At 67.0% G+C, this 56,333-nt stretch carries 50 protein-coding genes (2 of these 50 cut by a window edge); 29 read left to right on the top strand and 21 right to left on the bottom strand.

What is annotated here, in order from left to right; translation table 11 throughout:
- Positions 1 to 55, top strand: partial view of a cation:proton antiporter gene (locus Q4F19_RS11420; RefSeq protein ID WP_303542631.1) — the end only. The gene continues 1,487 nt to the left of window position 1, outside the view; the window shows 55 of its 1,542 coding nt (coding positions 1,488-1,542); its start codon lies off the left edge, out of view; its stop codon occupies positions 53 to 55.
- A 12-nt stretch (positions 56 to 67) separates the two neighbouring features.
- Here the strand turns inward: Q4F19_RS11420 and Q4F19_RS11425 are convergent, their stop codons facing one another.
- Positions 68 to 190, bottom strand: a complete 123-nt coding sequence (locus Q4F19_RS11425; protein WP_303542632.1) for a hypothetical protein — start codon at positions 188 to 190, stop codon at positions 68 to 70.
- 214 nt (positions 191 to 404) lie between these two features.
- Between Q4F19_RS11425 and Q4F19_RS11430 the strand changes: the two genes are divergently transcribed.
- A complete protein-coding gene (locus tag Q4F19_RS11430) occupies positions 405 to 1,070 on the top strand; it encodes a class I SAM-dependent methyltransferase (RefSeq protein WP_303542634.1) in 666 nt (221 codons plus the stop codon).
- A gap of 50 nt (positions 1,071 to 1,120) precedes the next feature.
- Here Q4F19_RS11430 and Q4F19_RS11435 read toward each other — a convergent pair whose 3' ends face one another.
- On the bottom strand, positions 1,121 to 1,732 hold the full coding sequence (locus tag Q4F19_RS11435; protein ID WP_303542636.1) for a TetR/AcrR family transcriptional regulator: 612 nt from the start codon (positions 1,730 to 1,732) through the stop codon (positions 1,121 to 1,123).
- A gap of 194 nt (positions 1,733 to 1,926) precedes the next feature.
- Here Q4F19_RS11435 and Q4F19_RS11440 point away from each other — a divergent pair, with 194 nt between their 5' ends.
- Positions 1,927 to 2,712 (top strand): SDR family NAD(P)-dependent oxidoreductase, encoded by a 786-nt coding sequence (locus Q4F19_RS11440; protein ID WP_303542637.1) that lies wholly within the window; start codon positions 1,927 to 1,929, stop codon positions 2,710 to 2,712.
- A gap of 149 nt (positions 2,713 to 2,861) precedes the next feature.
- Here Q4F19_RS11440 and Q4F19_RS11445 read toward each other — a convergent pair whose 3' ends face one another.
- The 4 genes from Q4F19_RS11445 to Q4F19_RS11460 all read right to left on the bottom strand — a co-directional run bounded on the left by Q4F19_RS11445 (position 2,862) and on the right by Q4F19_RS11460 (position 7,807).
- Positions 2,862 to 3,893: a S66 peptidase family protein gene (locus Q4F19_RS11445; protein ID WP_303542639.1), complete on the bottom strand. Its 1,032-nt coding sequence runs from the start codon at positions 3,891 to 3,893 to the stop codon at positions 2,862 to 2,864.
- Between the two features lie 85 nt (positions 3,894 to 3,978).
- Positions 3,979 to 6,318, bottom strand: coding sequence for a xanthine dehydrogenase family protein molybdopterin-binding subunit (locus Q4F19_RS11450; RefSeq protein ID WP_303542641.1), 2,340 nt, complete (start codon positions 6,316 to 6,318; stop codon positions 3,979 to 3,981).
- Complete coding sequence (locus Q4F19_RS11455; protein ID WP_303542643.1) at positions 6,315 to 7,301, bottom strand: FAD binding domain-containing protein; 987 nt, start codon at positions 7,299 to 7,301, stop codon at positions 6,315 to 6,317. Before Q4F19_RS11455 ends, Q4F19_RS11450 begins: the two co-directional genes overlap by 4 nt.
- Positions 7,298 to 7,807, bottom strand: coding sequence for a 2Fe-2S iron-sulfur cluster-binding protein (locus Q4F19_RS11460; RefSeq protein WP_303542645.1), 510 nt, complete (start codon positions 7,805 to 7,807; stop codon positions 7,298 to 7,300). The genes Q4F19_RS11455 and Q4F19_RS11460 overlap by 4 nt, the downstream gene beginning before the upstream one ends.
- A gap of 136 nt (positions 7,808 to 7,943) precedes the next feature.
- Here Q4F19_RS11460 and Q4F19_RS11465 point away from each other — a divergent pair, with 136 nt between their 5' ends.
- Positions 7,944 to 8,387, top strand: a complete 444-nt coding sequence (locus tag Q4F19_RS11465) for a cupin domain-containing protein (protein WP_303542647.1) — start codon at positions 7,944 to 7,946, stop codon at positions 8,385 to 8,387.
- Positions 8,388 to 8,539: 152 nt separating this feature from the next.
- Here the strand turns inward: Q4F19_RS11465 and edd are convergent, their stop codons facing one another.
- On the bottom strand, positions 8,540 to 10,426 hold the full coding sequence (edd, locus tag Q4F19_RS11470) for a phosphogluconate dehydratase (protein ID WP_303542648.1): 1,887 nt from the start codon (positions 10,424 to 10,426) through the stop codon (positions 8,540 to 8,542).
- Positions 10,427 to 10,452: 26 nt separating this feature from the next.
- Positions 10,453 to 11,424, bottom strand: a complete 972-nt coding sequence (locus tag Q4F19_RS11475) for a glucokinase (RefSeq protein WP_303542649.1) — start codon at positions 11,422 to 11,424, stop codon at positions 10,453 to 10,455.
- Between the two features lie 193 nt (positions 11,425 to 11,617).
- Between Q4F19_RS11475 and mmsB the strand changes: the two genes are divergently transcribed.
- Positions 11,618 to 12,490: a 3-hydroxyisobutyrate dehydrogenase gene (gene mmsB / locus Q4F19_RS11480; protein WP_303542650.1), complete on the top strand. Its 873-nt coding sequence runs from the start codon at positions 11,618 to 11,620 to the stop codon at positions 12,488 to 12,490.
- A 15-nt stretch (positions 12,491 to 12,505) separates the two neighbouring features.
- Here mmsB and Q4F19_RS11485 read toward each other — a convergent pair whose 3' ends face one another.
- Together Q4F19_RS11485 and Q4F19_RS11490 are read right to left on the bottom strand one after the other, a co-directional pair.
- Positions 12,506 to 13,210: a hypothetical protein gene (locus Q4F19_RS11485; RefSeq protein WP_303542652.1), complete on the bottom strand. Its 705-nt coding sequence runs from the start codon at positions 13,208 to 13,210 to the stop codon at positions 12,506 to 12,508.
- Positions 13,198 to 15,570, bottom strand: coding sequence for a TcfC E-set like domain-containing protein (locus Q4F19_RS11490; protein WP_303542653.1), 2,373 nt, complete (start codon positions 15,568 to 15,570; stop codon positions 13,198 to 13,200). The genes Q4F19_RS11485 and Q4F19_RS11490 overlap by 13 nt, the downstream gene beginning before the upstream one ends.
- Here Q4F19_RS11490 and Q4F19_RS11495 point away from each other — a divergent pair.
- Complete coding sequence (locus Q4F19_RS11495; RefSeq protein ID WP_303542655.1) at positions 15,554 to 15,718, top strand: hypothetical protein; 165 nt, start codon at positions 15,554 to 15,556, stop codon at positions 15,716 to 15,718. The two genes, Q4F19_RS11490 and Q4F19_RS11495, sit on opposite strands and share 17 nt — an antisense overlap.
- Here Q4F19_RS11495 and Q4F19_RS11500 read toward each other — a convergent pair.
- Both Q4F19_RS11500 and Q4F19_RS11505 read right to left on the bottom strand, forming a co-directional pair.
- Complete coding sequence (locus Q4F19_RS11500) at positions 15,679 to 16,161, bottom strand: hypothetical protein (protein WP_303542657.1); 483 nt, start codon at positions 16,159 to 16,161, stop codon at positions 15,679 to 15,681. The two genes, Q4F19_RS11495 and Q4F19_RS11500, sit on opposite strands and share 40 nt — an antisense overlap.
- Positions 16,162 to 16,187: 26 nt before the next feature.
- Positions 16,188 to 16,742, bottom strand: a complete 555-nt coding sequence (locus tag Q4F19_RS11505; protein WP_303542659.1) for a hypothetical protein — start codon at positions 16,740 to 16,742, stop codon at positions 16,188 to 16,190.
- 323 nt (positions 16,743 to 17,065) lie between these two features.
- On the opposite strand from Q4F19_RS11505, the gene Q4F19_RS11510 reads away from it, so the two are divergent.
- The 7 genes from Q4F19_RS11510 to Q4F19_RS11540 all read left to right on the top strand — a co-directional run bounded on the left by Q4F19_RS11510 (position 17,066) and on the right by Q4F19_RS11540 (position 26,278).
- A complete protein-coding gene (locus Q4F19_RS11510; protein WP_303542661.1) occupies positions 17,066 to 18,181 on the top strand; it encodes a mannonate dehydratase in 1,116 nt (371 codons plus the stop codon).
- 268 nt (positions 18,182 to 18,449) lie between these two features.
- Positions 18,450 to 19,802 (top strand): MFS transporter, encoded by a 1,353-nt coding sequence (locus Q4F19_RS11515; RefSeq protein WP_303542663.1) that lies wholly within the window; start codon positions 18,450 to 18,452, stop codon positions 19,800 to 19,802.
- A 129-nt stretch (positions 19,803 to 19,931) separates the two neighbouring features.
- Positions 19,932 to 20,870, top strand: coding sequence for a 5-dehydro-4-deoxyglucarate dehydratase (gene kdgD / locus Q4F19_RS11520; RefSeq protein WP_341850185.1), 939 nt, complete (start codon positions 19,932 to 19,934; stop codon positions 20,868 to 20,870).
- 5 nt (positions 20,871 to 20,875) lie between these two features.
- Complete coding sequence (locus tag Q4F19_RS11525) at positions 20,876 to 22,234, top strand: enolase C-terminal domain-like protein (protein WP_303542665.1); 1,359 nt, start codon at positions 20,876 to 20,878, stop codon at positions 22,232 to 22,234.
- 51 nt (positions 22,235 to 22,285) lie between these two features.
- Entirely contained in the window at positions 22,286 to 23,182 is an 897-nt protein-coding gene (locus Q4F19_RS11530; RefSeq protein ID WP_303542810.1) for a LysR substrate-binding domain-containing protein, read from the top strand.
- A 233-nt stretch (positions 23,183 to 23,415) separates the two neighbouring features.
- Complete coding sequence (locus tag Q4F19_RS11535; RefSeq protein WP_303542667.1) at positions 23,416 to 24,687, top strand: glucarate dehydratase family protein; 1,272 nt, start codon at positions 23,416 to 23,418, stop codon at positions 24,685 to 24,687.
- A 16-nt stretch (positions 24,688 to 24,703) separates the two neighbouring features.
- Positions 24,704 to 26,278, top strand: coding sequence for an aldehyde dehydrogenase (NADP(+)) (locus tag Q4F19_RS11540; protein WP_431312394.1), 1,575 nt, complete (start codon positions 24,704 to 24,706; stop codon positions 26,276 to 26,278).
- A 152-nt stretch (positions 26,279 to 26,430) separates the two neighbouring features.
- Here the strand turns inward: Q4F19_RS11540 and Q4F19_RS11545 are convergent, their stop codons facing one another.
- The 5 genes from Q4F19_RS11545 to Q4F19_RS11565 form a co-directional block, all read right to left on the bottom strand.
- Complete coding sequence (locus Q4F19_RS11545; protein WP_303542668.1) at positions 26,431 to 27,564, bottom strand: L-talarate/galactarate dehydratase; 1,134 nt, start codon at positions 27,562 to 27,564, stop codon at positions 26,431 to 26,433.
- Positions 27,565 to 27,577: 13 nt separating this feature from the next.
- Positions 27,578 to 28,612: an MBL fold metallo-hydrolase gene (locus Q4F19_RS11550; protein ID WP_303542669.1), complete on the bottom strand. Its 1,035-nt coding sequence runs from the start codon at positions 28,610 to 28,612 to the stop codon at positions 27,578 to 27,580.
- Positions 28,613 to 28,661: 49 nt separating this feature from the next.
- Positions 28,662 to 31,562 carry a TonB-dependent receptor domain-containing protein gene (locus Q4F19_RS11555; RefSeq protein WP_303542671.1) on the bottom strand — a complete coding sequence of 967 codons (2,901 nt, stop codon included), beginning with the start codon at positions 31,560 to 31,562 and terminating at the stop codon, positions 28,662 to 28,664.
- Between the two features lie 269 nt (positions 31,563 to 31,831).
- Entirely contained in the window at positions 31,832 to 33,805 is a 1,974-nt protein-coding gene (locus Q4F19_RS11560; RefSeq protein ID WP_303542673.1) for a hypothetical protein, read from the bottom strand.
- 192 nt (positions 33,806 to 33,997) lie between these two features.
- Positions 33,998 to 34,780, bottom strand: coding sequence for a 3-hydroxybutyrate dehydrogenase (locus tag Q4F19_RS11565; RefSeq protein WP_303542675.1), 783 nt, complete (start codon positions 34,778 to 34,780; stop codon positions 33,998 to 34,000).
- Positions 34,781 to 34,927: 147 nt separating this feature from the next.
- Here Q4F19_RS11565 and Q4F19_RS11570 point away from each other — a divergent pair, with 147 nt between their 5' ends.
- From Q4F19_RS11570 to Q4F19_RS11585, 4 genes are all read left to right on the top strand, one after another.
- Entirely contained in the window at positions 34,928 to 35,992 is a 1,065-nt protein-coding gene (locus Q4F19_RS11570) for a patatin-like phospholipase family protein (RefSeq protein ID WP_303542677.1), read from the top strand.
- Positions 35,993 to 36,036: 44 nt separating this feature from the next.
- On the top strand, positions 36,037 to 36,792 hold the full coding sequence (locus Q4F19_RS11575; RefSeq protein ID WP_303542679.1) for an acetoacetate decarboxylase: 756 nt from the start codon (positions 36,037 to 36,039) through the stop codon (positions 36,790 to 36,792).
- A 13-nt stretch (positions 36,793 to 36,805) separates the two neighbouring features.
- A complete protein-coding gene (locus tag Q4F19_RS11580) occupies positions 36,806 to 37,630 on the top strand; it encodes an acetoacetate decarboxylase (protein ID WP_303542681.1) in 825 nt (274 codons plus the stop codon).
- Positions 37,631 to 37,782: 152 nt separating this feature from the next.
- Positions 37,783 to 38,874, top strand: coding sequence for an AI-2E family transporter (locus Q4F19_RS11585; protein WP_303542683.1), 1,092 nt, complete (start codon positions 37,783 to 37,785; stop codon positions 38,872 to 38,874).
- Between the two features lie 9 nt (positions 38,875 to 38,883).
- Here Q4F19_RS11585 and Q4F19_RS11590 read toward each other — a convergent pair whose 3' ends face one another.
- The gene (locus tag Q4F19_RS11590) at positions 38,884 to 40,434 is read right to left on the bottom strand and encodes a cryptochrome/photolyase family protein (protein ID WP_303542685.1); all 1,551 of its coding nucleotides are present in this window, start codon (positions 40,432 to 40,434) and stop codon (positions 38,884 to 38,886) included.
- 89 nt (positions 40,435 to 40,523) lie between these two features.
- Between Q4F19_RS11590 and Q4F19_RS11595 the strand changes: the two genes are divergently transcribed.
- Positions 40,524 to 41,483 (top strand): exonuclease domain-containing protein, encoded by a 960-nt coding sequence (locus Q4F19_RS11595; RefSeq protein ID WP_303542687.1) that lies wholly within the window; start codon positions 40,524 to 40,526, stop codon positions 41,481 to 41,483.
- Here Q4F19_RS11595 and Q4F19_RS11600 read toward each other — a convergent pair.
- A complete protein-coding gene (locus Q4F19_RS11600; RefSeq protein WP_303542689.1) occupies positions 41,450 to 42,550 on the bottom strand; it encodes a ComEC/Rec2 family competence protein in 1,101 nt (366 codons plus the stop codon). The two genes, Q4F19_RS11595 and Q4F19_RS11600, sit on opposite strands and share 34 nt — an antisense overlap.
- A gap of 13 nt (positions 42,551 to 42,563) precedes the next feature.
- The gene (locus Q4F19_RS11605; RefSeq protein WP_303542691.1) at positions 42,564 to 45,668 is read right to left on the bottom strand and encodes a glycoside hydrolase family 2 protein; all 3,105 of its coding nucleotides are present in this window, start codon (positions 45,666 to 45,668) and stop codon (positions 42,564 to 42,566) included.
- Positions 45,669 to 45,799: 131 nt separating this feature from the next.
- Between Q4F19_RS11605 and Q4F19_RS11610 the strand changes: the two genes are divergently transcribed.
- From Q4F19_RS11610 to Q4F19_RS11660, 11 genes are all read left to right on the top strand, one after another.
- A complete protein-coding gene (locus tag Q4F19_RS11610; protein ID WP_303542693.1) occupies positions 45,800 to 46,078 on the top strand; it encodes a UvrB/UvrC motif-containing protein in 279 nt (92 codons plus the stop codon).
- Between the two features lie 107 nt (positions 46,079 to 46,185).
- Positions 46,186 to 47,097 (top strand): sulfite exporter TauE/SafE family protein, encoded by a 912-nt coding sequence (locus tag Q4F19_RS11615; protein WP_303542695.1) that lies wholly within the window; start codon positions 46,186 to 46,188, stop codon positions 47,095 to 47,097.
- Between the two features lie 130 nt (positions 47,098 to 47,227).
- Positions 47,228 to 48,145 (top strand): fatty acid desaturase, encoded by a 918-nt coding sequence (locus Q4F19_RS11620; RefSeq protein WP_303542697.1) that lies wholly within the window; start codon positions 47,228 to 47,230, stop codon positions 48,143 to 48,145.
- Positions 48,142 to 48,954 carry a phosphate/phosphite/phosphonate ABC transporter substrate-binding protein gene (locus Q4F19_RS11625; RefSeq protein WP_303542699.1) on the top strand — a complete coding sequence of 271 codons (813 nt, stop codon included), beginning with the start codon at positions 48,142 to 48,144 and terminating at the stop codon, positions 48,952 to 48,954. Before Q4F19_RS11620 ends, Q4F19_RS11625 begins: the two co-directional genes overlap by 4 nt.
- 79 nt (positions 48,955 to 49,033) lie before the next feature.
- The gene (locus Q4F19_RS11630) at positions 49,034 to 49,939 is read left to right on the top strand and encodes an ATP-grasp domain-containing protein (RefSeq protein ID WP_303542701.1); all 906 of its coding nucleotides are present in this window, start codon (positions 49,034 to 49,036) and stop codon (positions 49,937 to 49,939) included.
- Complete coding sequence (locus tag Q4F19_RS11635; protein WP_303542702.1) at positions 49,939 to 50,955, top strand: LLM class flavin-dependent oxidoreductase; 1,017 nt, start codon at positions 49,939 to 49,941, stop codon at positions 50,953 to 50,955. The genes Q4F19_RS11630 and Q4F19_RS11635 overlap by 1 nt, the downstream gene beginning before the upstream one ends.
- A complete protein-coding gene (locus Q4F19_RS11640; protein ID WP_303542704.1) occupies positions 50,952 to 51,683 on the top strand; it encodes a methionine ABC transporter ATP-binding protein in 732 nt (243 codons plus the stop codon). Before Q4F19_RS11635 ends, Q4F19_RS11640 begins: the two co-directional genes overlap by 4 nt.
- On the top strand, positions 51,680 to 52,345 hold the full coding sequence (locus tag Q4F19_RS11645) for a methionine ABC transporter permease (protein ID WP_303542706.1): 666 nt from the start codon (positions 51,680 to 51,682) through the stop codon (positions 52,343 to 52,345). The genes Q4F19_RS11640 and Q4F19_RS11645 overlap by 4 nt, the downstream gene beginning before the upstream one ends.
- A gap of 8 nt (positions 52,346 to 52,353) precedes the next feature.
- Positions 52,354 to 53,157, top strand: a complete 804-nt coding sequence (locus tag Q4F19_RS11650; RefSeq protein WP_303542708.1) for a MetQ/NlpA family ABC transporter substrate-binding protein — start codon at positions 52,354 to 52,356, stop codon at positions 53,155 to 53,157.
- 10 nt (positions 53,158 to 53,167) lie between these two features.
- Positions 53,168 to 54,109: an SAM hydrolase/SAM-dependent halogenase family protein gene (locus tag Q4F19_RS11655; protein WP_303542710.1), complete on the top strand. Its 942-nt coding sequence runs from the start codon at positions 53,168 to 53,170 to the stop codon at positions 54,107 to 54,109.
- Between the two features lie 36 nt (positions 54,110 to 54,145).
- Entirely contained in the window at positions 54,146 to 55,519 is a 1,374-nt protein-coding gene (locus Q4F19_RS11660) for an FAD/NAD(P)-binding protein (RefSeq protein WP_303542712.1), read from the top strand.
- Between the two features lie 3 nt (positions 55,520 to 55,522).
- Here the strand turns inward: Q4F19_RS11660 and Q4F19_RS11665 are convergent, their stop codons facing one another.
- On the bottom strand, positions 55,523 to 56,333 hold the 3' portion of the coding sequence (locus tag Q4F19_RS11665; RefSeq protein WP_303542714.1) for a DSD1 family PLP-dependent enzyme. It continues 335 nt past the right edge of the window; the window shows 811 of its 1,146 coding nt (coding positions 336-1,146); its start codon lies beyond the right edge, outside the window; it ends in the stop codon at positions 55,523 to 55,525.

Below are 56,333 nucleotides of genomic sequence, written 5' to 3' on the forward strand. Positions count from 1 at the left end.
CTGGAAGCAGCTCGCCGTCACCGGCGATGAGGATCGCCGCATCGACGAAAGCTGAGCGCCCGTCCGCTCAGCCGCGCGTCCGGGCGAAGCGCAACCGGGCTCGCGCGGCGCCGGGAGCACGGCGGCTGCCCTGTTCGTCGGCAGCCTTGCGCATCGCGCCGATGCAGATCGCGAAAACCAGCTTGATCATCAACGGCCCCTCTGGATCCCCCGATCCGAGAGCCTCTTCTACGCCTCAAATGCGACCAGTTCGTTACCGTGCCGCGGATCGGCTCGCGTCGAATTCGGAGCGGTGCGGGGCGCCGATCTCGAGCCCTGCTCGCGTTGACCGGAGCTTCCCCGCCCGGATGGCGCATGTTACGCCCGATCGAAGGCAATCAGCCTGGACGGGGGAGTGGGCCGGAATGGACGACCAGGTCATCGAACAGACGCACGACTATGGCGTGAAGCGCGACGAGTATTTCTCCACGCCCCGTTACGACTATGTCGACCTGATGCCGGCGGGAGCCGCATCCGTCCTAGAAATCGGGTGCGGCACGGGGGCGACCGGACATCATGCGCGGTCCGAGGGAAAGGCCGCATTCTGTGTCGGCGTCGAGATGTTCGAGCCGGTAGCGATCAAGGCGCGCGATGTTCTGGACGCCGTTCACATCGGTAATATCGAGCAGATGGACCTGCCTTACGAAGAGGAGACGTTCGACTTTCTGATCATGAGCGAAGTCCTGGAGCATCTGATCGATCCCCAAGCCGTGGTGTCGCGTCTTGTGAAATTGCTGAAGATCGGCGGTCGGGTATTCGCCAGTTCGCCCAATATCAGCCACCTCGCCGTGATCCGTCATCTCATGCGGGGGCGGTTCGATTATGTCGAGGAAGGGGTGATGGACAAGACTCACCTTCGCTGGTTCACCCCGAGCAGCTTCGCGACGCTCTTCACCGAAGCCGGGGTCACGGTGGACCATCTTGGCAGCGTCTATCCGTCGCCGATCGCGCATCGGCTTCTGGCGGCGGCAATCGGTCGGCCGAGCGCCGCCTGGCAACGTCTCAACGTCCATGGCCACCGCACCGCCTGAGGCATGCGCCTGCGAGCGCTCATGGCGCCACGGCGGCCGCAACGCTCCGCCTAGCGGCCGGGCCAGACCGCCAGCGTGGTATCGACGATCGCGCGCAGATCCGGGCAGCCCGTGCCAGCACCGGCCTGTACGGCCAGCCCCTGCATCACCGCCGTCAGATAACGGGCAAGCGCGGTCGGATCGATCGCCTCGGGCAGGTCGCCCTCGGCCTTCGCGCGCTCGAACCGATCGATCAGAGCCTTCTTGGAGCCCGCCTGCCGCGCGATCACGTCCTCGCGGATCGATTCGGCCTCCTGGCTGCACGCGACCGTGCTGATCACGCCGAGGCAACCCTTGGGATCGCAGGTGCTCTGCTGCATCTCGAGCGCGCCCATCAGCAGGCGCTCGGCCACGCCGCGCGAGGTCTCCGCATCCAGCGCGGTGCGCATATAGGCCATCTTCTCGTGCTCGTAGAGATCGAGCGCCTTCTTGAAGAGCGCTTCCTTGTTGCCGAACGCGCCGTAGAGGCTGGGCTTCGTCAGCCCCATTTCAGCGGTCAGTTCCGCCATCGACGCGCCTTCATAGCCGCGCTTCCAGAAGACGCGGAGCGCCGCGGCCAGCGCGAGATCGACATCGAACTCCCGTGGCCGGCCTTTCGTAGCGGGGACGCACACCGTTTCCATACCGAGCGGTATATAGTGGGGCGGTTAAGAATGTCCATGTCGCCTCTTGACACGGATCCGACGAAGCGAGTGGGCCATCGGGCCGCCGACCCGATCGGCAAAAATTGAGGTCTTCCGGTCTTTACCGAGGCGCAACGACCCACCATCTGGCGCCCGTATATTCCGCCCGGCAGGGCTCAACGAGGATTATCGGCATGATCATCGATCTCAGCGGCAGGACCGCCATCGTCACCGGCTCGACCGAGGGGATCGGCTTCGCCGCCGCCTCGGCGCTCGCTGCGGCGGGTGCGACCGTCATCGTCAACGGCCGCACTCCGGAGAAGGCCGAGGCCGCCGCCGCGCGCATCCGTCAGGCGGTCGTGGGCGCCGACGTGCGCGCCGCCGCCGCCGATCTCGGCACGGCCGAGGGCTGCGCGTCTCTGGTCGCGGCCGAGCCCGCCTGCGACATCCTCGTCAACAATGCCGGCATCTTCCAGCCGAGCGACTTCTTCGCCACGGACGATGCCAGCTGGGACCGCCACTGGCAGGTCAACGTCATGTCGGGCGTCCGCCTGTCGCGCGCTTATCTGCCTGGCATGGAAAAGGCCGGCTGGGGCCGCGTGATCTTCCTGGCCTCTGAATCCGCGTTCAACATCCCCCTCGAGATGATCCACTATGGCGTCAGCAAGACCGCCGATGTCGCCGTCGCGCGCGGCCTCGCCAAGCGCATGGCCGGCACCGGCGTCACGGTGAATTCGGTCCTGCCCGGGCCGACGCTCAGCGAAGGCGTCGCGGCAATGCTCGACGACGGCGACACGAGCAAATCGACCGAGGAGAAGGGCCGCGACTTCATCGCCGCGCACCGCCCGGGCTCGCTGATCAAGCGCCTTGCGAGCGTCGAGGAGGTCGCGAACATGATCGTCTATGTCGCCTCGCCGCAGGCCTCGGCGACCACCGGCGCCGCGCTTCGCGTCGACGGCGGGCTCGTCGACACTTTGTAGCTAATGTCGCCTCGGACAAAGGACTGAGGTGCTCCGGCGAAGGCCGGAGCGTTGGCGCGGGCGGTGTCTCCAGATTGCCAAGGCTCCGGCCTTCGCCGGAGCACCGCCCGCATGGCACCAGCCCATGAGATCCGGCGTAACGGCCAGCCTCAGGCCACCACCGGCTCCAGCACCCGGATCGTCGCCGCATCCGCGTCGATCTCGGCCATCGCGCCGACCGGCAGGCTGAACTGGTTGGCAATATGGCCGAACATCGCGCCCTCGAACGCGGGCACGCCGAGCGGCTCCAGATGCTGCTGCAGCACTTCGGACAATGTGAAATTGCCGTAACCCGCGCCCGTATTCACGCATTCGGTGCACTGCCCGAACACGACGCCCTTCAGCTTGCCGAGCACGCCGCCCAGCGCAAGCTGGGTCAGCATCCGATCGATCCGATATTCGGCCTCGCTCGTATCCTCGATGAAGAGGATCGCGCCCGTGAAGTCGGGCAGATAGGGCGTCCCCATCAAGGTCGTCAGTACGGTCAGATTGCCGCCGAGCAGCCGCCCCTGCGCCTTACCGCCGCGGATCGTCCGCGTCCGCCACTGGCGCGGCACCAGCCGATCCTCGACGCTCAGGGGATTGTGGTAGGTCGGAGTCGCGCCGTCGAAGGTCAGCGCCTTGAAGGGCTCCCACGAGGCCTTGCCCCAGGCACTCGACGCATTGGGCCCGTGGATCGTCGGGAAGCCTGCGCGCGCCGCGAACGCCATGTGCAAAGCGGTGATGTCGCTATAGCCGATCAGCAGCTTCGGATTGGCGCGGATCATCTTGAAGTCGAGAAAAGGCAGCAGCCGCGCGCAGCCCCATCCGCCCCGCACCGCGAACACCGCCTTCACCTCGGGATCGGCGAACATCGCATTGACGTCGGCGGCGCGCGCCCGATCCTCGCCCGCGAGATAGCCATATTTCTGCCCGAGATGCGCCGCCGCCTTGGGCACGAGCCCCATCGCGACGATCGTCTCCTTGATCGGCTCCAGATCGTAGACGTCGTCGGTAAAGCCCGCCGGCTCGATCAGCCCGACCGTATCGCCCGCCTTCAGCCGCGGCGGCTTGCGCGCGGGCTCCGATTTGGCGAGCGACGGCGCGGCGAGCAGTGCTCCGGCAAGCCCAACACCCTGCAATATTGCACGTCTGTCGATCATCCCGTCCCCGTTCATGCTGAGCCTGTCGAAGCACCGTCCCTCTTGCGGCGAGGTGCAACCCTTCGACAAGCTCAGGTCAAACGGATCAGAGCAGTTTGTCCAGCGTGATCGGCAGCGATCGGATGCGCTTGCCCGTCGCGTTGAACACCGCATTCGCCACAGCCGCGCCGACGCCGGTGATGCCGATCTCGCCGATGCCGCGCGCGCCCATCGGCGTGTGCGGATCGGGGATGTCGGTCCAGATCACGTCGATCTCGGGTACGTCCATGTGCACCGGCACATGATAATCGGAGAGGCTCGGGTTCATGATCCGCCCCGATCGCGTGTCGAGCAACGTCTCCTCGGTGAGCGCGAGGCCCAGCCCCATGATGATGCCGCCGCGAAACTGGCTCATCGCCGTCTTCGGATTGAGGATCCGCCCGCAGTCGAACGATCCCAGGAAGCGGCTCACACGGGTCTCGCCCGTGACCGTACTGACCTTGACCTCGCAGAACATGGCGCCGTGCGAGTGCATCGACCAATGCTGCAGCTCCAAAGGCTTGGCGGCTTCGCCCAACACGCTGATCTCGTTCCGCTGCGCCCGGCTGAGGATCGAGGCATAGCTTTCGAACCGTTCCGGCTCGTCCAGCTTGCAAAGCCCGCCGTCGCGGCCGCCGACCTCGTCGGGCTTGAGCCCCGCCAGCGGCGAATCGTTGCCCGCCAGCTGCAGCAGCTCCGTCACCAGCAGCGCGTGCGCGGCGATGATCGAGGCGCCGATCGACGCCGTCTGTTGCGATCCGCCCGCCAGCACGACGCCCGGCATGAGGCTGTCGCCATAGCGGAACGTGACCTGATCCAGCCCGAGCCCCAGCCGGTCGGCGGTGACCTGCGTATGTGCGGTCGCTGTCCCCATCCCCATTTCATGCGCGGCGATCTCGATGGTCGCATGACCGTCGCGGGTCAGCGTCATCCGCGCGGCACCGCCCGGCATGCGATGATAGGGATAGGTTCCCGTCGCAACGCCCATGCCGATCAGCCATTCGCCCTCGCGGCGGCTGCCCGGCACGGCTTTGCGCTTGTTCCACCCGAACGCCTCGGCGCCTTGGGCATAGGCTTTGGCGATATCCAGCTGCGAGTGCGGCAGGCCCTTCACGGGATCCTTGTCCGGTTCGTTGCGGTGCCGGATCTCGATCGGGTCCATGCCGATCTGGTGCGCGAGCTCGTCGATCGCGCATTCCAGTGCGAAGGTGCCGACGGCCTCCCCCGGCGCGCGCATGAAAGTGTTCGCGAGCATGTCGACATAGGCGATGTCGACTTCCAGCTTGAAGCTGCCGGCGCCGTAGACGCTCATCGTCGGCAGGATGAAAGGCTCGGGAAAGGCGTTGCTCCGCGTCGTCGCGGAAATGCCCGTATGCACGATCGCGGCGAACACACCGTCCGCTCCGGCGCCGATTGCGACCCGTTGCTCGGTCAGCGATCGCCCCCCGACGACCCGATATACGCCCTCGCGCGACAGCATGATCCGCACCGGACGCCCGACCAGCTTCGCCGCCGCCGCGGCCAGCACCTGATGCTGCCACAGCGTCTTGCTGCCGAATCCCCCGCCCACGAAGGGCGAGGTCACGTGCACCTGATCTTCGCCGATCCCGAACATATGGCCCATCGACCAGGCCATGTGTGCCACCGCCTGGCTCGCATCGTGGATCCGCAGGGTATCGCCCTGCCACGCGACCGTAGCTGCGTGCAGCTCGATCGGATTGTGCGTGTGGTAGGGCGTCTCGTAGACCGCATCGATCCTGTGCGGCGCGGCGGCGAGCGCGGCCTCGGCATCGCCGATCTCGATCTTCAGCGGCGATCCCATGAACAGCCCCGGCTCCACGCCCACCCCCTTCGCTTCGGCGAAGGACGTCACCGACGGCGCGACCTCGTAGGTCACGTCGATCAGCGACGTCGCATGATCGGCCTGTTCCTGCGTCTCGGCGAGGACAACCGCGATCGGCTGGCCGTTCCAGTGTATCTCCGGATCCTGCATCACCGGCAGGGACGCGCCGCCCGCCGCCTTGGCGTTCGATCCGAAGCCGGGCATCGGCTTCATCCGCGGCGCATTCTTGTAGGTCATCACGAGCGCGACGCCTTCGGCCGCTTCCGCCGCCTGCGCGTCGATCGTGGCGATCCGGCCGCGCGCGATCGTGCTGAACAGCACGGCCGCATAGACCATGCCGTCCATCGGGAATTCCGCCGCGAAGGGCGCGGCACCGCGAACCTTGAGCGGCCCGTCGATCCGCGAGAGCGAGCGGCCGACATGGCCATGCTGGTGTACGATCAGCGGATCGGGCACGCCGCCGGGTATCCAGCTGTCCGGTGCGACCGCGATCGCCTTCATCATCACGCCTTGGACGGCGCCCTGCACGGCGGCCTTCGCGTCGGCCAGCTTGTTGTCGCTCATGCGGACACCCCCGTCAGTTCGGCGAGTACGGCGGTGATCGTCCGTTTCGCGAGCTCGATCTTGAACGCATTGTCGGCGAGCGGTGCGGCGCCTTCCAGCGCCGCCTCCGCCGCAGCCCGAAACGCATTTTCGCTGGGCTGCGCACCGATCAGCGCCGCCTCAGCCCTGAACGCGCGCCACGGCTTGTGGGCAACGCCGCCAAGCGCCAGTCGAGCCTCCCGCACCGTGCCGTCCTCGGCCAGATCGACGGCCGCCGCCACCGAGACGAGCGCGAACGCATAGCTCGAACGATCGCGCACCTTGCGGTAGGTCGAGCGCACCGCAAACGGCAGCGCCGGCAGTTCGACGCCGGTGATCAGTTCGCCCGGCTCGAGCAGCGTCTCGATATCGGGCCGCCCCTCGGGCAGGCGGTGGAGATCGGTGAAGGGTAGCGTCCGCGCCCCGCCTGCTCCTTGAAGATGCACCGTCGCTCCGATCGCCGCGAGCGCCACGCACATGTCGGACGGATGCGTCGCGACGCAGGCGGGTGAGGCGCCGAGGATCGCGTGCATCCGGTTGAAGCCGTCGATCGCATCGCAGCCCACGCCGGGCGCGCGCTTGTTGCAGCGCGCGGCCTCGTCGTAGAAATAGGCGCAGCGCGTCCGCTGGAGCATATTGCCGGCTACGGTCGCCATGTTGCGGATCTGCCCGCTGGCGCCCGCCAGGATCGCCCGCGCCAAAAGCGGATAGCGCGTGCGGATGAGGCGATGCTCGGCAACGGCGGTGTTGCGCGTCGCCGCCCCGATGAGCAGGCCGCCGCCGCCCGTCTCCTCGATCCCGGAAGATAACCCGGTCACGTCGACGAGTGCGGTCGGCGCCTCGATCTGCTCGCGCATCAGATCGACGAGGTTCGTCCCGCCGCCCAGATATTTGGTGCCGGCACGTTCGCCCTGACGAAGCGCCTCGGCGGTATCGCCGGCGCGTGCGAAGGTGAACGGCGTCATTCCGCCGCCTCCGTCGCATAGGTTTCGCGGATCGCGTCGATGATCCCGTTATAGGCACCGCAGCGGCACAGGTTGCCGCTCATCCGCTCGCGCAATTCGTCGTCGCTCAGCACCGGCGCATCCGCACCAAGATCGGCGGTCACCACGCTCGGCACACCGCGCCGCACTTCGGCGGCCATGCCGATCGCCGAGCAGATCTGGCCCGGCGTGCAATAGCCGCACTGGAAGCCGTCATGGACGATGAAGGCCTGCTGCAACGGGTGCAGCGCGCCATCCTCGGACAGGCCTTCGATCGTCGTCACCGCGCGCCCGTCGACCTGCACCGCTAGCGTCAGGCAGGACAGGATCCGCTCGCCGTCGACGAGCACGGTGCAGGCGCCGCACGCGCCCTGATCGCAGCCCTTCTTGGTGCCGGACAGGCCGAGCCGCTCGCGCAACAGATCGAGCAGCGAGACGCGTGCGTCCTGCGGGGGAGAATAAGCCGTGCCGTTGATCGTGATCGCCATGGTCGCTCCAGGCTTGGGGTGGCCACCAAGCGCTCGACGCCGCCATTTCGCTCCCGCGGCCCACGAAAAAGACGGGAGCCGCAGCGGGCTGCGCGAGTTGTGCGTCGAGCGGATGATGGACATTGAGGATAGCAAAATGGCGACGTTCAACAAAGACATGACGAAGCTCGCGCAGGAGAACAGCTATTTCCAGCGCGAGGTCTATCTCGACAAGAATATCCAGATCGTCCTGATGAGCCTCGAGCCGGGCGAGGATATTGGCGAGGAGACGCACCGCGCCGACCAGACGACCTATTTCGTCGCGGGCACCGGACAGGCGGTGATCGACGGCAGCCGCACGAAGGTGACGGCGAACCACATGATCGTCATCCCGCAGGGCGCGAAGCACAATATCATCAACAAGGGCACGGCCCCGCTCAAGCTCTTCTCGGTCTATGCGCCCCCCGCCGAGGATCCCGGCGTCGCGCATCGCACGAAGGCTGCCGCCGAAGCTGCCGAGGAAGGCGTCGTGTCGAAGGCGGTCAAGGCCGTGACCAAGGCGGCCGGCGATCTCAAGACGCGGGTGACGAAGGCGAAATAAGCTCAGCTCCGATATCGGCTGGGGTACGCCCCCCCGTTCGGTTCGAGCAGCTTCGAGCGAAGTCGAGAAGCGGCGGTCGAGAAATCTTGCGCTGACTTCTCGACTGCGTTCTCGGCTATGCTCGAACTCCACTCGAAGCGAACGGAGGAATTTTAGGCGTCGATCTCGCGATCCTCGACATTCGTGACGATCGCCGGCTCCGGCTCGGCGGCGCCGTCTAGCATCGTCTCCATCGCCGCGATCATCGCCGATCCGCCTTCCTCGGCGAGCGACGCGCCCGCGCGCAGGAAGGCGAACAGCTCGCGCCCGGTGCCCGGCGCCTGGCGCGGCCTCACCGCCGCGGTCCGCGCCATCCACTCGATCGGATCCACCAGCGCCTCAATCAGCCCCTCCTCGGCCGACAGGCGGACGATGTCGCCGTCGCGCAGCCGTCCGATCGGCCCGCCCGCCAGCGCCTCGGGCGAGAGATGGATCGCCGCCGGCACCTTGCCGCTCGCGCCCGACATGCGCCCGTCGGTCACCAGCGCGACCTTGAAGCCCTTGTCCTGAATCGAGCCCAAGGGCGGCGTCAGCTTGTGCAGCTCGGGCATGCCGTTGGCGCGCGGTCCCTGGAAGCGGACGACGATCACGACGTCGCGGAACAGCTCGCCGGCCTTGTAGGCGGCGATCACCTCGTCCTGATCGGCGAAGATCCGCGCCGGCGCCTCGATCGTCCAGCGCTCCTCGTCCACCGCGCTCGTCTTGAAGGTCGCGCGGCCGAGATTGCCCGCGACGAGGCGCATGCCCCCGTCCGGCTGGAACGGCGCGGAGGCGGGGCGCAGCATCGCTTCGTTGCGCGTCTCCACCACCGGGGTCCAGCTGAGCGCGTCACCCTCGAACGAGGGCTCGCCGGCATAAGCCGCCAGCCCACCCTCCCAGACCGTCAGAATGTCGTCGTGGAGCAGCCCCGCCTCGATCAGGGTGTGGACCACGAACGAGATGCCGCCCGCCTCGTGGAAGCCGTTCACGTCGCCCGGCCCGTTGGGATAGACGCGCGCGATCAGCGGCACCGCCGCCGACAGCCGATCGAGATCCTCCCAGTCGATCAGGATTCCCGCGGCGCGCGCGATTGCGGGCAGATGGATCGCATGGTTGGTCGATCCGCCCGTTGCGAGCAGGCCGACCGCGGCATTGACGATCGCTTTCTCGTCGACGCAGCGCCCGAGCGGCCGATAATCATCGCCGTCCCAGCCGATCGCGGCGAGCCGGTGGACGGCGGCGCGCGTCAATTCCTGGCGCAGCTTCGTGCCCGGATGGACGAAGGAGGCGGCGGGCACGTGCAGGCCCATCATCTCCATCATCATCTGATTGCTGTTGGCGGTGCCGTAGAAGGTGCAGGTGCCCGCCGAATGATAAGAGCGGCTCTCGCCCTCCAGCAGCTCGGCCTCGCCGACCTTGCCCTCGGCATAATCCTGGCGGATCCGGGCTTTCTCCTTGTTCGGCAGCCCCGTGCCCATCGGCCCGCTTGGGATCAGGATCATCGGCAGATGGCCGAAGCGCAGCGCGCCGATCAGCAGCCCCGGCACGATCTTGTCGCAGATGCCGAGCAAAGCTGCGCCTTCGAACATGCCGTGGCTGAGCCCGATCGCGGTCGAGAGCGCGATCGTGTCGCGGCTGAACAGGGACAGCTCCATGCCCGGCTGGCCTTGGGTGACGCCGTCACACATCGCCGGCACACCGCCCGCGACCTGCGCGGTCGCGCCGATCTCGCGCGCGAACAGCTTCATCTGCTCGGGATAGCGGCCATAAGGCTGATGCGCGGAGAGCATGTCGTTATAGGCGGTGACGATGCCGATGTTCATCGCCCGCTGCGATATGATCGCTTTCTTGTCCTCGCCCGATGCGGCGAAGCCGTGCGCGAGATTGCCGCACGACAGACGCGGCCGATCGACGCCGAACTCCCGCTCGGCCCCGATTAGTTCCAGGTAAGCGGCGCGTGTCCGGCGGGACCGCTCGATAATACGATCGGTGACGGCGGCGATGCGGGGGTCGAGGGTCATGGCTCGCTCCTGCGAGATGGGGGGGTCTAGGCAGCGGCCAGCACGGTCGCCGCGCCGAACAGGCCGGGTTCCGGATGGTTGATCATCGCGACGGGAATAGCATGCATCATCGTCTCGAAGCGCCCCTTGGCACGGAAACGTGACAAGAGCAGGCCTGTGTCCAGCTTGTCGCCGATCCGCGGCAGGATGCCGCCGGCGAGCACCACCGCGCCTGCGCCCTGCGCCAGCGCGATATCGCCCGCCACAGTGCCGAGCAGCATCAACCACCGTTCCATCGAGGCGAAGGCGTGAAGATCCTGGCCCGATTGCGCCGCTTCCCACAGCGACACCTGTTCGGGCGGCACGATCGCGCGATTTTCGAGATTGGCCAGAGCGATGTGGATCTGGACGAGGCCGGGTCCCGACACGAAACGCTCGGCCGAGACGCGCGGATAACGGCCGAGCAGGAAGCGCAGCATCTGGATATCGACTTCGTCGGCGGGCGCGAAGCCGACATGGCCGCCCTCGCACGGCACGACGCGGGGCTGTCCGCCACTGAAGTGGATCGAGGCGACGCCCAGCCCCGAGCCCGGCCCGACAATCGAGACCACCCCGTCCGATGGCAGCTCGAACGCGCCACCGTCCAGCCGCCTGAAATCCTCCGGGCCGAACGCGCCGACGGCGGTCGCGATCGCCTCGAAATCGTTGATCAGCCGCGCGCTTTCCAGCCCGAGCCGCTCGGCGAGCCCCGCCGGGCGCAGCACCCATGGGCTGTTCGTCAGCTTCACCTCCTCGCGCCCGACCGGGCCGGCCAGCGCGAACACGCCGTGCGCGGCCTGCATGTCGATGCTCGCCGCATAATGGCGATAAGCCGCCTCGAAGCTCGGATAGTCGGCCGTACGATATTTCTGCTCGTGCGCGATGGCGACCTTCCCGTCCGCCCTGCGCAGTGCGCAGGCGAAGCGGGCATTGGTGCCGCCGATGTCGGCGACGATGCCGAGCGGTCCCGATTCCGCCATTTCCCGTCGCTCCCGTTCGTCGATCCGAGTCAAAGTCAGCCGAACGAGCCGACCGCATATCGCGCGCCCCTATCCGGTCGCGCGCCCTCAGGGTCAAGGCTGCCGGGGATCGCGACGATGCGGCGTGCGGGCTTCGCGCCGTTCCGCAAAGGGATTAGGACGGCGCGCATAAGAAGACAGGCACGGAGAGACCATGACACGGATCGCCTTCATCGGGCTCGGCAATATGGGCGGCGGCATGGCCGCGAACCTCGCCGCCAGGCGGCACGAGGTCGCCGCTTTCGATCTGTCCGCCGACGCACTCGCGCGGGCCGCAGACGCAGGCTGCCGCATCGCCGACAGCGCCGCGGACGCCGCGCGCGCCGCCGATGCGGTCGTCACGATGCTGCCGGCCGGCCAGCATGTCGAAGCCGTCTATCGCGAGATCCTCGGATCGCTCGCCCCCGGCGCGGTACTGATCGATTGCTCGACGATCGATGTCGCCACCGCGCGGACGATCGCGGCGCTGGCCCGCGAGCAGGGCCTTGAGGCCGTCGACGCCCCCGTCTCGGGCGGCATCGCCGCCGCCGCGGCGGGCACGCTGACCTTCATGGTCGGCGGATCCGCCGACGGTTTCGCGCGCGCGCGGCCGATCCTCGCGGACATGGGCAAGGCGGTGATCCACGCCGGCGATCATGGCGCGGGCCAGGCCGCCAAGATCTGCAACAACATGATTCTCGGCGCGACGATGCTCGTCACCTGCGAAGCCTTCGCGCTCGCCGAAAAGCTCGGCCTCGACGCGCAGGCCTTCTACGATGTCGCCTCGGTCAGTTCGGGCCAGAGCTGGTCGATGACGAGCTATTGCCCGGTCCCCGGCGTCGGCCCGGAAACCCCCGCCGATCGCGACTATCGAGGCGGCTTCGCGGCCGCGCTGATGCTGAAGGACCTGAAGCTGGCGCAGGAAGCCGCGGCTACGGCAGGCGCCAGGACGCCGATGGGCGCGCTCGCCGAGCAATCCTATGCCGCATTCGTCGCCGGCGAAGGCCATGCCGCGCTCGATTTCTCGGCGATCATCAAAACGCTCTGAACTGCCCGGGGCGCCTCAGAATTTGGCGACCTCGGACTGCGTGCCGATCGCGACGCGATACTGGACATCCCCTTCGCGCGGCAACGCCTGCTGCCACTGTTCGCCCGCATAGAGGCGCCGGCTCGGCAGCGGCTGGCAATCGGTCGGCGCCGCCGGGCTGCATACCTTACCCTCATAGACCTCGACATTGGTGTTGCCGCCATTGGTGAGCGTCAGCGCATTGCCCTGCCGCTGACCCTTCAGCCCCGATTGCAGCGTCTCGGGCCGCAGGATCACGAGCACGTCATAGCCGATCAGCACCTTGATCGCGGTGACCGGCGCCGACACCGGACCCGCGACGGGCTTGACGATGACCCGCCAGATGCGATCCTTCGCCTCGCGCGCGCCGACCGCGGCGATGCGGATCAGCTTGCGCTCCTGCGGCTGCAGGATCAGCCGCTGCGGTGTGACGAGCAGCCCGCCCACCGCCGGATCCTCCACGGCCACGCGTTTCTCGTCCGGCTGGCCCGGCGCGACGATCTCCGCCGGCTGCGCGACGACGTAGGATACCTCCTTGCTGTCGTTCCAGACCTCGATGTCCTGCGCCATCTGATGCGTGGGCTGAATGTCGATCACCGCCTGGCTGAGCGTCAGCCCGGCGCGCGCCGGCGCGGCGGCGATCAGCAGCATCGCCGCTGCCGCCAGCGCCTTCAGCATCTTCGGCTCCGTCAGGGTCTGCACGTCACGTCTCCCAATGCGGTATAGGCCTTTGTGGACGGTGCGGCGGCGAGCATGGCCTTGCACACGCTGCCATCGGATCGTCTCACTGTCAGGACGGCATCATGCGCCGCCTGCAGCTGAAAATAGCCGCGATCGTCGGTCGCGGCGATCGCGCCGTCGGTCGTGATGTCGGCATTGGCGATGATCGAGCCGTCGGGCTGGACGATCCGGCCGAACATCGCCGTCACCAGATCCGCCTTCCAGGCGAGCGATGCGACGCTGCCCGGATAAACGTCTATGGTTCGCGGCTTCGCATCGAAGGAAACCAGATCGGTTCCAAGCGGCCGGATCCGGACCGTATAGCGACGGTAAGGCGGTACTGCGATCGTCAGGCGCTTGCCCGGCGCGACGATGCCCTCCGGCGAATCGTCGATCAGCACCTCGAACCGCGTGTCGCGCGCGCCGCCGGTCAGGCGAACCGCGATGACGCTGTCATTCTGGTCGCGCGCGCCGATCCGGATGGCGTGGGCGTCGGCGACGATCGCGCTCTGCAGCGCCAGCGCGAATTGGGTCGCGCTGCGGCCGTGATCGAAGCGCTGGATCACGCTCGCCGAGCCATAGCCGGCGGGTCCACGTCCGTCTGCACTGGCGCGCAGCAGGGTGCCCTCCCCGCCCGTCTGGATATCGCCCGACGCCGACATCTCGCCACCCAGCACATGATCGCGCTGGATCGAGCCGCCGACCTGCGCATAGCCCGATGTCCTGCGATCGATCGCATTGCTCTGCGCGCCGAGATTGGCGTTGATCGCGCTGCGCCGCCCGAACACCTGCAATCGCAGCCCCGCCGCGAACGATCGGCCGCGATTGGTCGCCGCATAGCTGCCGTCGAGCGACACCTGGAGCCGCTCGCGCTGCAGGATCGGCCAGCGGATCGTCGGCCCGATCGCATAGCGGATGACATGCTCGCCATCGCGCTGCGCATACGCCGATGCTCCGATCTGCGCCTGGCCGATGCGGTACGAAAGGTTTGCAAACAATTGCGTGAAGGTCCGCCCCAGAATCTGCGCCTGCTGCGCGGCGATGTCGGTCGCCGAGATCGTTGCCGACTGGGCATCGCCGATCGGGATCAGCGACTTTCCGTCGCGGCTATGCACGTGGCGCAGGTCGAAATTGTAGCCGAGCCGGCCCGCGCTCGCCGAAACCGCCTGCGCCACCACGCCATAATCGCCCACCGTCGATCCCAGCACGGCGACGCGCGCCTGCATCGGCCTGGTCAGGAACGACACGCCCACCTCGGCAAGCCGCTTGCGATTCGTCGCCATCAGCACTCCGTCAAAGGCGAAATGCGTCCCGAACCGGCGCGCCGCCCCGGCCACTGCCAGCGGCACATGGCTGACGCCGAGCAACGGCCCCTCGCGATCGGCAGCGAGCAGCCCGGCATTGGCGAAGAAGATCGTCCGCCCCGGCGGCGGGATCGAGGCGCTCTTGGTGAAGAAGCGCGTCTCGCTGCGCGCGGCGCCGCTTGCTTCCTGGATTCGTATCTCCACCGGATAGGCGCCGTCGGGCAGTCCGCTCGTGTCGAGCGCCTGATTGCCCGCATCATAGACGCGCGACGCGATCAGCCGCCCCGAGCTGTAAAGATCGACGCGCGCGCGCTGTCCCAGGAAGACGATCAACGGCGTCCCGGTCATGATCGTCCGGTCGGCGCGCGTATCGAATTGCGAAGCGAAGCCCGCGCCCACGATCCGCCGCCGCCCGACCAGATCCGCGCCGGGCACATAATAGACGCCGGCCGTGTAGCGCAGATCGGGCCGGTCCATCTGCGCGGCAAACGTATCGACATCCACGCTGCGGCCCGACGAGATCGACGTATCGGACAGCAACCGCACCGTCCCGAGCCCCAGCACCGCGCGGTTGCGCAGGCTGTAGATGAGCGGGCCCGTGCTGCCGCCGACGAGCGCGCCGCTGACCGTATCGACGAGCGTCGGACCGCGCACCGATTGCCTCAGATAGCGGTCCGCCGTCGCCGAGCGGATCGCGAGCAGCCGGGGATTGATATAGAGATCGACGCGAAAGCGCTGCTGATCGAGCACGATCGCCGCGATCTCGGGCATTGGTCGCGCGCACACCGCATCGGCCGAAGCGCACAGGAAGCGCGCGTTGGTCTCCAGCATGCCCGACAGCACGACGCGGACCGCCGCGGGATCGACGAGCCCGGGAACCGCGGCCAAAACCCGCTCGGGCTGGAGGATGCGCAGCGATCCCGGCGACGCCTCCACCTCGAACTGGCCGATCCGCTGGCCGCCGAAGAAGAAATCCGCGACCATCCTCTGGTCGCGCGCCAGCCCGGCGAATTCGGCCGGCATGCCCGCGCTGACCATGTCGCCGTCTCCTGACGTCGTCGCCGACCAGGCAGGAGCGATCGCGAGCCACGCCAGCGACGCCAATATCAGCCGGAGGAGAGAGGAAGGCCATCCGATCATCGCGCGTCAATTGGCGGCGAGGATGATGGTCAGCGTGCCGTTGTAATTGCCGGCGCGCGCCGCGACGATCGCGGTGCCGCGGATCACGAGGATCAGGCTTGCGTCGGTCGCGCCGATGACCGGGCAGGACAGGAGCATCGTCTGGCCGGGCAAGGCGCTGCCCGCCGTCAGATTGGTGCCCGATGTCTGGCCCGACGAGCCGGCCCACTGGACTTCGTAGGCGAGCGTCGCGCCGCCATTGGCCAGCGTGAAGGCGCCGCCCGCGCCCGATCCCGTCGCGGTGACGCTGTATTTCCCGCCGAGCAGTCCGCTATAGGCGCAGACCGACTGCGTCTTCGTCTGGTCGACTCCCGTCGTCGGCAGGGCACCGAAATCGACATCGCTCAGGTTCGAGATGTTGACGTTCTGCGCACGCACGGATGGCGTCGCGACCAACAGGATCGCGACGGCAAGGCATGTCGGGATCGCGTGGGCACGAACGCCGCTCATGGCCGCACCACGCGTTTACGCCGCTGCTATTGCGGCGTGACGAGCAGGGTCAGCGTACCCGTATAGGACGTGCCGGCCGTCATGCTCTGCAGGTTCGGGGCGGTGATGCCGACGATGAGGCTCGACGTCGTCGTCGGGCTCGTGCTGCAGGTGGGATTCACCGCGGTCGAGGTCATCCCCGCGAGCGGCGTGCCCGATGTCAGGCCCGTGCCGCTGCTCTGGCCGGTGCTGGCCGCCCACTGAACCGAATAGGGGACGGAGAGCCCGCCATTGGCGAGCGTGAAGGCGCCGCTCGTGCCGCTGCCCGTGGCGGTGATGCTGTAGCCCTTGGTCGCGGTGTTGGTCCACACGCAGTCGCTCTGCGCATTGGTCGCGGCCGTGCCGGGATCGACCGCCGAGAAGGTCACGTCGGTGAGGCCGGTGATCTGCGCGCGATTGGCGACGCTCGCGGTGATCGTGATCGTGCCCGTAGAGGTCGTGCCGAGCGTGCCCTGCGTCGCCGCGCCGGCAGGACCCGCGATCAGCGCACCACTCAACACCATCACGCCGATCCGGCGAAGAAACTCGATCGACTGCCCCATTACGCGTTCCCTTACTAATCCCCGGAAGACCGACGGAAAGCCCGGCCTTTGGTTCGATCCGCACAGAGGGCCGGTGCGGTTAACGAAATATTGTGTCGGCTCGCGGGGAGCCCGCGGTTTCGACCAAAGTCGGACGGGCACGCGAAAATTGGTCCGGCGCGGACGCTTCCCGCGCGGCGCCTCCTTGGGAAGCTGGGGCTCGATCCAAGGCCGGTATCGCCCGATATCCGGAAAGTCATGGTCAGCGCCGCGATCGCGCCTAGCATGGTGCCGCCGACGATCTCACGTTGGCCAATGAGCCGGATCGGCCAGGGAGAGGATCGATGGAAAGACGCGCATTCATGGCGCTCGGCGGCGCCGCCTTGGCCACGTCGGGGCTCGGCCTCGGTTCCGCGGTCGGCGCCCCGGCCAGGACCGCTCCCAAAAGCAGGAAGCCGCTGCTGATGAAGCTCGGCTGCCAGAGCGAGCCCTCAACCGAGGAGCATTTCGCCTTCTTCGCGCGCTACGGCATCCACAATATCTGCGCCAAGCCCGAAGCGTCGGGCGGGCGCCTCTATTCCACCGTGGAAGAGCTCGAGGCGCTCAAGGCGATGGCCGCGCGCCATCAGCTGCAGGTGGATATGGTGCAGCCGATCCTGCTGCCGTCGAGCCATATCGACAAGGAAGCGCACCCCGCGATCATGCTCGCGAACAGCCCCGAGCGCGATCGCGACATCGAGGCGTTCCAGATCCTGATCCGCAACTGCGCCAAGGCCGGCCTGCCCGCGATCAAATATAATATGAGCCTGCTCGGCGTGCTGCGCGTGGGCGACGTGCCCGGACGCGGCGACGCACGCTATCTGGAATGGGACGCGGCCACCGCGAAGCCCAAGACACCTCTCACGCGCGCCGGCCCGGTCGATGCGGACGCCTTCTGGGAGCGGATCACCTATTTCCTCGATCGCGTCGTGCCCGTCGCCAACGAATATAAGGTCCGCATCGCCTGCCACCCGCATGACCCCGGCGTGCCGCCGCAGGGCTATCAGGGCATCGATCGCGTGCTCGGCACGATCGACGGTCTCAAGCGCTTCGTCACCATCCGCGAGAGCACCTATCACGGCCTCAATTTCTGCCAGGGCACGATCTCGGAGGATCTCGCCGATCCGAACACGCAGATCCACGACGTGATCCGCTGGTTCGGCACGCGCAAAAAGATCTTCAACGTCCACTTCCGCAACATCCGCGGTCACCGCGACAAGTTCCTCGAAGTCTATCCCGACGAGGGCAGCGTCGACATGGTCCGCGCGCTCGAGACGTATCGCGAGGTCGGCTATGATGGGATGATCATGCCCGATCACGTTCCCGAAGTGCCCGGCAATCCGGGCGCGCGCGAGGCCAGCTTCGCCTTCTGCTACGGCTATATCCGTGGGCTGATGCAATCGGCCGAGCGACTGGCGTAGATCAAGCAGACAGCGTCATGCTGACCTCGTTTCAGCATCCATGACCCGCACCCAGCGGCATGCGAAACCGTGATGTCGGTCCATGAATCCTGAAACGAGTTCAGGATGACGGCTTCGTGGGCGATATGGATCATGGATCGATCGATGCCCGCTTGGACATGGCCGCGCTTTCAGGCTGTGCCTAAGCAAGGCTGACAGAGCCGCACGCAGCGGCCGGGACACATTCGGGCCGTCGCTATGCGATGGTCGGCAGGGAGGATAGGCCAGAATGGCAGGCATCGCACAACGACCGGGCCGGGTCCGCTATACGATCCTGGCGATGCTCTTCCTCGTGTCGATCATCAATTATGCCGATCGCTCGATCCTCGCCATCACCGCCCCCTTGCTGTCCAAGGATCTCGGGATCGATCCGCTCCAGCTCGGCATCGTCTTCTCGGCGTTCGGCTGGGCCTATGTGATCGCGCAGCTGCCCGGCGGCTGGGCGCTCGATCGCTTCGGCACCAAGCGCGTCTATCTGATCGGCATCACATTGTGGTCGATCTTCACCGCCGCGCAGGGCACCGTGCTCGCGTTCGGTGCGGGCGCCGCCGTCTCGATCCTGTTCGCGCTTCGCTTCCTCGTCGGCTTCGCCGAAGGCCCGTCCTTCCCCGGCAATGCGCGGCTCGTCGCTGCCTGGTTCCCCGCCGCCGAGCGCGGCACGGCATCCGCTATCTTCAATAGCTCGCAATATTTCGCGACCGTGCTGTTCGCGCCGATCATGGGCTACATCACCTTCACCTTCGGCTGGCCCTATACCTTCTTCTTCATGGGCGGCCTCGGCATCCTCGCGGCCTTGCTCTGGACGGTGACGATCTACGGGCCCCGCGCGCATCCGCGCGTCACCGATGCCGAGATCGATTTCATCGCCGCCGGCGGCGCGCTTGTCGAACTGGACCGCAACGCCGTCGCCCGCCCGCCCGCCATTCCTGGCGAGATGGCCGCGAACCTGCGCATCCTGCTCAGCAACCGCACGCTCTGGGGCGTCTATATCGGTCAGTTCGCGATCAACACGCTCACTTATTTCTTCATCACCTGGTTCCCGGTCTATCTGGTCCAGGAGCGCGGCATGACGATCATGAAGGCGGGCTTGTTCGCCTCCGCCCCCGCCATCTGCGGGTTCCTCGGCGGCGTGCTCGGCGGGGTCTGGTCGGATTGGCTGCTGCGGCGCGGTTATTCGCTGACGATCGCGCGCAAGGTGCCCGTCGTCAGCGGCATGCTCGTCAGCCTCGCGATCGTCGCGTGCAACTATGTTGATACGAACACGCTCGTCCTGCTGTTCATGAGCATCGCCTTCTTCGGCAAGGGGATCGGCGCGCTCGGCTGGGCGGTCATCGCCGATGTCGCCCCGCGCAAGACCGCAGGACTCAGCGGCGGGCTGTTCAACATGGTCGGCAATCTCTCGTCGATCCTGACGCCGATCATCATCGGCGGAATTCTCAAGAGCACCGGTTCGTTCAAGCTCGCGCTCGTGTTCGTGGCCTGCAACGCGCTTCTCGCGGCGTTCAGCTACCTCGTCATCGCCGGCAAGATCGAGCGGATCGAGGACGCACCCGACACCGCCCTCCGCCCGGCTATCGCATGATCCGGCGCCGATACCCGATCCGCATCGGCCAAGTCGCTTTTTGAGTTAGCAACAGAGCCTTACGACCGGCACTCATGATCACCATCCCGCGGCGCCACGAAGGCTACCGCTCGCCCAAGGACCAGGACAATGATGTCACCGAATGAAATGGCCAAGACGATCGGCGCGGGATTGCTGTCATTCCCCGTGACTCATTTCGACGAGAACCAGCAGTTCATCGAGGGCGCCTATCGCGAGCATTGCGCGTGGCTCGCGAGCTACGATGTCGCCGGGCTGTTCGCGGCCGGCGGCACGGGCGAATTCTTCTCGCTGACACCCACCGAAGTCGTCACCGTCGTCAAGGCCGCCGCGCAGGAAGTGAAGGGCATTCCCCTGCTGTCCGGCTGCGGCTACGGCACCGCGATCGCGATCGAGATGGCCAAGGGCGTCGAGGGCGCCGGCGCGGACGGCATCCTGCTGCTCCCGCCCTATCTCACCAACGCCACGCAGGAAGGCCTCGAGGCGCATATCGAGGCGGTCTGCAAGGCGACGGGCCTCGGCGTGATCGTCTATAATCGCGACAACGGCATCATCGACGAGGATACGCTCGCGCGCCTGTGCGATCGCAACCCGAACCTTGTCGGCTTCAAGGACGGCGTCGGCGATATCGAGCTGATGATGCGCGTCTATGCCAAGATGGGCGATCGCCTGACCTATGTCGGCGGCCTCCCCACCGCCGAGACCTTCGCGCCGGCCTATCTGGAAATGGGCGTCACGACCTATTCGTCGGCGATCTTCAATTTCATGCCGGAATGGGCGCTCGATTTCTACGCCGCGGTCCGCGCGCGCGATACCGAGACGATCATGAACGGGCTGCGCGATTTCGTGATCCCGTACATCACGTTGCGCAACAAGGGTAAGGGCTATGCGGTCTCGATCGTGAAGGCCGGCATGAAGGTCATCGGCCGCGACGCGGGCCCCGTCCGCCTGCCGCTGACCGATCTCAATCCGGCCGAGCTCGCCGAGCTTGCCGCTCTGATCGAGAAGGCCAATGGCAGCATGCAGGCCAAGGGCCTGAAGGCGGCCTGATCCACATGGCTGCGGTCGAACTCGGACAGCGCGACGCCGCGGGCCTGCCCGCGATCGTCGAGATGAAGGTCGTCCCCGTCGCCGGGCAGGACAGCATGTTGCTGAACCTGTCCGGCGCGCACGCCCCGTTCTTCACGCGCAATGTCGTCCTGATCCGCGACGCCTCCGGGCGCACGGGGCTAGGCGAGGTGCCGGGCGGCGAGCCGATCCGGCGTACGCTGGAGGATGCGCGCGCAATCGTGGAAGGCGCGCGCGTCGGCGATCATGCGCGCGTGCTCAATGCGGTGCGTACCGCCTTCGCCGCGCGCGACGCCGGCGGGCGGGGCCTGCAGACCTTCGATCTGCGGACGACGATCCACGTCGTCACCGCCATCGAGGCGGCGATGCTCGATCTGCTCGGCCAGCATCTGAATCTCCCCGTCGCGGCTTTGCTCGGCGACGGGCAGCAGCGCGACCGCGTCGAGATGCTCGGCTACCTCTTCTACATCGGCGATTCCCGGAAGACCGATCTCCCCTATCGCGACGCAGGCGGAGCCGCCGACCGCTGGGAAAGCCTGCGCGACAGGGAAGCCCTTACCCCCGATGCGGTCGTCGCGCTCGCCGAGGCCACGCAGGAGCGCTACGGCTTCCGAGATTTCAAGCTCAAGGGCGGCGTCCTTTCCGCCGACGCGGAGATGGAAGCCGCGACCGCGCTCGCCCGCCGCTTCCCCGAGGCCCGCGTCACGCTCGATCCCAACGGTGCCTGGTCGCTCGCCGAGGCGATCCGGGTCTGCAAGGGGCGGGGCGACGTGCTCGCTTATGCCGAGGATCCGTGCGGCGCCGAGGACGGCTTTTCGGGCCGCGAGATCATGGCCGAGTTCCGGCGCGCAACCGGCCTGCCCACCGCGACCAACATGATCGCCACCGACTGGCGCCAGCTCCACGCCGCGATCCGCTTGGACGCGATCGATATCCCGCTCGCCGATCCACATTTCTGGACGATGCAGGGCTCGGTCCGCGTGGGCCAGCTCTGCAACGAGCTCGGCCTGACCTGGGGCTCGCACTCGAACAACCATTTCGACATTTCGCTGGCGATGTTCACGCATGTCGCCGCCGCGGTCCCCGGGCGCGTCACCGCGATCGATACGCACTGGATCTGGCAGGACGGCCAGCGCCTGACGCGCGATCCGCTGCGGATCGAGGACGGCCATGTCGCGGTGCCCGAGAGATCGGGTCTCGGCATTGAGATCGACTGCGATGCGCTGGAGGCGGCGCACCGCCTCTATCAGCAGCACGGCCTAGGCGCGCGTGACGATGGCGCGGGCATGCAATATCTGGTCGAGGGCTGGTCGTTCGACAACAAGCGTCCCTGCCTCGTCCGCTAAACATATGTTAGCATGCTTGCCGATCGGCTCCGATAGGCGCAGGCCCCGGTGATGTTCGAACTCATGCAGCTGCGCTGCTTCGTCGCGGTCGCGGAGGAGCTCCATTTCGGCAAGGCCGCAGCACGCATGTGCATGACGCAGCCGCCCTTGAGCCGCCAGATCCAGATCCTCGAGCGGATCCTCGATGTCGAATTGTTCAAGCGCAGCAGCCGCTCGGTCGAGCTGACCGCCGCCGGCGCCGCCTTCATGAGCGATGCGCGCCGTATCGTCCGCCTCGCCGACAATGCCCGGCTCACCGCGCGCCGCGCCGCGACCGGCGAAGTCGGCGCGCTCACGCTCGGCTTCACCGCCGCCTCGGGCTACAGTTTCGTGCCCAAGCTTATCTCGCATGCGCGCACCGGCCTGCCCAATGTCGATCTCCGTCTGAAGGAAATGGTCAGCGTCGAGCAGATCGATGCGCTGATGGCCGGGCAGATCGATATCGGCCTGCTCCGCCCCCCGCTGCGCCGCGCCGAACTCGGCTCGCAGCTCGTGATGCGCGAAGGGCTGCTGATAGCCAGCCTCGACGCAGGCATAGATGGCCGCCCGCCGCCGCGCGCGCTCGCCGATTTCAACGATCACCCCGTCGTCATGTATTCCCCCGACGGTGCCCGCTACTTCCACGATCTCGTCCAGGGGTTGATGACCAATGCCGGCGTCGCGCCGCGCTACGTCCAGTATCTGAGCCAGATCCACTCGATCCTCGCGCTCGTCGGCGCGGGCCTGGGCGCGGCGATCGTGCCCGAGGCGGCACGCGCCCTGCACATGGACGGGATCAGCTTCCATCCGCTGGAGGAAGCCAGCGAATCGGTCGAACTCCTCCTCTCGTGGCGCCACGACAACGACAATCCCGCGATCCAGCGCTTCCTCAAGCGCATGGAGACGATCGGGGGCGATCCTTCACAATAGCCCAATCACACCGACCGCTTATCCTGAGGAGCCACTGAGCATGTCGAAGTGGCGTCTCGAAGGACGGCTGGGAAGGTGAATGTCCTTCGAAACGGGCCTTCGCCAAAGCTCAGTCCCTCCTCAGGATGAGCGGATTGGGGTTTTGTATCGATCAATCGCCGGAGCGCATTGGTCTCGCGCCCACCCCCGCCGCTAAACTCCGCGCGCCGGCCCCGCCGGCGGGAGAGAAGAATATGAAGATCAAGCGCGTCACGGTCACGCCGATCGCCTTCCGTGATCCGCCTCTGCTCAATGCGAGCGGCATCCACGAGCCTTATGCCTTGCGCTCGATCATCGAGGTCGAGGCCGACAACGGCGTGATCGGCCTCGGCGAAAGCTATGGCGACGCGCCCGTGCTCGCCGCCCTGCTGGCGCTGCGCGAACCGCTCGTCGGCCTCAGCATCTTCGATCTCAACGGACTCGAAACGCGCGTCCGCGCGATCCTGTCGACGCTGCCGCCGCCCGAGGCCGGCGCCGAACTCGCCCCCGGCTCGCACCCCTCCAAGCAGATCCCGAACGCTTACTCCGCGTTCGAGGTCGCCCTGCTCGATGCGCAGGCGCGCACGATCGGCGTGCCGCTCGTCGAACTGCTCGGCGGCGCGGTCCGCGACAAGGTCCCGTTCAGCGCCTATCTCTTCTTTAAATATGCCGCGCATATCGACGATTGCTATCCGCCCGATCCTTGGGGCGAGGCGATCGATCCCGCAGGCATCGTCGCGCAGGCCAAGCGTATGATCGACGCGCACGGCTTCGAGAGCATCAAGCTGAAGGCGGGCGCACTGGAACCCGAGGTCGAATGCGCCGCGATCGTTGCGCTGTCCGAAGCGTTCCCCGGCCTGCCCTTGCGGATCGATCCCAACGGCAATTGGTCGCTGGAGACCGCGGTCAATTGCGCCGACCAGCTCTACGAGATGCTCGAATATTATGAGGATCCGGTCCCCGGCCTGCAGGGCATGGCCGATCTCCACCGCCGCACCGGCCTGCCGCTCGCGACCAATATGGTCGTCACCGATTTCGACGAGTTGCGCCAAAGCCTGAGCCTCGACAGTGTCCAGATCGTGCTGTCCGATCACCATTATTGGGGCGGGCTCAGGCGCACGCAGATGCTCGCGCAGATGTGCGAGGTCTTCGGCCTGGGCCTGTCGATGCACTCCAATTCGCATCTCGGCATCAGCCTGATGGCGATGACGCACCTTGCCGCCGCCACGCCGCGCCTTAGCTATGCGTGCGATACCCATTATCCGTGGGTGGAAGAGGAGGACGAGGTGATCGTCGGTGGCAAGGTTCCGATCATCGGCGGCTGTGTCGCGATCACCGATGCGCCCGGCCTCGGCGTAGAGCTCGACCGCGACATGGTCGCCGCGCTTCACGATCTCTATCGCACGATCGACATCAGAAGCCGCGATGATGCGCGGCAGATGCGAAAATATCGGCCCGATTGGTCGACCAAGAAGCCCCGTTTCTGATTTCCCGGAGTATGTCATGACGATCCAAGGCAGCATGTTCATCGGCGCGCACGAAGTGACGGGCAGCAACGGCCAGGTCTTCGGTATCGATCCCGCCACGGGCGAGCAGCTTGATCCCGCCTTCGGCGGCGCGACTCCTGCCGATCTCGAACGCGCTTGCGCGCTCGCTGCCGAAGCCGCCGAACCCTTTGCCGCGCTCGCGCCTGCCAAGCGCGCCGACTTCCTCGAAAGCATCGCCGAGAAGATCATGGCGCTCGGCGACGATCTGATCGTCCGCGTCATGCAGGAGAGCGGCCTGCCGCGCGCCCGGCTGGAAGGCGAGCGCGGGCGCACGTGCAACCAGCTCCGCCTGTTCGCCGGCGTGCTGCGCGCGGGCCATTATCTCGATGTGCGGATCGATCCTGCGCTGCCCGATCGCGCACCGCCGCGGCCCGATCTGCGCGTCGCCAATGAGGCGATCGGCCCCGTCGCGGTGTTCGGCGCGTCGAACTTCCCGCTCGCTTTCTCGGTCGCGGGCGGCGACACCGCCTCCGCGCTCGCCGCCGGCTGCCCCGTCGTCGCCAAGGCGCACCCCGCGCATCCCGGCACGTCCGAACTGATCGGGCGCGCGGTGCGCGATGCGGTCGCCGCCGCCGGCCTGCCCGAAGGCGTCTTCTCGCTGATCATGGACAGCGGCCACGCGATCGGCGCCGCACTCGTCGCCGATCCGCGCATCAAGGCAGTGGGCTTCACCGGCTCGCGCCGCGGCGGCCTCGCGCTCCTCGAGATCGCACGCCAGCGCGCCGAGCCGATCCCGGTCTATGCCGAAATGAGCTCGATCAACCCGGTCGTCCTGTTCCCCCGCGCGCTCGCCGAAAAGGCCGAGGCGACCGCCAAGGCGTTCGTCGGCTCGCTGACGCTGGGCGCGGGGCAGTTCTGCACCAATCCGGGCCTCGTCCTCGCCGTGGAGGGCGAGGCGCTCGACCGCTTCGTGATCGCCGCGGGTGAGGCGCTGACGACGCTGCCCGCGCAGACGATGCTCACCCCGGGGATCGCCTCGGCCTATCGCGAAGGCGTCGCCGCGCTCACCGGCCATGCCGATGTCGAGATCGTCGCGCGCGGGGCCGAGGGCGGCCAGCATGGCGGCCAGGCGGGCCTGTTCGTCACCTCGGCCGAAGCCTTCCTCGCCCATCGCGAGCTTCAGGACGAGATTTTCGGTGCGGCATCGCTCGTCGTGCGCTGCCCCGATCTGGCGACATTGGGCACCGTGATCGATGCGCTGGAGGGCCAGCTCACCGCCGCGATCCACATCGTCCCCGCCGACGAGCCCGCCGCCGCCGATCTCCTGCCCCGCCTGCGCGCCAAAGTCGGCCGCCTGCTCGTCAACGGCTACGGAACGGGCGTCGAGGTCGCGCACGCGATGGTGCATGGCGGCCCCTACCCCGCCACCTCGGACGCGCGTACCACCTCGGTCGGCAGCCTCGCGATCGCCCGCTTCCTGCGCCCGGTCTGCTACCAGGACATGCCCGAGGCCCTGCTGCCGGACGCGCTGAAGCAGGCGAACCCGCTCGGCGTGCCGCGTCTGGTGGATGGCGCGATGCAGGCGGGCTGACCACGAATCCCCGTCCGCTCATCCTGAGGAGCCATTGAGCGAAGCCGAAATGGCGTCTCGAAGGACCATCGCAAAGATGCGGTCCTTCGAGACGGGCCTTCGCCAAGCTCAGTCCCTCCTCAGGATGAGCGGGTGCTAAAAATTCGGCGGCCTCAGCCTCCAAACACTTCGGTCGCTACCGTCCATGCCCGGGCCTGATCGGTCAGCGTCACGCCCAGCCCCAGCCGGTCCGGCACGAGCATCTTGCCGTCCTTGGTCTCCAGCCGCTCGTTGAACAGCGGCTCCAGCCAGTCGAAATGCTCGACCCACGCATCGTGCGGGTAAGCCGCCGAGAGGTGGACGTGGATCTCCATCGCGAAGTGCGGCGCCATCTTCAGGTGGCGCTGCTCGCCCATCGCCATGATCTTCAGGAATTGCGTGATCCCGCCGACCCGCGCCGCGTCGGGCTGCATGAACCCCACCGCATCCTGGCGGATGAACTCCCAGTGTTCGGCGGGGCTCGTCAACATCTCGCCGCTCGCGATCGGCGTCGCCAGCATCGCCGAGAGCTTGGCATGGCCCGCCGCGTCATAGGCATCGAGCGGCTCCTCGATCCAGATCAGGTCGAACTGCTCCATCGCGCGGCCCATCCGCATCGCGGTCGGCCGGTCCCATTGCTGGTTGGCGTCGACCATCAGCGGCGTCGTCGGGCCGACATGCTTGCGCACCGCCTCCATCCGCTTGAGATCGGTCGCGGTATCAGGCTGGCCGACCTTGATCTTAATGCCGGCGATGCCGTTGCCGAGCGCCTCGTCGATATTATCGAGCACCTGCTCGATCGGCGTCGAGAGGAAGCCGCCGCTCGTATTGTAGCAGGAGACGCCGTCACGATAGCTGCCCAGCAATTTGGCGAGCGGCAGCCCCGCGCGCTTGGCCTTCATGTCCCACAAGGCATTGTCGAACGCCGCGATCGCCTGCGTCGAGAGCCCCGAACGCCCGACCGACGCGCCCGCCCAGACGAGCTTCGTCCAGATCTTGCCGATGTCGCTCGGATCCTCGCCGATCAGCAGCTGGCCGATCTCCTTGGCATGCGCATATTGTCCCGGCCCGCCGGCGCGCTTCGAGTAGCTGAAGCCCAGCCCCTCCTGGCCGCCCGCGGTGCGGATCTCGCAGAACAGGAACGCGACTTCGGTCAGCGGCTTCTGCCGCCCGGTCAGCACCTTGGCGTCGCTGACCGGCGTCTTCAGCGGCAGGAAGGCGAGCGAGAGTTTGACCTCGTCGATGCGGTCGGCGGTGGGAAAGCTCATGCTGGTCCTTCGTTCATTCGGTGAGGCCCATGCGGGCGAGTTGGACGCGGGCGCATTCCTGCTGGACGCGCACATAGCGCTGATAGGTGTCGGCGCCGATCACGAACGGATTGGGATCGCCCGGCAGCGCATGCCGGATCAGCTCCTCGCGCTCCAGCGTCTCCGCGTGAAGCGGATGGTTGGCGATCAACGTATCGACGCCCGCCGCCTTGGTCAGCTCCGCCCAGCGCCCGAAGGCGGGAATGCTCGCGCGCAGGCCCGCTTCGTCGCGCCCGCCGCCGGTGCCGCCGTTGAAGCCGACAATATGCTTCTGACCATGATCGGTGACGGCGAAGATCGCCGAGAGCGTCCCCGGCGTATGCCCCGGCGTCACGTAGAAGCGGATGCTGGTATCACCCAGCGTCAGCGTCTGGCCGTCGGCGATCACCATGTCGCGCTTCGGCGTCACGAGATCCTTGAACGGCCCGCTGGCCGATCCCTTTTCCATCATCGCCCAGTCGGCCGCCGCGGCGATCACCTTGGCGCCCGTGGTTCGCTGGAGCCAGTCGGCGCCGCCATAATGGTCGCCATGGCCGTGCGTCAGGACGATATATTTGATCTGCTTGGGATCGAGTCCCAGCGCGATCATGTTCGGCACGAGCAGGTGCTCGGCCTCGTCCGCATTGTCGAGCGTGTCGAACAGGATCAGCCCGGCGCTCGTCTTCAGCACATAGGCCGAGACCGCATTCTGGCCGACCGAGTAGAATTGGTCGAACACCTTCGTTGGCGTGATCTTGCCGTCATATTGGATGCCGCGCACCCGCACCGGATAGACCGGGCTGATGATGCAGCGATGCGCCATGTCGGCGAACAGGTCCGCCCCCGCGATCTTGCGCGCGGCCGAGAGATGAGTGGCGACCGCCGCCTCGTTCGCCTTGGGAAATGCGGTCGGCGCGGGATAGTCGGCCGCGGCGCGGGGTGCCCTGCCCGCCTCCTGGGCAAGGGAAGCGGGGGAGGCGAGCACGGCAAGCGCGACGCCCGCCACCGTTGCGAGAGACGCTCTCTTCACGGTGTTTCTTCCCTCTGGGGGTGGGAGGAATGCGGGCATCGCAACGGGATCAGTAAGCGAAGCGCAGACCGACGCGGTACGCGCGACCCACCACATCGTAGAGGATCGGGTTGGTCTGGAGGCCGCTCGTGCCGACCTGGGCGACGACCGGCGGATCCTTGTCGAAAAGGTTCTCGATCTTGAGGAAGACCTCCATCTTGCTGTGGCCGGCCGCGGGCAGCTTGTAGCCCGCCGCGAAATCGACATAGGCGGCGCCCTTGATCCGGTTGTTGTCGATCTCGACGCCGGACGTCCAATTGTTGTCGTAGACGCCCTTGCTGATCGTCCGCAGCGTGAACAGGCCGGTGAACTTGGCATCGTCATAGCCGAGCGTGACGAACCAGCGCCACTTGGGCGCGTCGGCGGTATTCTGCCCTGCGGCTTCGGTGCGGACGCCGCCGTTGATCGTCGTGCGCTTGGCGATATGCGAGCCGAGCGCGCGCAGCGTCACCGTGCCGGGCATGTCGGCGAAGATGTCGCCCAGCGGCTGGCGGAAGCTTCCTTCGATGTCGAAGCCGTTGGTCTTCAGCTGGGAAAGATTGATCGGCTGGGTGACGACCTGCGTGATCACGCCGCTCGCGTCGCGCTGGATGGCGCTGCACAAGACGGTTTCCCCGCGGAAACAGCGATCGATCGTCTCCTGCGCCAGCAGCGTCGTGATCGCGTCCTTCAGATCGATCTTGTAGTAATCGAACGAGGCCGTGAACTGCCTGAGCCACGACGGCGAATAGACGATTCCGAGGCTCGTCGTATCGGCCTTCTCCGGCAACAGATCGGTGTTGCCGATCGTCAGGCGATTGACGCGATTGCCGGCGAGGTTGCGCGTCGGATCGACGATGTCGTTCCCCTGCGTGTTACCGGCCGCATAGAGTTCCGAAAGGCTGGCGGCGCGGATGTCGCGCGAGCGGACGGCGCGCAGGCGGACGTCGTTGATCGGCTTCCAGGTGAGGCCCGCCTTCCACGTCACGACGCCGCCGCTGGTGGAATAATGCGTGTAGCGGCCTGCGCCGTTGAATTCGAGGCTGCGCAGGAACGGAATGTCCTCCGCCAGCGGCACGACCACCTCCGCGAAGGCCTCCTTCACGTCGTAGCTGCCGTTGGTGCCCTTGAAATTGCCCGTGTAGAAGCCGTTGACCGCCGAGACGGCATCGCCGACGCCGGCGATCTCCTCCTTGCGATATTCGCCACCGGCCGCGAGGCTGACGGGGCCGGCCCACAGGCTGAACGGCTCGCCGCTGATGCTCGCGGCGGCGACATTCTGCTTGAGCGTCAGGTCCTGCGTCGCGGTGCCCTTCACATAGGCGATCGCCGCAGGGCTCGCGACGCCGTAGCCGAACACGTTGAGCGGTACGCAGCCGTCGGTAGGGTTGGTCAGCGTCGACGTGCAGACGATCTGACCGGCCGCATTGCGCGTCGCCTGGATCGCCTGGGCGAAGCGGGCGATATTGGTCGTGTTCCGCAGGACATAGCCGATGTCGGCCTGGCCATATTGATAATAAGCGTCCCACTTCCAATCGCCGAGCACCTTGCCCGAAAGCGCCGCGACGCCGCGATACACCTTGCGCGTCGCCTCGTTATACGGCCGGCCGAGATCGTAGGTCGCATAGCCGTAGCGGAACGTGCTGACGCCCGCCGCGCGCGCCGCCGTCGCCACGGACGCCGGCAAATAGGGGTTGTTCACGGACAGCGTCAGATTGCCCGGGTAGCGCTGATAGGCGGCGATGTTGCCCGTCTGCGAATAGCCGTAGGAGCCCTCGACGCTGAACTCGATATCGTCGGTCAGGTCGTAGCTGACGCGCCCGAAGGCGGAGCCCCGCTTCACCGTCGAATCCAGCGCGATCAGATTGCCCTCGGTGAACGCGTTGCCGCCGACCATCAGCGGATCGGACAAGAACGTGCCGCGCACGAACGGGCTGACCGCGCTGTTGAAGCCGAACTGAGTGTTGCCGATCGCCGCCGCCTGCGCCGCGGTCAGCCCGGTCGGTATGATCACGCCGCCCTGCGCCACGGTCAGGCTGTTGACGTTGCTCGCGATGATCCGCCGCGGCTGGCCGTTGGTGGCCGTATAGGCGGTGTTGGTCAGCAAGTTGGTCTGGTTGAACCATTTGCGCTTGTTGCGATCGATGCCGGCGATGCCCGCCTGATACTGGCCCTCGATGCTCAGCAGCACGTGGCCACGCCCGTCCGCGAAAGGCGCGCCGAAGGCGAGATAGCCGTTGGTGTTGGCATCGTCGCCGCGATCGGTGAGGCCGCCCGCGATCGAGCCCTTCAGCCCCGTATATTTCTTCTGGAGGATGAAGTTGACCACGCCGGCGACCGCGTCCGATCCGTAGGCGGCAGAGGCGCCGCCGGTCACGACATCGACGCGCTCGATCAGGGCGGACGGCAGATTGTTGATGTCGACGGCGTTGGTCGGCGTCGAGGAGACGACGCGGCGGCCATCGAGCAAGACCAAAGTCCGATTGGCGCCCAGCGAACGCAGGTTGAGAGTGTTGAGCCCGTTCGTGCCGGTCGAGGTATTGCCGTTGCCCGTGCGCGTCGTCGAGCTGCCGCTGAGCTGCGGCATCTGGTTGACGAAATCGGCGATATTGGCGGGCGCGGCCTTCTGGATTTCCGCAATGCCGACGACCGTCGTCGGCGTCGGCGCGGCGAAGCCGTTGCGCGTGATGCGCGATCCCGTCACGACGATGTCGCTGGCGATAGCAGCGGACGGAGCGGCCGTCTCGGTAGCGGTCGCCTCGGTAGCGGCCGGTGCTTCGGCGGCTTGCGCGGGGGCTGCGGCGAGGCTTTCGGGCGCGCCAGGCGCGGTCTGGGCCGAAACCCCGGTCGCCGCGAGACCGCAGGAAACCGCGAAAAGTGCGGCGCTTTGCAGCAGGCGCGACCGGCTCGTCGCGCGGAAATGATATCCCACGTCTCTCTCCCAATTATCTTGTCTTGCCGGTCATGACGGCGAGCACCCTCGAGCGCGCTCCGTCGTGACCGGATCATCTCTTCAGTGATCTTGGCGTCACTGTGCGGCGAGGGTAACCGGCGGTCCAATGCTGAACCGGGATTGAGCAATGCAGCGACGGCATGAATGCGATGCCGATCTCGAAGAGACGTGCGCCCTCTCACCGATCTTGTTCGGGATTGTACGAGAAGGTTCCCGCTTTATCTGGATCTTGCCGCGATGCGGCACGATCAATAGCTGAGCGCGCCGTTCTGCTTCTGCGGCGAATTGCGGATATCCTTGGGGGGGTCTTCCGCGAAACGGCCCGCCGCATTGTGCAGCGCGGCATCGACCGGCGGCCCGCTCCACGGAAAGTCCAAAGTCGGCGGATTGGCATAGCGCCGCATCCTGAGCAGCAGCCGGGCGCCCGCGCCCGGCGCGAGCCGGATCGTGAAGCAGCGCGCATTGACGGGCCGCACCGCGCCGCCGTCGGACACGCTCACTATCTGATGCTCGCCATAGGCGCCGCCCTGGATCGTCACGGTCCGACTCTGCGTCGGGCTGCAATTGACAAGCGTCACGCCCGTCGTGTCGGCGGTCATCGTATCGACGAGCGCGCCGACATCGGGCGGCACGCCCGGGCGGCCGGCCTCGGGATCGAAATAGCGCAGCCGCGAGAATTGCAGCGCGCCGCCGACATGCGGCGATTTCTCGGACCAGCCCGGCCGGCCGATATGCGATCCGCCCTGCATCAGCATGATCAGGGCCGACACGCTCGCCGGATTATAATCCATCACCGTATCGACGAAGCGAGTGTCGGGCAGCGACGTGTCCGCCTGTGCCGCCGCCGCCGTCTCGCGGATGTGGCCGAGCGCTTCGCGTAGCACGGTCGCGGGGAAGGCCGGGTTCTTGCCGTCGAGATATTGGAAGAAGGGGTGATCGGGCGCGCGCGCGCGATCCGCGGGCTTCATCGACAGCAGATAGATATCCTGCGCGGCGACCTGCCACTTGGCCGGCTTGAAGCTGTACCAGCCCGTGTCGCCATACATGGTCGGGTACTGCATCTTGCCGTCGATCATCTTGCCGTTGGCGTTGATGCGGTCGGTCATCCGCCGCCACACATCGAGATATTTGTCGTCGCCGGTCAGCAGATAGGCGTTGAAAAAGCCCATGACCGTATAGGGGATGCGGTTGCGATCCTCGGGCTTGCCCGTCATCGGCACGATCGGGCTGAACGACCAGCCATAGGTTCCGCCATACCATTTGCCATCGGCCTCGCCGCCGATCTTGCCGTCGAGGCCGATATTGGTCGGCACGATGTCGTTATTGGCGCGGGCACGTGCGATCCAGGCATCGACATAGTCGACGACCCAGTTCTTATATTTCGGCTCGTGCGCGAGCATGAAGGCGTTGGTCGCGAGGCTCGTCGATTGCAGGTTGAGCGGGCTGTCGCCCGTCGTCTCGGTATAATCCTTGAAATGCGCCAGCATCTGTTCGTAGCTATGCTCGCCGTGCAGCAGCGCGGACGGATCGATCCCGGTCAGGTCGACCGGATCGCCCGCCCAGTCCAGCGCCGTCGCCTTGCGCATCAGCGGGCCGCGGCTGCCGTTGAACAGGCTGCGGATGATCTTGAACTTGGGATCGTAATTCGGCGCGGACGGATCCTCACCCGTGTAGAAGGCCGCGAAGCGGCGGACGCGATCGCGATATTTCTTCGAATAAGGATTGCCCAGCCCGTACAGGTTGAAGACGGACATCCCCTCCCCGTTATGCTGCCAGTCCATCATGACTGGGAATTCCTTGAAGTACATGCCTTCGCGCGCGAACGGCACGTCCTTCGTCTTCGCCAGCGTGAACTGGCGGACATGGCCTTCATAGGCGAGCTCGTAGAGCTGGCGGATCCGCTCGGACGCGCCCAGCTGGTAGAGATGCGGCCAGTCGTTGACGTTCTCGATCGCGTCGTCGGGGCCGTCGTCGCCGCCCCAGCGCTCGATCGCGAGGAAGAAGCCCGTCTGCTGATCGTAATAGCGAGCGAAGAAGGCCTCGCAGGCGGCGGTGTGCGCATCGAGCACCGCGCGCTCCAGCAGCGCCCATTCGGGCGGCGCCATCGGCGTCGCGATCTCCAGCAAGGGCGCCTCGACGGCCGCGGCCGCGAGAGGCGTGACGGCAGCGGAAAGCGCGAGCGCCGTCGTTCCGAGCAGGAAGTCGCGCCGGCTGGTGCCCATCAGTCTCTCCCGATGCCTGCTCGTGTCGAGCTAGGCGTGGGGCGAGGGATAGGACGCGCCGTCCAAGCCGGCCATGCCAAAACCGCTATCGATTGATGCGGCGATTGAATGGCAAGCGATCCCGGTCGCAGTTGGACCGCGCCAAGGCCATGAGGCGCCGTCGCCCCATGGCCTTGCGGTCTCAGTCGGCGATTACTGCGCCGTCCAGCCGCCGTCGACGGGCAGCGCGATGCCGGTCATCTGCGCGGCGGCGTCGCTCGCCAGGAAAGCGGCGAGCTCGCCCATCTGCTCGGGCGTGGCGAACTGCTTGGAAGGCTGCTTCTCGATCAGCAGGTTTTCGGTCGCCTGCTCCACGCTGATGCCGTCGCGAGCGGCATTGGCCTCGATCTGCGCCTGGACGAGCGGTGTGTGCACCCAGCCCGGGCAGATCGAGTTGCAGGTGATGCCGCTGCCGGCATTTTCCAGCGCGACGACCTTGCTCATGCCGATCACGCCATGCTTGGCGGCGACATAGGCGACCTTGTGCGTGCTGCCGATCAGGCCGTGGACCGAGCTGATATTGATGATGCGGCCAAACTTCTTCGCCTGCATGTGCGGCAACGCGGCCTTGATCGCGAAGAAGATGCCGGAGAGGTTGATGGCGATCACCTGGTGCCACTTCTCGTCCGGGAAATCCTGGACGTCGGCGGTGAACTGGATGCCCGCATTGTTGACGAGGATGTCGATCGAACCGAAGCTCGATACGCACAGCTCGACCATCGCCTTCACTTCGTCCGGCTTGGACATGTCGGCGGCGCTATAGACGACCTTTACATTATGCTTGGTCTCGAGATTGACGCGCTCCGCCTCGATCGCGGCCGCATCGCCGAAGCCGGTGATGACGAGGTTCGTGCCCTTCGACGCAAGAACATGCGCAATCCCGAGTCCGATACCGCTCGTCGAGCCAGTAACGATCGCATTCAATCCTTTAAGCATCTGAAATTCCCCCGCTGAACCGGCCTGCGATCGCCGCCGACACCCTATAAGAGCCAGTGAATCGACCTTGCTGTCTTATCTAGCGTGCGGTACGGCAAGCTACCACCGCAAAGTCGAGCATGATCTTGCGGCGTCAGGGGGTGGGACATGGCGACTCAGACAATGACTAGGCCGGGGTCGACCGCCTATACGCCCGGACTGAACAGTAAGAAGATCAATCTCGCGCTTCAGGGCGGCGGCGCGCACGGCGCGTTCGCCTGGGGCGTGCTCGACAAGTTGCTGGAAGACGGCCGCGTCACCTTCGACGCTGTCAGCGCGACGAGTGCGGGCGCGATGAACGCCACCGTGCTCGGCTATGGTCTCACGATCGGCGGCGCGGATGGGGCGCGCGAAGAGCTCGAGAAGTTCTGGAAGAAGATCAGCGACGAAGGCGCCAAGGGTATCCTCAAGCCGTCACTGATCGATCAGATGCTGGGCAATCACAGCCTCGATTACAGCCCCGTCTTCATGGTCATGGATCTGCTGTCGCGGGTCATGAGCCCCTACGAACTCAATCCGATGAACGTGAATCCGCTGCGCAAGGTGCTGGAGGAGTCGGTCGACTTCGAAGTCCTGCGCGAAGGCTGCCCGATCAAGCTGTTCCTGTCGGCGACGAACGTGCGCACCGGCAAGGTCCGCATGTTCGAGAATCACGAGATCGGCCCTGATCAGGTGCTCGCCTCGGGCTGCCTGCCCTTCATGTTCCAGACCGTCGAGATCGATGGCGAGGGCTATTGGGACGGCGGCTATATGGGCAATCCGGCGATCTTCCCGCTGATCTACGGCAGCGAGACGAACGACGTCGTCATCATCCATATCAATCCGCTCAACCGCGACGAGATCCCGAAGACGGCCAAGGACATCCTCAACCGCCTGAACGAGATCAGCTTCAATTCCAGCCTGATGCGCGAGATGCGCGCGATCGCCTTCGTCAGCCATCTGATCGACGATGGTCAGCTCGCCGACGACAAGCATCGCCGGATGCTGATCCATTCGATCCAGGACGAGAAATATATGACGAGCCTGGGCGTCACCAGCAAGCTCAACCCCGACTGGAAGTTCCTGCAGGAGCTTCGCGACGTCGGCCGGGCCTGCGCGACCGCGTGGCTGGACGAGCATCTCGACGATGTCGGCAAGCGGTCGTCGACCGACATCGCATCGTCTTTTCTTTGATCTAGTCTGCTTTCGTGTTTCCAGCCTGGGGGGCCTGCTGACCGATGACGCCTGAAGAAATCCTCAAGCTGCCGTCGATGCCGGCGGTCGCGCCCAGCTATCCGCTCGGGCCGTACCGGTTCATCAACCGCGAATATATGATCATCACCTACGAGACCGATCCGGTCGCGCTGCGCGCGGCGGTGCCGGAGCCGCTCGTGCCAAACGCAGACAATCTCGTCCTCTACGAGTGGATCAAGATGCCCGACAGCTCGGGCTTCGGCGACTATACCGAGAGCGGGATCGTCATCCCCTGCACCTTCAACGGCGAGCCGATCAACTATACCGCGCAAATGTATCTCGACGACGAACCGCCGATCAGCTGCGGCCGCGAGATCTGGGGCTTCCCCAAGAAATATGCGTTCCCCACGCTCACCGTGAACTCCGATACGCTGACGGGCGTCCTCTCTTATGCAGGCCAGGTCGTCGCGATGGGGACGATGACCTACAAGTGGAAGGAGAGCCCCGGCGGGGCCGAGGCGATGGCCAAGGGCATGACCAAGACGTCGTGCAACCTGAAGATCATCCCCGATGTCGATGGCAGCCCCAAGATCTGCCAGCTCGTCGCCTACAATCTCGAGAATATCACCGTGAAGGGCACCTGGGTCGGCAATGCGCGGCTCGAGCTGACGCCGCACGTCAATGCGCCCGTCGCCGATCTGCCGATCCTGCGGATCACGGGCGGCAAGCATTATATCGCCGATCTCTCGCTGCCGCATGGCCGCGTATTGTTCGATTACATCAAAGACGCAGCGGGCTGAGGGGGGCACGGACATGAACAAGCAGGATGTGCTGAAGCTCAGCTCGATGCCGCTCCAGAGCCCGACCTATCCGGAAGGGCCGTACAAATTCTTCGAGCGGCAATATATGATCATCTATTACCGGACCGATCCGGCGATGATCCGCAAATTGCTGCCTGAACCGCTGGAGCCCGATGGCGACACGGTCTCGGTCCAGTGGCTCGATCTGCCCGACGGCGAGGGCTTCGGCGCCTATTCGGCCGCGCTGCAGGCGATCCCGTGCACGTTCAACGGCGAGAAGTGCAACTTCCTTGTCCAGATGTATGTCGATAATTGCCCGCCGCTGGCAGGTGGTCGCGAGATCTGGGGCTATCCGATGAAGTACGGCGCCGCGACGCTGACGACGGCGAGCGATACGCTGACCGGCGTCCTGCTCTATTCGGGGCAGCGTGCCGCCACCGGGACGATGGTCTACAAGCACGAAGTGGTCGGTGACAAGGCCGAGCTGGAGGCGCTGCTCAAGCGCACCCAGGTCACGCTGAAGCTGATCCCCGACATCGATGGCTCGGCGGCGATCGCGCAGCTCGTCGGCATCAACTTCGCCGACATCAAGGTGAAGGGCGCCTGGCGTGGCCGCGCGCAGCTGGAGCTGATCCCGGCGGTCAATTGCCCGATGGCCGATCTGCCCGTGCTCGAGCACAAGGGCGGGCTCCATCTCGTCACCGACATGACGCTGCCTTATGGTCGCGTCCTCCACGATTATCTCGAAGAGGCGGGCGACAAGGCGCGTCCGGCGATCGGGGATTCGGGTCAGGGCGATCTGTCGGGCGGCGGCGATCCTTTGGTGGCCGCCAACTGAAGCGATCTGCGTCGCCGCCGCTCGCGGCGGCGGCGTCCGGCCTTAATCTGCCGCAAGGAGCGATCTCGGCTCCCGGGAGTTAGGCGCCGATACTGACCGTCGAGACGACGAGGAACGCCTCATCGCCGACGCTCCCGTGCGAAGGCCTGATTGTGACGATTGATCGACGGCGTGTCGAAAGCGGCGGGCTCGTCCTGTTCCTCGGCCTTATCACGCTCGGCCTGGGACTCATCGTCTCCAGCTTTGCCGGCGCCTTGCTGTGGGCGGCGCTCGCGGCGCTTCTCTTCCAGCCGATCTATCAGCGGCTGCTCGCCCGCTGGCCTGGTCGCCGCAACCGGGCTGCGGCGGTGACGATGCTGATCTTCACCGTCGCGGTCGTCATCCCCGCGCTGATCGTGGCCAGCCTCGTCGTGGACCAGGCGGCGGGCGTCTATACCCAGATCCGCACCGGCCAGATCAACTTCGCCTCCTATTTCAAGCAGGTCCACGATGCGCTGCCGCTGCGCCTCCAGCATCTGATGGACCGATCGGGCTTCGACAGTTTCGAGCGCGCACAGGCGCAGATCTCGCAGGCGGTGAGCAACAGCGCGACCCTGCTCGCCCGTCAGGCCTTCTCGATCGGCGCCAATGCCGCCGCCTTCGTCCTCGCCTTCGGCGTCGCGCTCTACGTGACCTTCTTCCTGCTGCGCGACGGCGATCGCATCGGCCCGGCGATCCAGCGCGCGCTGCCGCTTGAGCCTGCGGTCGCCGCGCGGCTCGCGGACAAGTTCGTCGCGGTCGTCCGCGCGACGATCAAGGGATCGGGCGTCGTCGCGCTCGTCCAGGGCGCGCTGGGCGCGATCACCTTCTGGATCGTCGGCCTGCCCGCCGCGCTTCTCTGGGGCGTGCTGATGGCGATCGCGGCGCTGCTGCCCGCGATAGGCCCGACGATCATCTGGGCGCCCGTCGCGATCTACCTGCTGGCGACGAGCGCGATCTGGCAGGCGGTGGTCGTGATCCTGTCGGGCGTGTTGGTAATCGGCCTGGTCGACAATATCCTCAGGCCGATGCTCGTCGGCCGCGACACGGGCATTCCCGATTGGCTGGTGCTGGTGACGACGCTCGGCGGGATCGATCTGGTCGGGCTGAGCGGCATCGTCATCGGCCCGCTCGTCGGCGCCCTGTTCATCACCGGCTGGCGCATCCTGACCGAACAGCGCCAGGACAAGGTCGAAGGCCCCGAGCCCCTCACGCCGGCGCCCTGACCGCGCCCGCTACCGTGCCCATCCCGCCGCCGCCGGCTCCAGCGTTTCGAGAAAGGCGGCGGCGCTCGCGCGATAGGCCTCGCGTATCTCGGGCTTCATCCGGTCCCAGTTCGCATACATCTGCACCATCCGCCGATTGCGCCGAAAGCGCCGCTCGTGGCGCGCGAGGAAATCCCAGTAGAGCGCGTTGAACGGGCAGGCATTCGGCCCGGTCTTCTGCTTCACGTCGTAGCGGCAGCGCCCGCAATGATCGGACATGCGATTGATATAGGCGCCGCCGCCAGCATAAGGCTTGGTAGCGAGCCGCCCGCCATCGGCATGCTGGCTCATCCCGATGACGTTGGGCAGCTCAACCCATTCATAGGCATCGGCATAGACGACGAGGAACCAGTCGGCGACGTCCTGCGGCCGCACCCCCGCCAGCATCGCGAAATTGCCGAGCACCATCAGTCGCTGGATATGATGCGCATAGCCATGATCGCGCGTGTTGCGCACCGCTTCGGCCATGCACAGCATGTCGGTCTCGCCGGTCCAGTAGAATTCGGGCAGCGGCCGCGTCGCCTCCAGCGCATTGGCCTGCGCGACCGCGGGCATTTCCAGCCAGTAATAGCCGCGGACATATTCGCGCCAGCCGATGATCTGGCGGATGAAGCCCTCGGCCGCATTCAGCGGCACGTCGCCCGCGGCATAGGCATCGGCCGCCGCCTGCGCGACTTCCAGCGGCGTCAGCAGGCCGAGATTCAAGGCGGGGCTGAGCCAGCTATGGTAGAGCCAGTCCTGCCCGGTCACCATCGCATCCTGATAGGCCCCGAAATCGGGCAAAGCGGTGCGCACGAAATGATCCAGAGCGCGCCGCGCGTCGCCCGCCGTCACCGCGAGGCCGAATTTATCGAGCCGCCCGAAATGCCCGGCGAAGCGCGCCGCGACCATGTCGATCACCTCCTGCGTGATCGCGTCGGGCGCGATGTGCAGCGGCTCGGGATAATTGAGCCCGCGCTTGGGCGGCGCGCGGTTTTCCTGATCGAGATTCCACGTGCCGCCCTCGGGCTTGCCGTCGGCGGTCATCAGCAGGCCCGTCTTGCGGCGCATCTCGCGATAGAAAAATTCCATCACCAGATCATTCCGCGCCTGCGCCCAGGTCTGGAACTCCAGGATGCCGCACACGAAGCGGTCGTCGGGGAGGATCTTCACCGGCAGGCCGAGCGCCCGCTGCCAGCCGTCGATCATCGTCTTGACCCGCCATTCGCCGGATTCGGTGATCCGGATCGCGCTCGCCCCGTGCCGTGCAACCGCGCGCGTGACCTCCCCCGTGAAGCTGCCGCTGTTGGCCGGATCGTCCAGCCGGACATAATCGACCGTCCAGCCCATGCCGCGCAGTTCCTCGGCAAAGTGGCGCATCGCCGAGAAGATCAGCGCGATCTTGCGCTTGTGATGCCGGACGTAGGTCGTCTCGTCCGCCACCTCCATCAGCAGCACCACCGCATCGGCGCGATCGACGTCGCGCAGCGAAGCGAGATCATGGGAAAGCTGGTCGCCGAGGACGGGGATGAGGATCGTCATAGGCACCGCCAACGCGCGCGAGGCGGGTTCGTCCCCGCCGACATGATTTCCCCGCTGTCGTCGCGGGGCGGGCATGTTATGTTCCGATGATGAGCGCCACGATGCCGCTGCCGGCAGCCATCCCGATCCCGCCCGACACCGACCCGACGCTCCCGGACTTCGTGGTGGTGGACGTCGAGACCGCCTGCTCGCGCGTCAGCAGCATCTGCCAGATCGGCATCGTCGGCTTTCGCGCCGGGATCGAGGTTTTCGCCTACGAGACATTGGTCGATCCGCGCGACGATTTCTCGCCGTTCAACACGCGCATCCACGGGATCAGCTGCGATCATGTCGTCGGCAAGCCGAGCTTCGATCACATCCATGCGATCGTCGACAGCCATCTCTCCGGCCGCATCACCGTCGCGCATTCCTATTTCGACAAGGGCGCGCTCGCGGCCGCCTGCCGGGTGCATGATCGCCCGGCGATCGAGACGCGCTGGCTCGATAGCGTGCGCGTCGCCAAACGCGCCTGGCCCGATCTGCCGAGCCACCGCCTCAACGTGCTGACCAAGTTCCTCGGCGTCCGCCACAAGCATCATGACGCGCTGAGCGACGCGCGCGCCGCCGGCATAGTGATCGTCCGCGCGATCGACCATACCGGCATCGATCTCGCCGGCTGGATGACGCCGGCCAATGCGCGCGGCGGCCCCGCTCCCAAGCCTGCGGCGGACGGGCCGCTCAAGGGCCAGCGCGCCGCGATCCTCGGCGCCCCGCGCGATGGCCCCCTCGCCCGCTGGCTGGCGGACGCCGGCGCGCGCGTCGTCGCCTCGGTCGGCCCCACCTCGAACCTGCTCGTCGTCAGCCGCGATCAGCCGTTCGGGCGCTATGTCGCGGCCAGCGCCGCGCATCGCCGCGCGGAAGAACTGAACCGCGCCGGCGCCTACATCGAGATCGTCGAGGAAGAGGAGCTTCGAGCCCGGATCGGCGCCGCCCCGACGCTATCGGACGAGCACGCCCCTCATGGCGGCATCGTGGATCACCTCGAAGGGCGCGCCGCCGCCTTGGGATAGTGCGTCGTGAGGCCGGTGCGCATATTGGTCACGGCAATCGCGCCATCGCGGCCGATCGCAAGGCGCAGCGGGTGCATCGCATCCGCCCCGTCGGGATTGGCGATCTGCCCGGCCCGGGCATTGTCGCCTGGACTGCGCGTCGCGAAATGGACTTGCCAGATGCCCCGCACGTAAGGCGCTGCCTTCGCGAAGGCCAGGGATGCCTGGTCCGCACCCTTGGCCGCGCCATTGTTGAAGACGATCACCGACGGCTTCACCGTATCGAGCAGAAGCGGACTGCCCGCATTGTCCGTCCCGTGATTGTCGGCGATCATCAGATCGACCGGCCCGATCAGGTCGCGCGGGCAGACGAGCCGATCCTCGATGATGCGCGTCGTGTCACCCAAAGCGAGGATGCGCGCCTTGCCCCACGCCAACAGAGTCCCCAGCGAGCGCGGATTCTCGTCGGTGCCGATGTCGGTGCCGCGCGTAGCGGCCGCACACCCGACACCCGGACCGCCAGCGCCCGGCAGCGACCGATTAAGGATCGCGCCGTCGCTGTCGATCGCGGTGACGCTCAGCCCGTCGATCGTCAGCACGTGGCCCGGCCGCATCACGCGATGCGGCTTGCCGGCGATCGCCGCGACATAGCCGGCATAGAGCTCCGCCGGCTGATAGCCGCTCCGGTTGGCGGGCGGATCGCCCACCGCCGGCTGGCGATTGGGGCCGTGATCGACAAATGCTCCGATCGGGAAGGCGCCGATCAGCTCGCGCGCGCCGCCGAGATGATCGGCGTGGTAATGCGTCAGCAGCAGATGATCGATCCGCGACAGGCCTTCGCGCTTCGCCGCGGCGACGATCCGCTGCGCGCTGGTTCCGCTGCCCGCCGCCGCCGGCTTCCCCCCGCCGCTCAGCGCCGCAGGCCAGCCGGTATCGATCAGCAGCGAGTGGCCCTCGGGCGTGACGATCAAGGTCGCCGCCCCGCCCTCGACATCGATGAAGACGATGCGCAGCGCACCGCGATCCGCCGCCGGCGTGGGCGATGCGCAGACGCCGCAGATCGCTAATGCGAAGACGAGGTGCTTCATCGCGCGCTCCAGTTCACTGGAGCTGAAACGTCAGACGGCCCGCATAGCGGCCCGAAGCATCCGAAGGCAGTCCGGCCGGCCCGGTCGTGTTCGCCGGCTGGAATTTCGTGCCAATGGGGGGGATCGCCTTGAGGAAGCCGACATCGCTCGCCGGAAAGGCCGGCGACGTCGCGGGCGAATCCGCCACTTTCGCGCCGAGCTGCAGGAAGGTCTCGGCATCTTCGGTTCGCACCGTCCAGAGCCCGCCGGCAGTCTCGAAACGCGCCCAGCGCAGCCCGGCGAAATAGCCTGCATCATCGGGATGCAACGCCGATTTGGGATCGCTGCCTGCCAAATCATAAACGCCGAGCACGGTTCCGCGAGTGCGGTTCTTCCAGACCGGACGCGGCCCCTGCGCGAGCGCCCGGACCGATCGCACGCCTGCCGGCGGCTGATCAAAACCGATGCCGTGGTACAGATATTGGCCGCTCAGCGAATAGGCATAGTCCAGCGTCAGCGTGCCATCCGGTCGCATCGTCCAGCGCGCGCTGTCCAGCCCGCCCGCGTTGCGCGCCTCTATCCATGCGGTGGCCCGACCCGTGGCCGGATCGCTGCCTTCGCCGCTGCTCAGGATCGCTGCCTTTGCCGCCAGCGGGAAGCGGCCGGGCTCGGCGCCGAGGCGGACCGAGACGATCTCCGGCGTACGATGGACCGCGTGGAGATCGGTCACCCGCACCATCGACACGGTCTGTGCGGGAAAGCCGTAGATCATGCCGTCGCGCTCGGTCCGATCTCCCGAAAAGATCGTCCGCCACGTCACGCCGTCGCCCGAGATCTCCGCCTTGAAACCACCCCAGCTATCCTGCCCCTTCAGCCCGATATCGATCTCGGCCTGATCGGCGAAGACGGGGCTCGACAGACGGAAAACGCCTGTGCCCGCCGGGCTCGTGCCGGTCCAGTCCGGCTTGTCGCCGGCTTTCCCTGCCGTCATCGCCACGAGGCGCGGCCCGTTGCGGAGCGAGACATCATGTCCGCCCCGTGACAGGCTCGTCAGCAGCCCGGTCGCGGCATCGAAACGCGCAATCGCGCCGCCCGCGGTCAGGCTCACGACATTGCCCGCGCGAGCCACATGCGGCGTGGCGCCGCGTCCGGATGGCTCGGCCTCGTCGGGCTTGGCGACCGGCCAGGTCCATTGCGCCAGCACGGTGCCGCCCTCTTTCGCGACCATCGACAGCGCATCGGCCTTCGCCCAGCCGGGCGACAGCGGGACGCGCAACGCGCCGTTCGCATGCGGCGCGACCGGCGGCCCCGCAAAAGCGCCTGCGGCGATCGTCCGCGGCGTCGTCGCGCGATCGTTCGGGCCCGCGAACCGGATCCACGCATATTCGAAGCGCACGCGATCGAGCGACGTGAAGTCGTGGAGGTTCGTGACCGGGATCAGGCCCGCAAACCCGGCATCGATACGCGGCGCGGCGATCTGCACCGGCGACCACACGTCCCTGACCGCATAGGCGCTCGGCTCCCATTCGTGCCGCGCGCCGACGATCCCGTCCGGCGCGAGCGTGGCTGCGACGTCGATCCGGCCGGCCTGGTCGGTGCGCGCGATCCCTTCGTCGGCGAAAGCCCAGATGAACCCGCCGGCGCCGCGCGGCGAAGTGGAGATGGCGCGCCAATATTCGTCGACCCCCGCGCCGCCGCCGCCATCATACAGGCCGTGGAGAAATTCGGTCGGCATCACGAGAGCCGGGCCGCTCAGCCGGCGGACGAGATCCTCATAATGCGGATAATGCTTCGTATCGATCCCGCCATGCCACTCCCACGGGTGCAGCACGGTGCGCTGCTGCGGATCATAGAGCGCGAAATCGCCGTCCAGCTGGCGATTCCATCCGCCCTCATTGCCATTGTCCCAAAACAGGATGGCGGGGTGATTAACGTCGCGCTCGACGAGCTCGCGCACCAGCTTGCGCCCGACTTCCGTGTCATGCGCATGCTGCCAGCCGCTCAGCTCGTCGAGCACATAGAGGCCCAGTTCGTCCGCCGCTTCCAGGAAGGATTCCTCGGGCGAATAATGCGACATCCGCACCGCATTCATGTTGAGCGCCTTCAACTCGCGCGCATCTGCATAGGAATCGGCGCGGCTGAGCGCGCGGCCCGTGTCGGCGCGGAAGCTGTGGCGATTGACGCCCTTTAGCAGGATGCGCTGGCCGTTGAGGAACAGTCCCTCGGGCCGCACCTCGAACGTCCGGAAGCCGAAACGCTGGCGGGTCCGGTGTACAGCCGTCTCGCCATTGTAGAGCGTGAGATCCAGCGCATAGAGGTTGGGCGCCTCGGCCGACCACAATTTGGGATCGGCGATATGACCGGCCACGCGCACCCGCCCGCTCCCGCCCGCCGGGATCGCCGTCGAGAAAGGCTGGCCGACCGGGCTCCCATCGAGCGTCACCACCTGCCCCTCGATCCGCGTCACCGTCTGGCCATCCACGCGTCCGCCCTGGGGCACGGCGATCCCGATGGTGGCGGCGATGTCGCCGTCGGCACGTGCGTCGATGGCGACCGTGCCGATCGACTGCGCTGGCGCTGCCTCCAGCCACGCCGGCCGATAGATGCCGCTGAACGCCCAGTAGTCCGCATGCCGCTCGGCGAGTTCCGTATCCTTGGCCGCCGAGACCTCGCTCACCTCGACCTCGATCAGCGCCTCCTCGCCGGGCTTCACCAGCGCCGTCACGTCATAGCCGAAGCGGTTGAATCCCCCCTGATGAACGGGCCCCGCAACCGCCCCATTCACCTTGACCAGCGCGTCGGTCATCACGCCATCGAACACGATCCGGATGACGCGGCCCTTCCAGTCGGCCGGGATCGCGATCCGGCGGCTGTAAGAGCCATGATCCCCGTCCGCACGGGGGCCGAGATCATAGCCATATTGATAATGGCCGAAGCCCTTTTGCTGCCAGTTGGACGGCACGGCGATCTTGGCCGCCTTGCCTGCCTGCATGCCGCCGTCGATCCTAAAATCCCAGGGCACCGCATCGTCCGGACCGTGTCCGGTCAGCATCAGCCGCTGCGTCTCCGGCACGGGCGCGGCGAACGCCGCCGTCGTGCACAAGGCGGCCACCAGCCCGGCAAATGATCTACGGCGCATCGCAAGCATCACCCCTCTTCGCAGTCGCACGACTGCCTAAAGCGGATCGCCTGCCCTGTCTCGCCGCGATCTGTCGGTCCTCTCAGCAGGTGGCGATCGATCGAATCGACGGGCCGGGCGTTGGGACCGACATGACCGACACAATCGAGAGCCTGCGCGAGCAGATGGAAGCCGCGGCGCTGGCGCTCGACTTCGAGGAGGCGCGCCGCCTGCGCGACAGGATCAATCTGATGCGCGGCGGAGCCTCGGCCAGCGAGGCCGAGCAGGCCGATGCCGCGGGGCTGATCCGCCAGCGTCCCGGCGCGATGGGGCTCGGCACGAGCCAGCAGCGGATGGAGCCTCCGCCGGGCTGGACGCCGCCGCCCAAACCCGATTTCCTCGCATCCGGCCGCCGCCGACGCGATCGTTGACCCGATAGGCGCGCGCAACCGAGCGTCCCCGTGCCTGCCCTCGCTATCCGCCGGTGCCAGTCGGCGATAAGGCTCGTCAGGATGAAACCGGGAATCGGACGGGTCGGATGAGCAGCACCACCGCGCCAGCGCCAGGCAATCGCCTCCCCGCCTGGCTTCCCATCCTCATCGGGCTGGCGGTCGCCGCCTCGTGCCTGGTCCTCGCGTGGAGCCACGGCGGGCTCGTCACCGGCAAGGCGTCCGATGGCTTCAACCCGGTCTATGCCTTTTCGGGGCTTGCGATCGGCATCCTCGTCGGTCTGACCGGCATCGGCGGCGGCTCTTTGATGACGCCTCTGCTCGTGCTGCTGTTCGGGCTCCATCCCAGCACCGCGGTCGGCACCGATCTGCTCTACGCCTCGGCCACCAAGAGTGTCGGCACGATGGTCCACGGCGCCAATCGCACGATTGACTGGCGCGTGACCGGGCGTCTGGCGCTGGGCAGCGTTCCCGCGACGATCCTCACGGTCGGCCTGCTCTATGTCCTGCGCGACAACGAGGGATCCTCGTCGAAGCTCATCTCGACCGTGCTCGGCTTCGCCTTGCTGCTGACCGCGGTGACCTTGTTCTTCCGCCACAAATTGTTCGAGCTCGCGCAGCGGCGATCCTTCGTGCTCAGCCCCGCGAGAGCGCAGACGCTGACGATCGTGCTCGGCGCGGCGCTCGGCGTCCTGATCACTCTCTCCTCGGTCGGCGCGGGCGCGATCGGCGTGACGGTGCTGATCTTCCTCTATCCCGACATGCCGCTGTCGCGCATCGTCGGCTCGGACATCGCCCACGCCGTTCCGCTCACCCTGATCGCGGGTGCGGGCCACCTCGCCTTGGGGACGGTAAATCTGCCGCTGATGGAATCTTTACTCGTCGGCTCGATCCCCGGCATCATCCTCGGCAGCCACTTCGCCGCGCGCGCCTCGGATCGCATCCTGCGGCCGATCCTCGCGGGCACGCTCGTGCTGGTCGGCGGACGCCTCGTATTCTGATCACTGCGGCTCGCACCGCTGCAAGATCAGCTTTGGCCCGCCCAAGAAGAGCCCATTCGGCAAATCTCCTATCGCACCGCTAGGATTTCCCGACAGCCGATGATCGGCGCCGGTCGGGAGAGGAGTAGCGTTGAGGGGTCCAGCTCGTGCGTCCCGCATATCCGCGGTCGAATGGCCCACGCTCCTGCTGGCGGTGGCGGTCTATGGCGGTTGGCTGCTGGCGACCCTCTATCATGCGGGCCTGCCCGGCTGGCTGCTGCCGTTCGTCGGCGGCTGGTTGATCGCCTGGCAGGGCTCGCTCCAGCACGAGACGATCCACGGCCATCCCACCCCCAACCGGACGGTCAACGCGCTGATCGGCGCCGCACCGCTCTCGCTCTGGCTGCCTTACGCCGTCTATCGCCGGACGCATCTCGCGCACCATGCGACGGAGGCGGTCACCGATCCGTTCGAGGATCCCGAATCCCGCTATCTGGCGGATGACGAACGCCTTTGGACGCGCGCGGCGCTGCTGCTGGAAGCGACGCAGGCGACGCTCGCCGGTCGACTCCTGCTCGGCCCGCCGGTCACGATCGGTCGCTCCCTGATCGGCGAAAGCGCCCGCCTGGTCCGCACCCCGATCGCGGTGCTGCGCGACTGGCTTCCTCATCTGGCGGGCGTCGCGCTCGTCCTGATCTGGCTCGATCATGTCGGATTGACGCTCGGCCGATATGGGCTCTGCTTCGTCTATCCGGGCACGGCGCTCTCGCTGCTGCGCTCCTTCGCCGAGCATCGCGCGGATCCTCTGCCCGATCACCGCGTCGCCATCGTCGAGCGCGCGGGGCCCTTCGCTTTGCTGTTCCTGCACAACAATCTCCACGCCGCGCATCACCGCGCACCGGGCCTTCCGTGGTTCCGGCTGCCGGGCTTCTATCGCGCGAACCGCTCCTCGCTCCTCGCCGGCAACGGGGGGCTGATCTACGCCGGCTATCGCGACGTCGCGCGCCGCTACCTGCTCCACGCGCACGACACGCTCATCCACCCCGACCATGCCAGACCGGCGCCATGAGCCGCCGCGCCGCCTCGCTCGGTATGTACGACACGCCCGGCGCGCGTGCGGCGAACGATCAGCTGTGGACCGCCATCGCCGCCCACCTCGCGCGAACCGGCGTCACGAATGTTCCGCCCCGGCTCGATCGCGATCGCGCCCCGGCCGTGATCTGGGACGACGAAAGGCTCTTGCTCGCCCAATCCTGCGGCTATCCGTTCGTCACCGCCTGGCGCGACAAGCTCCCTTATGTCGCGACCCCGCGCTATCGCGTCGCAGGTTGCGACGGCAGCACCTATCGCAGCCGCATCGTCGTGCGCATCGATGATCCGGCCGACGCCCTGATTGCCCTCCGCGACCGACGCGCCGCGCTCAACGAATCGAGCTCCAATTCAGGCATGAACCTCTTCCGCGCCGCCGTGGCGCCTCTGGCCGACGGCGGGCGCTTCTTCTCGGAGCTGATCGCGACCGGATCGCACGTCGCCAGCGCCCGCCTCGTCGCGACGGGCGGCGCCGACGTCGCCGCGATCGATGCCGTGTCTTTCGCCCATCTCGAGCGCGACGAGCCCGAGACGGCCCGCCGGCTGCGCACGATCGGCTGGACGATCGCTTCGCCGGGCCTGCCCCTCGTCACCTCGCCCGCGACGACCGCGCGGGAGCTTGCCGCCCTGCGCGAAGCCCTGGCCGCGGTCGCCACCGATCCCGCTCTGGCCGAAGCGCGCGCTTTGCTGTTTCTCGACGGCTTCGATATCCTGGATCCTGCAGCCTATGAGGCGATCCGCACGATCGAGGAGGACGCGATCCGGCTCGGTTATCCCGCGCTCGCATGACGCACCTCGACCTGCGCCCGCCAAGACCGCTAAGTGCGCCGATGATCTCGATACCCTCCCCTGCGCTTCGGCACCGTCCATGACCGATCTCGCCATCCTCTATGAGCATCCGGTCTGGTTCCAGCCGCTGTTCGCCGCGCTCGACCGGCGCGGGGTCGATTATGCCGCGCTGCGCCCCGATGGCGGCTTCGATCCTGCCGATGCCACTGCGCCTGCGCCCGTGATCCTCAGCCGCATCGCCATGTCGGCGTTCCTGCGCGAGGCCGAGCATCCGATCTTCTGGACCGGTGCCCTGCTCGCGCAGTGGGAACGCGCCGGCGCGCGGGTGCTGAACGGCCCGGCGGCGCTCGCGATCGACACGTCCAAGGCGCGCCAGCTTTCGCTTGTGTCCGGCCTCGGCCTCGCCATCCCCAAGACGCGCGTCGTCCATCGCGCGGCAGATGTCGCGGACGCTGCCGACGCGGTCGGCTTCCCCTTGGTCGTGAAGGCCAATATCGGCGGCGCGGGCGCGGGCATCGTCCGCTTCGACACGCGCGACGAACTGCGCGCCGCCATCGCTGACGGCGGCCTCCCCACGAGCATCGACGGCGTCCTGCTCGTGCAGGATTATGTCCCCGCGCACGGTGGCGCGATCACCCGCATCGAAACGCTCGACCGGGCCTATCTTTATGCGATCGAGGTCAGGGGCGATGGCGGCTTCGATCTCTGCCCAGCCGATGCCTGCCAGGTTCCCGGCAGCGCCATCACGATGACCGCGGTCGAACCCGCCCCCGCACTGCGCGACGCGGCCGAGGCGATCGCGCGCGCCGCCTCGCTCGATGTCGGCGGGGTCGAGGTGATGATCGACGATCGCGACGGCGTCGCCCGCTTCTACGATATCAACGCGCTCTCCAATTTCGTCGCGAAGCCGCTCGACGTGCTCGGCTGGGATCCGCACGATCAGCTGGTCGATCGTCTGATCGGCTGGATCGGGGAGGCGCGCTGATGCGCTACGGCTTTTGGATGCCCGTCTTCGGCGGCTGGCTGCGCAACGTGCCCGACGAGGGCATGGAGGCGAGCTGGGACTATGCCAAGCGCTTGACGCAGGATGCCGAGCGCTGGGGCTATGACCTCACGCTGATTGCCGAGCTCAACCTCAACGACATCAAGGGTATCGATCAGCCCGCGCTCGATGCCTGGTCCACCGCCGCCGCTCTGGCCGCGGTCACCGAGCGGCTCGAGCTGATGGTCGCGGTCCGCCCCAATTTCCACCACCCCGCGCTCTTCGCAAAGGCGGCGGCGAATATCGATCGGATCGCCGGCGAGCGGCTGTCGCTCAACGTCGTCTCGTCCTGGTGGGCGGACGAGGCGCGCCAGTACGGGCTCCAGTTCGATCAGCATGACGATCGCTATGCGCGCACCGCCGAATGGCTGCAGGTCGTCGATGGCCTATGGACGCAGGAGCGTTTCAGCTTCGCGGGCGATTTCTACACCACCGAAGACGCGATCTGCGCCCCCAAGCCCGTCAAGCGCCCGATCGTCTATGCCGGCGGCGAGAGCGACAAAGCCAAGCAGATGATCGCCGCGCAATGCGACGCCTATGTCATGCACGGCGATCCGGTCGACGCGGTCGCTCCCAAGATCGCCGACATGGCCCGCCGCCGCGAAGCCGCGGGCGGCGCGCCGATGACCTATGGCATGGCCGCCTATGCGATCGTCCGCGACAGCGAGGCCGAGGCCAAGCGCGAGCTGGAGCGGATCACGACCGTTGCCGACCTCCCCGCCGGCTACGACAATTTCGATCAGTGGCTGTCGGGCACGCAGCTGGAGCGCGAGCTGAAGCTGCAGGAATATTCGGTCTCGAACCGCGGCCTGCGCCCCAACCTCGTCGGCACGCCCGAACAGCTTAAGGAGCGCATCGCCGAATATGCAGAGGCCGGGCTCGATCTGCTGCTGCTCCAGATGAGCCCGCAGGCCGAGGAGATGGAGCGTTTCGCCGTGCAGGTGATGGGCACCGCATGATCACGCTCGACCATGTCAACAAGCGCTTCGCCGACGGCACGCGTGCGCTCGACGACGTCTCGCTCGACGTGCCGCAGGGCTCGGTGTTCGGCGTGATCGGCCGCTCGGGTGCGGGCAAATCGACTTTGCTGCGGCTGATCAACGGCCTCGAAAAGCCGAGCGAGGGCGAGGTGCGCGTGCTCGGCGCGGCGCTGAGCGGCCTGTCGCCCGCCGCCCTGCGCGATCTGCGCCGCGGGATCGGCATGATCTTCCAATCTTTCGGCCTGCTCGCCTCGCGCACCGTCGCCGGCAATGTCGCTCTGCCGCTCGAACTGTCGAAGGTGCCCCGCGCCGAGCGCAACATACGCGTCGCCGAACTGCTCGCCCGCGTCGGCCTGTCCGACAAGGCCGACGTCCACCCGGCCCGCCTTTCGGGCGGCCAGCGCCAGCGCGTCGGCATCGCGCGCGCGCTCGCCACCCGCCCCGGCATCCTGCTCTGTGACGAGGCGACGAGCGCGCTCGATCCAGAGACGACGCGCTCCGTGCTGGCCCTGCTCGGCGAGCTCAACCGCGAGCTCGGCCTGACGATCGTCCTCATCACGCACGAGATGAGCGTCGTCCGCGCGATCTGCGATCATGTCGCGGTGCTCGATTCCGGTCGTCTGGTCGAGGCCGGTCCCGTCGCCTCGGTCTTCGCCGATGCGCGCCACGAGGCGACGCTCCAATTGCTCGGCGAGGGCGCGGGATGACCGATTTCTTCGCGCATATCGTCTGGAGCGAGATCGGCCGCGCGACGCTCGATACGCTGATCATGCTCGGCGCCAGTCTTGCGCTGACGATCCTGCTCGGCATTCCCCTCGGCGTGCTGCTGTTCCTCACCGACGAGGGCCAGCCCGCCCGCAACCGCCCGATCAATCGGATCGTCGGCATCCTGGTCAACATCCTCCGCTCGATCCCGTTCGTGATCCTGCTGATCGTCATGATCCCGCTGACCTTGCTGCTCGTCGGCACTTCATTGGGCGTCGCCGGCGCGATCCCGCCGCTCGTCGTCGGCGCCGCCCCTTTCTACGCGCGCCTCGTCGAGGGGGCGCTGCGCGACGTGCCCCGCGCGACGATCGAGGCGGTCCAGGCGATGGGCGCGACCCGGCTGCAGATCGTGACGCGGATGCTGCTGCCCGAGACGCTCCCCGGCCTGATCTCGGGCGCGACGATCACCGCCGTCGCGCTCGTCTCGTTCACCGCCATGGCCGGCGTCGTCGGCGCAGGCGGCTTGGGCGATCTCGCCATCCGCTACGGCTATCAGCGCTTCCAGACCGACGTCATGCTGGTCACGGTCACGCTGATGGTCTTGCTGGTCCAGATCATCCAGTTTGCCGGCGATCGCCTCGCCCGCCATTTCGACCATCGCTGAGGATGCTTATGCCCACCCGTCGCACGATCCTGGCCCTCGCCTCCGCCTTGCTGCTCGCGGCCTGCGGCGGCAGCGGCGCCAAGAAGGCCGATCCAAACACGCTCACCATCGCCGCGACCGCTGTGCCGCACGCCGAGATCCTCGAGTTCGTGAAGCCCGAACTGGCCAAGGAAGGTCTGACGCTCGAGATCCGCGTCTTCAACGATTATGTGCAGCCCAATCTTCAGGTCGATCAGGGCCAGATCGACGTCAGCTATTTCGAGACCAAACCCTATCTCGACACGTTCAACGCCTCGCGCGGCACCAAGCTCGTCCCCATCGCCGGCATCCATGTCGAGCCGCTCGGCGCTTATTCGCGCAAGTGGAAGACGCTTGCCGCGCTGCCCGACGGCGCCGCCGTCGCCATCCCCAACGAGCCGAGCAATGGCGGCCGCGCTCTGCTCCTCCTTCAGAAGGCGGGCCTGATCACCTTGCGGAACCCGACCGATCCGCTCGCCACGCTCAAGGACATCACCGCCAACCCGAAGCATCTCGCCTTCCGCGAAATCGAATCCGCCACCCTCCCCCGCATCCTCGGCGAGGTCGATCTTGCGCTGATCAATACCAATTACGCGCTCGATGCCGGCCTCAACCCTATCCGCGACGCGCTCGTGATCGAGGACGGCACCTCTCCCTACGTCAACTTCGTCGTCGGCCGCCCCGGCAGCGACAAGGATCCCCGCGTCCAGAAGCTGATCGCCGCCTTGCGCTCGCCCGAGGTCAAGGCCTTCATCCAGCGCAAATATCAGGGCGCGGTCCTGCCAAGCTTCTAGGGGAAGGGTTATGCTCAACCGACTGGCCCGCGGGGCGCTGGTGCTGCTTGCGCTGATCATAGCCTCGCCGATCGCCGCGCAGGACGCGCCTGCCGGCGCCCCGCTCGTGCTGATGACCGACTTCGGCCTGCGCGACGGCGCCGTCTCCGAAGTGAAAGGCGTCGCCTACGGCGTCTCGCCCCGGCTGCTCGTCTCCGACCTTACCCACGAAATCCCGGCGGGCGACATCTGGGCCGGCGCCTACCGGCTGTATCAGGTCGCGCCTTACTGGCCGAAGGGCACGGTGTTCGTCGCGGTCGTCGATCCCGGCGTCGGCACCGCCCGCCCGTCGATCGGCGTGCGCACGAAGGCCGGCCATTATTATATCCTGCCCGACAACGGCCTGATCACGCTGATCGACGAGGTGGAAGGCGTCGCCGAGGCGCGCCGGATCGACGAGCATGTCAATCGCCTGCCCGGCTCGGAGAAGAGCAACACGTTCCACGGCCGCGACGTCTTCGGCTATACCGGCGCGCGCCTCGCCGCGGGCGTCATCAGCTTCGCGCAGGTCGGCCCCGAAATCCCCGTCGCCCGGCTCGTCCGGCTGCCGCACCAGAAAGCGGTGCGCGAAGGCCGCGTGTTGAAGGGCGACATCCCCGTCCTCGATGTCCAGTACGGCAATGTCTGGACGAACATCCCGGCCGCACTCGTCGACGAACTGGGCATCACGCTCGGCGATCCGCTCAGGTTCGAGATCTTCCATGACGGCCGCCTCGTCGACAGCGTCACCGCGCCTTATGCGCAATCCTTCGGCTTCGTGCCGCAAGGGCAGCCCGTCGCCTACATCAACAGCCTGCTCAATCTTTCGCTGGCGCTGAACGAAGGCGATTACGCCAAGGCGCATCATGTGGCATCGGGGCTGAACTGGACGATCCGGGTGTCTGCCGAGCGACTGCCGTCGCGCGGCCGCTAACGCATGCGGCCCGAGCGAAGCGGAGACGAAATTCGGATGTTTGAGCCAGGGACGCCACCGGTCATTCGGGAGGCGGCGATCGTCGGTGGGGGGTTCAGCGGCGCGCTGCAGGCGATCAACCTGTTGCGCCACGCCGGCCCGAAGGCGATCCTGATCGAACGCAAGCCCAGCGTCGGCCGCGGCGCGGCTTATTCGGTGACCGACCCCTCGCTGCTGCTCAACGTGCGCGCCGCGAACATGAGCGCCTTCCCCGACGATGCGGCGCATTTCGTGCGCTGGCTCGAAAGCCGATCATTGGGCACGCAGGGCTTCGTGCCGCGCGCGCTCTACGGCGAATATCTGAGCGAAACGCTGGAGGCCGCGCGGGCGAGCGACCCCGGCCGGATCGAGATCCTGCAGGGCGACGCCGTTCGCGCCGATCTGTCCGCGGGCGGCGTCTCGGTCGCGCTGGCCGATGGCCGCGCAATCAAGGCCGATGCTCTCGTGCTGGCGGTCGGCAACCTGCCGCCGACCGCGCCGGACAATCTCGATCCCGCGCAATTGCCGGACGACGTCTATGTCGCCGATCCCTGGCAGGGCGCCAGTTCCGACAATCTCGTCGCTGAGGATCTCGTGCTGATCGTCGGCACCGGGCTGACGATGGTCGATGCCGCTCTGCTGCTCGACAATCGCGGCTTCGCGGGCCGGATCGTCGCGCTGTCGCGCCGCGGCCTGTTGCCCCGCCCGCATGGCGAAGGCGCGCCGCCTCACGGCAAGCTCGGCGAGCGCCCGCGCACGGATCTGACCCCGCTCCTGCGCGAAGTCCGCGCACGCAGTGAGGCGATCGGCTGGCATGCGGCGGTCGACGAGCTTCGCCCCTTCACGCAGAGCCTGTGGCTCGGCGCGACCGAGGATCAGCGCACGCGCTTCCTCCGTCACCTGCGCCCCTGGTGGGAGGTCCACCGGCACCGGCTCGCTCCGCCCGTCGCCGCCCGGCTCGCGGTCCTGCAGGCGGAGGGCCGTCTCCAGATCGTCGCGGGCAAAACGCTCGGCTTCGCGCCGCAGGGGAAAGGCACTCTCGTCCGCTGGCGGCCGCGTGGACAAGACGGGGTGCAGGAGCTGCTCGCCCGGCGGATCGTCAATTGCAGCGGCCCGCGCGTTGATCTCGCGCGCACCGCCGATCCGCTCCTCCGCCAGCTTCGGCAGGCCGGGCTGATCGTGCCCGACGAGTGCGCGCTCGGCATCGCGGTCGATCGCTACAGCCGCGTCGTCGGCGCCAGCGGCGCGCCGTCCGATCGGCTGTTCGCGCTCGGCCCGCTCACTCGCGGGACCTTCTGGGAGATCACGGCGGTGCCCGATATCCGGGTGCAGACCTGGGGGCTCGCGCGGCGCCTCTCCAACGCGCACTGGATCTCGTCCGAAGGGCTCTGATGCTCAGCGCGAGCGCCCTCGCGCGGCGACCGGCCACAGATCGCGCAGCGTATCGCCCTGCACGACATGATAGGAATCGTAGAGGTTCACGGTCGGATCGCAGTGCGGCGCGGCGAACGTGACGACCTGCGACAGTGGCAGCGTCTGGCCGGCTCCGAGGACCAGCATGCCATGCTCGTCCCCCATGAAGCGATATTCGGCGCTCGCAGGCGCGCCCGCGAGCACGACCGGCGGGCCGGCATCGGTGGAGAAGGCCTTGAACCCGGCATCGACCGTGACCAGGCCAGGCGTGTTGGCGCTGATCACGCGCGCGTCGATCATCAGCGCCGTCTCGAACGGCGCGAGCCCGGCGTCGCCGCTCAGATCGCAGGCCAGATATTCCCGGTCCATGAACACGTAAGAGCCGGCCTGGAGCTCGGTGAACAGGCCCAGCCCCGGATCGATCCGATGCGTACCCGTGCCGCCGCCCGTGACGATCGACGGCGCCCCACCCGCTTCGGTCAAGGCGGCGATGACCGTCCGGAGATAGTCGGCTTTCTCGTCCATCGCCGCGCGGCGCTCGTCGAAGCTCTCGATATGCTGCTGCGTCCCGCAATAATATTGGACGCCCAGATAGCGCAGCCCCGGCTCGGCACGGATCGATCGCAGCAGTTCGACGGCGCCCGCCGCCGAGCACACGCCCGTACGGTGGATGCCCGGATCCACGTCGATGATCACCGCCAGCGGCTTGCCCGAAGCCCCGATCGCAGCGCCCAAAGCGGCGACGTTGGCGGGGTGATCGACGACGCACATCAGCTCTTCGGTCCGCTCGTTG

The sequence above is a fragment of the Sphingomonas natans genome (assembly GCF_030546695.1).
GTDB lineage: Bacteria > Pseudomonadota > Alphaproteobacteria > Sphingomonadales > Sphingomonadaceae > Sphingomonas_I > Sphingomonas_I natans.

Excerpts from the sequence above, each read along its gene's own strand:
- Q4F19_RS11425 (WP_303542632.1), bottom strand. The coding sequence starts at position 190 with ATGATCAAGCTGGTTTTCGCGATCTGCATCGGCGCGATGCGCAAGGCT.
- Q4F19_RS11430 (WP_303542634.1), top strand. The coding sequence starts at position 405 with ATGGACGACCAGGTCATCGAACAGACGCACGACTATGGCGTGAAGCGC.
- Q4F19_RS11435 (WP_303542636.1), bottom strand. The coding sequence starts at position 1,732 with ATGGAAACGGTGTGCGTCCCCGCTACGAAAGGCCGGCCACGGGAGTTC.
- Q4F19_RS11440 (WP_303542637.1), top strand. The coding sequence starts at position 1,927 with ATGATCATCGATCTCAGCGGCAGGACCGCCATCGTCACCGGCTCGACC.
- Q4F19_RS11445 (WP_303542639.1), bottom strand. The coding sequence starts at position 3,893 with ATGATCGACAGACGTGCAATATTGCAGGGTGTTGGGCTTGCCGGAGCA.
- Q4F19_RS11450 (WP_303542641.1), bottom strand. The coding sequence starts at position 6,318 with ATGAGCGACAACAAGCTGGCCGACGCGAAGGCCGCCGTGCAGGGCGCC.
- Q4F19_RS11455 (WP_303542643.1), bottom strand. The coding sequence starts at position 7,301 with ATGACGCCGTTCACCTTCGCACGCGCCGGCGATACCGCCGAGGCGCTT.
- Q4F19_RS11460 (WP_303542645.1), bottom strand. The coding sequence starts at position 7,807 with ATGGCGATCACGATCAACGGCACGGCTTATTCTCCCCCGCAGGACGCA.
- Q4F19_RS11465 (WP_303542647.1), top strand. The coding sequence starts at position 7,944 with ATGGCGACGTTCAACAAAGACATGACGAAGCTCGCGCAGGAGAACAGC.
- edd (WP_303542648.1), bottom strand. The coding sequence starts at position 10,426 with ATGACCCTCGACCCCCGCATCGCCGCCGTCACCGATCGTATTATCGAG.
- Q4F19_RS11475 (WP_303542649.1), bottom strand. The coding sequence starts at position 11,424 with ATGGCGGAATCGGGACCGCTCGGCATCGTCGCCGACATCGGCGGCACC.
- mmsB (WP_303542650.1), top strand. The coding sequence starts at position 11,618 with ATGACACGGATCGCCTTCATCGGGCTCGGCAATATGGGCGGCGGCATG.
- Q4F19_RS11495 (WP_303542655.1), top strand. The coding sequence starts at position 15,554 with ATGCCCGCGCTGACCATGTCGCCGTCTCCTGACGTCGTCGCCGACCAG.
- Q4F19_RS11490 (WP_303542653.1), bottom strand. The coding sequence starts at position 15,570 with ATGGTCAGCGCGGGCATGCCGGCCGAATTCGCCGGGCTGGCGCGCGAC.
- Q4F19_RS11500 (WP_303542657.1), bottom strand. The coding sequence starts at position 16,161 with ATGAGCGGCGTTCGTGCCCACGCGATCCCGACATGCCTTGCCGTCGCG.
- Q4F19_RS11505 (WP_303542659.1), bottom strand. The coding sequence starts at position 16,742 with ATGGGGCAGTCGATCGAGTTTCTTCGCCGGATCGGCGTGATGGTGTTG.
- Q4F19_RS11510 (WP_303542661.1), top strand. The coding sequence starts at position 17,066 with ATGGAAAGACGCGCATTCATGGCGCTCGGCGGCGCCGCCTTGGCCACG.
- Q4F19_RS11515 (WP_303542663.1), top strand. The coding sequence starts at position 18,450 with ATGGCAGGCATCGCACAACGACCGGGCCGGGTCCGCTATACGATCCTG.
- kdgD (WP_341850185.1), top strand. The coding sequence starts at position 19,932 with ATGATGTCACCGAATGAAATGGCCAAGACGATCGGCGCGGGATTGCTG.
- Q4F19_RS11525 (WP_303542665.1), top strand. The coding sequence starts at position 20,876 with ATGGCTGCGGTCGAACTCGGACAGCGCGACGCCGCGGGCCTGCCCGCG.
- Q4F19_RS11530 (WP_303542810.1), top strand. The coding sequence starts at position 22,286 with ATGTTCGAACTCATGCAGCTGCGCTGCTTCGTCGCGGTCGCGGAGGAG.
- Q4F19_RS11535 (WP_303542667.1), top strand. The coding sequence starts at position 23,416 with ATGAAGATCAAGCGCGTCACGGTCACGCCGATCGCCTTCCGTGATCCG.
- Q4F19_RS11540 (WP_431312394.1), top strand. The coding sequence starts at position 24,704 with ATGACGATCCAAGGCAGCATGTTCATCGGCGCGCACGAAGTGACGGGC.
- Q4F19_RS11545 (WP_303542668.1), bottom strand. The coding sequence starts at position 27,564 with ATGAGCTTTCCCACCGCCGACCGCATCGACGAGGTCAAACTCTCGCTC.
- Q4F19_RS11560 (WP_303542673.1), bottom strand. The coding sequence starts at position 33,805 with ATGGGCACCAGCCGGCGCGACTTCCTGCTCGGAACGACGGCGCTCGCG.
- Q4F19_RS11565 (WP_303542675.1), bottom strand. The coding sequence starts at position 34,780 with ATGCTTAAAGGATTGAATGCGATCGTTACTGGCTCGACGAGCGGTATC.
- Q4F19_RS11570 (WP_303542677.1), top strand. The coding sequence starts at position 34,928 with ATGGCGACTCAGACAATGACTAGGCCGGGGTCGACCGCCTATACGCCC.
- Q4F19_RS11575 (WP_303542679.1), top strand. The coding sequence starts at position 36,037 with ATGACGCCTGAAGAAATCCTCAAGCTGCCGTCGATGCCGGCGGTCGCG.
- Q4F19_RS11580 (WP_303542681.1), top strand. The coding sequence starts at position 36,806 with ATGAACAAGCAGGATGTGCTGAAGCTCAGCTCGATGCCGCTCCAGAGC.
- Q4F19_RS11590 (WP_303542685.1), bottom strand. The coding sequence starts at position 40,434 with ATGACGATCCTCATCCCCGTCCTCGGCGACCAGCTTTCCCATGATCTC.
- Q4F19_RS11595 (WP_303542687.1), top strand. The coding sequence starts at position 40,524 with ATGAGCGCCACGATGCCGCTGCCGGCAGCCATCCCGATCCCGCCCGAC.
- Q4F19_RS11600 (WP_303542689.1), bottom strand. The coding sequence starts at position 42,550 with ATGAAGCACCTCGTCTTCGCATTAGCGATCTGCGGCGTCTGCGCATCG.
- Q4F19_RS11605 (WP_303542691.1), bottom strand. The coding sequence starts at position 45,668 with ATGCGCCGTAGATCATTTGCCGGGCTGGTGGCCGCCTTGTGCACGACG.
- Q4F19_RS11610 (WP_303542693.1), top strand. The coding sequence starts at position 45,800 with ATGACCGACACAATCGAGAGCCTGCGCGAGCAGATGGAAGCCGCGGCG.
- Q4F19_RS11615 (WP_303542695.1), top strand. The coding sequence starts at position 46,186 with ATGAGCAGCACCACCGCGCCAGCGCCAGGCAATCGCCTCCCCGCCTGG.
- Q4F19_RS11625 (WP_303542699.1), top strand. The coding sequence starts at position 48,142 with ATGAGCCGCCGCGCCGCCTCGCTCGGTATGTACGACACGCCCGGCGCG.
- Q4F19_RS11630 (WP_303542701.1), top strand. The coding sequence starts at position 49,034 with ATGACCGATCTCGCCATCCTCTATGAGCATCCGGTCTGGTTCCAGCCG.
- Q4F19_RS11635 (WP_303542702.1), top strand. The coding sequence starts at position 49,939 with ATGCGCTACGGCTTTTGGATGCCCGTCTTCGGCGGCTGGCTGCGCAAC.
- Q4F19_RS11640 (WP_303542704.1), top strand. The coding sequence starts at position 50,952 with ATGATCACGCTCGACCATGTCAACAAGCGCTTCGCCGACGGCACGCGT.
- Q4F19_RS11645 (WP_303542706.1), top strand. The coding sequence starts at position 51,680 with ATGACCGATTTCTTCGCGCATATCGTCTGGAGCGAGATCGGCCGCGCG.
- Q4F19_RS11650 (WP_303542708.1), top strand. The coding sequence starts at position 52,354 with ATGCCCACCCGTCGCACGATCCTGGCCCTCGCCTCCGCCTTGCTGCTC.
- Q4F19_RS11655 (WP_303542710.1), top strand. The coding sequence starts at position 53,168 with ATGCTCAACCGACTGGCCCGCGGGGCGCTGGTGCTGCTTGCGCTGATC.
- Q4F19_RS11660 (WP_303542712.1), top strand. The coding sequence starts at position 54,146 with ATGTTTGAGCCAGGGACGCCACCGGTCATTCGGGAGGCGGCGATCGTC.